Source organism: Deltaproteobacteria bacterium, from assembly GCA_015233135.1.
In the GTDB taxonomy this organism is placed as follows: domain Bacteria; phylum UBA10199; class UBA10199; order JADFYH01; family JADFYH01; genus JADFYH01.
In genome coordinates this window covers 1-57,671 of sequence record JADFYH010000015.1, presented here as the reverse complement: position 1 = coordinate 57,671, position 57,671 = coordinate 1, and the positions used below count along the sequence as shown (strand labels likewise).

The following is a 57,671-nucleotide window of genomic DNA, read 5'->3' as shown; positions in this document are numbered from 1 at the left end:
ATCCTTACACCCCAGGACGACCGAGTCAGTCGCAAGCATTTTAGGCTGACGCTGCGGCCTGACGGTACCTTGGACATTGTAGACAGGGATTCCAGTAATGGAACTTATTTTAAAAACAAGGGGGCACCTGACTCTGACTATAGCAGGTTGCCAGCAAATCGCTCTCAAGTTATCCCGCCTGGAGCCACCCTGTCTTTTGGCCGACAGTATTTGGAAGATAGACGAAAAAACTACAGCGCTGCAGCAGAAATTGTCGCTTCGGAAGAAGAGGGGCAAGAAAATATATGGATTTTAAGAAATGTAGAAAAAATGGAGGCGCCCAAAGAAGAAGCCAATCCCTTTATTATTAGCCCCGCTCAACGTTTCGAACTTACACCCGAAAAAGTTTTTAGCATTGGACGTCATTTTGCCTGTGATATTTCCATTGCAGATGCCATGGTCAGTGGCGAGCATTTAACGCTCCAAATTGATAAAGACGGACTCCTTAACATTGAGGACGACCATTCTAGCAATGGCACTCAGCTTTACCTTGCTCACAATGGAACTACCGAACAAATACGAAGAAAAACAAAAATAAAAATCCCCTATTTTAAACCTGTTTTTAACCCCACTCACAAGCGGGCAAATTGTATTCGAATTGGACACAGCACCATTCAGGATATTCGTTTAGACATTCATGCTGCTGCAGAGCTCGTACAAGATGCTGCCGATCTACAGAGCTGGTATATTCAAAATAAAGCAATCGCTAAAAGTTCCGGCACGACCAGTGACAGTGTCAGCTCCAAGCTCATCGGAATACCCAGCGGCGCCAAAGAGCTGGTTGCGAACAAGCCTTACTTTATGAATATTGAGTCTGCAGCTCTAAGTATGAATGAGAGCAACAATGAGGCAGAAATCAGTTTTAAAATGGATGCCCAGGGGAATTTGGAAATCACACGTTTAAAAAATCCCATCAATGGTGGTAGAAATGTAATGGTTATGAATGGCAGGATACTTGGTGGTGATTCTTTCAATGTCATTCAAATCACACGCTCTGCCAATTTGGCAGGAACTCAACCTCCCGTAGACTTCACAGGCACCCAAACTCTGGCCAAGGGGGATGGTTTAATCATTAACGGAAACAATTATCTCACTAATCAAATCACGCACACAGGGCCAGATTATCAAATGGCCTTCCTAAAAGATCCTAACCGAGCCAATTGCTGGATGATTCGCAGCGTAAAGAAAGACCCAGCCCTGAGCAATCCACAGGCCTTTAAGGCCCCCAAAAATTATTACAAGGAACTCCCCCGCCGCCCGCTGCATAGCATTCCCAAAGAATATCGCGGGCTGATTCCTCAAATGCCCAAGGTCGTGCTCTTTGCGCGTTTTTTGGGAATGCTGGATGAAATTGCCTCGCTCATTAATTTGAACAAAGCGGTCGCTATCCGTTTATTTGGCCCGCCAGGAACCGCCAAAACCACGCTCCCTGAAATCATCGCCTCTGCTATGGGTGTGCCCTTGCTTCGCGTGCCCTTCTCAAAACGAACGGATTCCGATGAACTCGTGGGTGTTTGGGGTATGAAGAAAGTGGGAGCTGTTTTGGCCCCCGTCTTCATTCCCGGGCCTTTGACCGTCGCCATGGAACATGGCTTTCATGCAGTGTTGGATGAACCCGATACGGCAAAACCGGGGACCCTGGCGGCCTTGAATAATATCATCCAGCACTCCGATTATTTTTGGACTTATGACGAAAAAGGAGAGCTGGTAAGAAAACCTGTTCATCCGGCCTTCCGCGTCTATGCCACCGAAAACGGTACCGGTCAGTTGGGACGCCATGACCATGGCCCCGATTTTCTCAGGCGTTTTGTATCGATGTATGTAGGCCCCTGGACCTTCGAGGAAACCCTGGAAGTGGTTGAAAAACTGTTTGCATGCCACAACAAAGGGAAGAGAAGATGGAGCCAGGATCTCTCTCAACGCCTGGTTGTTTTTCACGAGCACATGATCAAAGCTGCCCAAGGGGCGCCGCCTATCACTCCCCTGGGAAGTGGGGTGGAACAAAAAGTGGAATTTACCCCGCGCTCCATTTTGCGCCTGTCTCAACGTCTGGCGGCGAGCCCGCAAATCACCCCTGCGGTTTTAAACAGGGCCTTGCGCGCAGAATATATCCTGCCCCTGGCCGACAAGGCCGATAGAGACCGTGTTTGGGAGGTAATCAAAACCACCTTTAAAGATTATGCCACGGCCATGCACTGGCATGCAGAGGCGATAGGCCCTCAAAACATTCCTCAACCCACTCTCGAAGAAATTTACAAAAATTATCTTCCTGGCAGGGCCCTCGCTGCAAAGAGTTTTGTGTGGACTCGCCAAGCGCTCAATGTCGTGGATGAAATTTTATGGAATCACTCCCTGGGTGTCGACGTAATGTTGTTGGGCGAAGCTGGTGAAGGAAAAAGCACAATCCCTGAACAACTGGCCAAACTTTTGGGCTATGAATTTATCGACCACACCCTCAGCGCCAATAGCGATGAAACCGAACTGGTGGGAGGCTTGAGAAAAAATCCCCTCACAGGCGAATACAATTTTTCGCCAGGAAAAGTACACCGAGCGGTCACGAGACCCTCTGTGCTGCTCTTGGATGAATTTTTGCTGGCTGATCCTCCCAAAGTGGAAGGCATCTTCAACCCTTTGCTGGATAGCGATAAGGCCCTCTACTTAAAAAATCCTTATGCCCGTATTGAGAGAGACAAAAAATCACTCATCGTCATGAGTTCCAATCCCCCCTTTGGAAAATATGCCGGCCGCAATCAGCAATCGGGCGCGGCCATGAGTCGTGTGGCGGTGATGTATCTGATGGACGATTTTGGAATGAGCACCGGAGACCGGGCTGAAATTGTGAAGCACATGATGAACCAACCCGCTCCTCTGGCAGGTGCAGGCATTGCTTATCAAGAAAGAGTGTCAACTACTGCAGCGCCTGCTGTGGATGAGGAGGCAACAACCAACCCCGTGGGGCCTGCCGTGTTTAAAAATATCACGGCACAAGATCCAGGCCCAGAAGCTCAAGCGGTAACGCTGAATATCCATCCCGATTTTCAAACTCAGCAGTTTCAACTGCCTGCAAGGTTGGTAGTGGTTCAACAACAAGGGCAATGGGTTTATGCCGAAAGAGATGCCCGCGGGGCCTTGGTCCCCATTTCTGCTGCCACAAGAAAAAAGCTGGAGAGAGTTATTCGCTATCTCACAGAGAGAACTCAGCGGGAAATTATGTTGGCCACCGGCAAAGCTTTTAAAATTAATTTCAACTTGGGCGAGGAAAATTTTGCCAACCCTCAATCGAAAGAAATCACCATAGGCTTGAGCGATCTCCTCACCCGGCCCCTGAAAGCCGCGCTGGGCATTGGCAAGCACGAGTGGGCCCATCTAGTGATTGATGGAGTGGTGCCACGTTGGCATCGCAATGCCATCGATGGCTTTTTATTCAATGCGGCGGGAGAAAGACGCATGAATAATTTTGTGCGACGCATGGGTGAAAAGCTCATGGCAAAAAGCGAATTTGAAGAACAGATGACCGCCTTTGAAGGCACTTCGCAACCGAAAGCCTATACGGATGAATATTACCATAAAATGGGCCGCTATCTTCCCCACGAGCAATTCTGCTACGCCCTGGCCTATTATGCCTACCATGGGAATATCCCTTTGTGGGTTACGGACCCGGATGTGTATGAGGCCCTGGAAAAAGCCTGCCCTCTGCTAAAGCCGGCGTTTGAGGCCTTTCCTCAAGAAATTAATGCCCAGGAACGCCAGGATTGCCTGGACGAATTCTGCCGCCATTTAGAATCTGCTTATCCTATTTTTGAACAATTATTACCCAAAGGAATGAACTACGTTCAAAACCTGATTCAACAAATGTTGAACGAAGGAAAAACCCCTCAAGAAATTGTAGAACAGCTCTTAGAGCATTTAGAAGAGATGTTGGAACAAATGGCCCAGCAACAACAGGGGCAAGGCCAGCGACAAGGAGAAGGACAAGAATCCGAGGCCGAGGGAGACTCAGAAACAAATCCTCGTGTATCCGAGGAAGCAAAAGAAATTGCCCAGCAAGTGCTAGAAAATCGTGCCGAAAAAATGGCCGAAGAGTTTGAACCGCATTCTCCTGCCCTTAAAAGAATGAATAATGAAGAGGTGGCAAAGGCACGAGCCGCACAGCAAGAGCAAGACAGCGATGAGGCCGAAGAGGGAGACGCTGCGGGGGATGCAGCCGAAGGCCAAGCAAAACCCGGGGCAGCAAAACCGGGAAAGCCCGGAAGGCCTGGAAAGCCCGGAAAAGCAGGACCAGCAGCCCTGGATAAACAAAATAAAGGGGCAAGAGGCGAAGCAGAAAGAGAAAAAGACAGAGCCGCTCATGCGGATAAACAGGCAGAGGTAGCAGAGGCAGACGAAGCGGAAGCCGCAGAGGAAGCAGCCCCTCCTCCCGATATTGTCATGAGCCCTCAGGATTTAGAGGCCCTAAAGAATGCAATGCAGCAAGTTGAAGCCGCTGCAACACAAGACCTGGGACTTTTTGAGAAGCATCGCCCTAAAGATACAGAAACAAGTAATGCCTTGGCAGAATTGCATCGCCTCATTCCTCCGGACAATCCCAGTGAGCGAGATGGCCCGGTCGCTCGAGGCCCTCAAATGGATGTAAAGGCCGCGGCGCAAGACGAAATGAGAGCAGTGCCCACAGGCCGTGTCTTTCAGAACAATGCGGAGCCCGGACAATACGAGGCCCAAATCATCCTGGTTTCCGACGTTTCGGGTTCGATGGCCCCTGCCCTCAATCAGGCCCTGGCGGGGTCTGCCACGCTCATTTTCTTTTGCGAAACTCTGGGTATCGACTATGGAGAAATTGTGTTTGCAAATGGCGCAGAATGGACAAAACCCCTGGGGGCACCCACTGGGTCTTATCAAGAAAAAAACAAGGTACTGAATAAAAAGCAAGAAGCCTTCCATGCTATGGGAGGCGGTACCGACATTAGAAAGGCCATCGACAAGGCCTTGGAGGCCATGAAAGGCAACAACTCTGGCACCAAGATGATCATCGTCATTTCAGATGGAGACGATGGGTCTGACCATCATCGAAGCATGGAGCAAATTCAGGCCGACGCCAAAGCGACCGGTGTACAGATCATGATGCTTGCCATGGGGGCTTATGTCACCGAGCAAAGTTTGGATAGAAACTTCAAGGGCATGAATCGCAAAATCATTAAACAAGATGGTTCGGATATTGTATCGAGCATCATCGCCCTGATTAAAAAGGCTCAGGAAGAAAGATTAAGAAATCGATAAGCGAAGCCTCTTAATCTCAATCCCAGCAAAAGCAAAGGCGAAAATATCCAAACAACGCTGGCCGAGTTGGAGGAGGCTAGGGCCAGGCTGCAACTGCTGCTCTTGTCAGTACTTTCAGGGGGAGTGGTTCCAACCTCTGCGGCAGTATTCGAATTTTGTGCAGGATGCGCCGGGGCAACAGTAGGAGCAAGATCTGAACCAGAACTGGGAGTAGCAGCAGTGGGAGTGGGAGCAGCAGCCCCTGCGCCTCCTCCAGTTTCATCGCCACTCGAAGCGGAAGCAGGAGCAAGATGATCTGCTGTCGCAACGGCATTTGCGCTGATGTTGACAGCGGTGATGGAGTCAAAAGCTGCGGGATTATTTCCCGTAAAGGTCAAACGGGTGATGGCGGCCCCCACCGCGCTGGGACTAAAATCAAGACGAATAAAACAGGAATGAGTGGGTAATACATTGTTACACGCCTCTACACCCGCACTGCCCGGGTGCGCAGGATCCAGAGGGACAGCACTTGCACTAAACATGCCGGCAGGGGTCAGAACAGGGGTCAGAGTTAAAGGAAACTGGCCCATATTTTTGATTCGTACTAATTGTGAACTCGTGGTCCCCACAAGCACATCCCCAAAATTGAGAGTTGCCAAAGGCTGTTCGACAGGGGGTGTCCCTGCCAAATAAATAGGAATCAACAGGGGCGAGGCCTGCAAGGCCCCTGAACTGCAAGAAAATCCCAACGGACGTGCAACACCGCGTTGGTCATGGGTTACGGGGATGGGAGGCGCTGAAAGATCGTTGCAATCTTCTCCACTCACTTGTGTGTTGACCCGACTCTCTGCCAGAAGTGCCTGTGTGATGGTGGAGCCGCCATTGTAGAAAAGCAGGCCCAGCTTGGCGTCTTCGGGCGAGGTTGGGCTGCCTACAATTCCTGCTTCGGGAGGAAAATGACAGGCATCCGCTGCAATAAAATTGGTACCCAAATTAATAATTTCAGTTTGGCTGGGGCCTGCTGCCAGCAAAGGTGCAATATTGCAATCTCCCCATTCGGTAGTAGGAGTGGTCGGCGAACCCGTTCCATTCGCATTGCTAGCGACCAGAGAATTTTTCAAATCCAGAGAAGCCTCCCTCTCCAAATAAATTCCGGCTCCTCTTCCAGTGGTGGTGCGCTGGGCATTGGCAGCATTCACGCTCACCGTGGTAAAGGCCAGTTTATTGCGAGAACCGGCTACCGCATAAAGCCCACCGCCCCCTCCAGCGGCCCAATTAAAAGAAAGGGTGGTATTTAACAAACTTAAAAATCCAGCATTATAAATGCCGGCCCCATTGCCATTGCCCAAATCATCTGTTTCAGCAACGTTTGAGCTAATGCTGGAATCTTCTACTTTCAGCCGGCCTGAAGAAGTATTATAAATTCCTCCTCCGTTATTTGCCCGATTGTTCATGAGGGCAACACGGATCAGGTTGAGGGTCCCATTGTTATAAATGCCCCCTCCAAGAGTGTAAGTTTCGGCCCCATGTCCATTCACTATAGCCAAATCCTGCAAAGTAAACACCGATGCTGAATCGGACAAATTGACGGCTCCCCCTTCACCGCGTGCATCGATACGGGTGTCCAAGGCATTATGCCCCTGAATTGTGATAGGCATCCTCTCACCAGCAAAACTGCCATTAACTCTGGAATAATTTCCCACTGCGAGATGGATGGTCTTTGCACCAGACCCCCCCCTGGTTTTTGAGAGGGCAGCACCAATACTCAGGCAGGGCGAATCGGCACTGAGGCAATGATTCGAGTCATTGCCCGCAGGGCTTACATAAAAATCGGACGAAGAACTTTCCTCAGCGGGAGGAGCTTCGCCGTGTGCTTTAGAAGGGCCAGCCCGAAGCAAAGAAGGATTGCCAACATCGAAAAATAATACTGCTAATAAGACAAAAAAAGTTTTGCTCGACCGAATTGCTTTACACAAATATCCCATTTCACTCTCCCGATTTAATAGGGCTCAAAGAGCTCAAGCCCTCATTATTTTGAAGCAAATTCGGTTCCAGTTTGTATTGATAAAAAATGCCTGGAGTTGTTAAGCCCTGTAGGGGATTTGAAGTTGAATAGAGTCAGAAATTGTGTTCATTGGATGACAGGGGGGCAAATTTTTGACAGGGTTGCTAAGACGCTATGAACTCCACCCTCCCCCTCATTCAATTGATTCAAAAACACCATGTGTTCTGTCTTGCCAGTCAGGGAACGGCAGGGCCTCATGCCACCCCACTTTTTTATGCCTTTGATGCTGAAACGCGGCGATTCATTTTTAGCTCCGAATCCAGCACACGTCATATTCAGGAAATTGCCGTCTCTCCCTCTGTTGCCGCAAGCATCTACCTGGAAACCGAAGAGATAGGACTGATACAAGGTGCTCAAATCTGGGGCCGGGTGAATCTGGATAAAACTCAGGAGACAAGAGAAATCTATTTCAAACGTTTTCCTTTCAGCCGCGCCTTTTTGCTGGCAAAACCTGCCCATCAGTTCTACACCCTCCAAATGAGAAGGGCCCGTTTGATCGACAACAAACTGGGTTTTGGAAAAAAAATGGAATGGAGTTTTGAAGAAGGAAAAGAAGATGGCCCCCCTCCCTTTTAAAATTACTTTCAAAAACAATCAGTTTCTACTGGAACCCAAAGTCTTTATTGATGCTAAAGTGCAAAGCTACCTGCAACATTATCTGGATCGGGCAAGCCTGTATAAACGCATCGGCTCTTTTCAAAACTCCCCTGTCCTTTCCCTTTACCAAGCTCCTCTGGCAAGCCCAGTGGGAGCGCGTGCGCTGTGGATGAGGGCAAAACGACGTTTTGAGAATAAACGCATCCCGGCTACCGCCACCGTGGCGGTGAATCGCCATTGCCAATGCCTTTGCGAACACTGCTCGGCCCTTTTTTACAATCAAGCCTCCAAATCGGATCTCCCGCTGGATCAGCTCCAGACAGCACTTCATCAGGCGGTACACTTGGGGGTGACAAATCTCATCTTACTAGGAGGAGAACCTTTACTGAGAAAAGATTTAATTCATTTGATTGAGAAAGTGGATGCACAAAAATCGGTGGTGACCCTATTCAGCAATGGGGAATTCATAGATAATGACCGAGCGAAAGCCTTACAGCAAGCGGGTCTGATGGGGGTCTTTATTTCCATCGATTCCCCGCAGGCAGACACTCACGATGCGTTGAGACGTCGCGCGGGCTTGTTTCAAAAGGCCCTGCAGGGGATAGAAAATCTCTTACGGGAAGGCCTGCTGGTCGCGATTTCTTCTTATCTCAGCCCGGCACGGGTCCAAGAAGGCATTTTGGATGAAATGATGGAACTGGGCAAAAAGCTGGGCGTGCACGAACTGACTTTTTTTGACGCCATCCCCAGCGGAAAGTGGCTGCACCACACCGAGCAGCTGCTTCAAGAGAAAGATCGCCAAATAATTTTAAACCGAGTGCTCTACTATCGAAAACAGCCCACTTATCCGGGAATCTCGGCCCAATCCACCCTCACCAGCAAATCCGGTTCGGCCTTTTGTTTTGCAGGAAACACGCAATTCTACTTAACGGCCCACGGAGAAATGTGCCCCTGCGATTTCACGCCCTTGAGCGTGGGAAAATTCCCCGAAGAATCCATTGAAACTCTCTGGAATAAAATGATTCAAAGCGAGCCTTATTGCAATCGCGCAAAGAGCTGTCGGATGCAGGACGCAGAGTTTCGTAAAAAATATATTGATGGTATTTCGGCAGAAGAAGTGAATTTTCCAATTCCACTTTTGGATTGAGCAGAGGCTCTGCTTAACAGACTTTCAATCGGCAATAAAACTCACCTAATGCCCGAGGCAGTAATTCGGGTCTTGGTAAAATTTTAAAATTATTTTGCCCCAACATACGAGGCAGATAATGTCTGGCTTGAGACTCAACCGCCAAGGCATAAAGCTGAATACTTTTCTGATTCATCTCGCGAATGGCCTGGCGTACATCTTGGATCCCATACTCTCCTTCGTACCTATCGTAGTCATTGGGTTTAGCATCCGAAAGCAGGAGGATCCATTTTCGTTTGGCCTTCAAACCTTGAAGAATTTTACTGGCATGACGAAGGGCGGGCCCAATCCGGGTATAGCCTAAAGTATCCAGTGCCGCCAAACGACCCTGAGCTTGATTCCAGGAATCTTGAAAAGACTTGAGGGTGAGGTAGTCACAGTGATTTCGGGTTTGTGAAGAAAAGGCATCTATTTGAAAAGGGTCCCCCGCTTCGTACAAAAGTTCAGAAAATAAAAAAACGGAGTTTTTTTCCACCTCCAGAATGCGCTGATTCTGGGTAAAAGAATCGGTGGACAAACTGCGGTCTATCAAAAGAATAAGAGCAATGTCCCGCTGGGTTTTGCGAGAATTCAGATACACTTTTTCAGAGGGCGTTTTCCCTGCCGCCCGGTCTGCATAATTTTCAACGAGGGCATCCAAATCAATTTCCACTCCCTCACTCTGACGCTTGTGCAGTTCGCGTTCCGTCCAAAGGGATGAAAATTTTTTTTTGAGTTGTTTCAGGGTTATCCCATAATCTTGCAAGACTTTTTCTCTGAGAGGCGGATTAGTTTTTGTAAATTTTTGAGGGAAAACTTTACAGAAATTTTTACGATATTCTCGTTTTTGATAATTCCATTCGTCATAAGTTTCAAAGTAAGCCTCCCTGGATATTTCCTTGCTTTCACTCAGGGCCCCTAGCGATAAAAAATCGGCCTGGAGCATAGAGTGAGTGGTCTGATCCACACGAAGCAGCTGGCGCAGATCAAGCTCATTCAAGGCCTCGGCGTGAGCTTGCAAATCATCACTTCCATCGCAATCTCTCCAATTGCCTTTGAATTCTTCCAAGGTTTCCACTTTTTCGAAGCTGTGCCCTAGGCTGTAATCTTCCATTGCTTTTTGATTCAGTTCCAAAACTTCCACTTCTTCTCGAGGTTTGGATTTCAATTCGGTCAAAATTTCAGTTGGGAAAGAAATCTTTTCTGCGGGGGGTTCTTTTTTTTCTACGGCGCTAGAAACAGCCTTAGAACTCATCCAGTGCCCCCATAAATAATGGAGATTATCTTGAAGTGCAGTCTGGAGAGCTTGATAAATGTTTTTAAGGGAAGGGTATTCCTTAAAAAGTTGTTGTAGCACAAAGCCGCTCGTTGCCTGCGCCTGCCGGCGAGCTTCTTCGAGGGAAAAGGATTGATGATCTGGAAAATTGTAAGCCAATTGTTTTTGCATGGCTAAATAAGCCACGCGAAACAGGTAATAGCTTTCATTCTCTTCCCGAGAAGAGCCCAATGAAAAACTGCAAGGAAGAAAAAATACATCGTCTCGCCATCCTCCTTCTTCCTCCGCGGCCGTAATTTCAATAGGTCTCCCAGTCAGCACTTTGCTCAAGAGACAAAGCGGAGCTCTCAGTTCTTCCAATCTCACTGTTTGAGCCTCAAGTTTCGCCTCAACTTTGGGCGCACGAAGACGCCGGTAGAAGGAGGAAATTTTGCTGAAAAGAAGTTGGTCGAGTTCCATAAGAAATCTCAAAACACAAAGGCCACCAAATCCTTTAAAGCCTTCACCGTCTCTCGATCATCCGTGAGAGGCTCCAGAATTGCTACTTCACAAGCCAGTCGGGGTGACAAACCCGATTTTATTAGTTTGGCTGCATCGACCAAAAGACGAGTGGAGACAGATTCTGTCAACCCCAGCTCCACCAGATTTCTGATTTTGCCCGCGATTTGCACCAGGAATTTCGCTCGAACATTTTCAATGCCACTTTCCTGCTGAATAATTTCCGTCTCAATTTCCGCCTGAGGGGTATCAAAGTGCAAACTCACAAAGCGTTGTCGTGTAGAGGGTTTCAGTTCTTTGAAGCCTCGCTGATAACCCGGATTGAAAGAAGCAATGAGCATGAAAGAATCAGAGGCTTTCAAGGTTTCATTGTGGCGCTCCAGATAAAGTTCACGTCGGTAATCGGTCAGCGAGTGCAGTACCACAAGGGTATCGGGACGCGCTTCAGCGATTTCGTCCAGGTAAATCATCTTTCCTTCCCGTACCGCGCGGGTCAGCGGGCCATCTTGCCAAAGAGTTTCCTGATCTTTCAACAGATAACGCCCTAATAAATCCACCGCAGAGGTTTCATCGTGACAGGAGACGGTGATCAGCCCCACACCTAGCTTTGCAGCCATGTGTTCCACAAAGCGTGATTTCCCAGTACCCGTAGGCCCTTTGAGCAACAAAGGAAGCTTGTGTCGAAAAGCATGCTCAAATACCTCGCATTCCTTTTTGATGGCACGGTAATAAGGCAGAAAAACTTCCTGAGGATTAAGTTCTTTCAGCGCAGCATGACGCATCTTAAAGCTCCATTCCAAGGGCTTCGTCTTTCGGTGTTCTGTAACGGATAAAATTGATGATAAAGCAAATGATCCCCAGCGTGAACAAGCTTGCGGCAAGCAAAAGCCCCACAAAGTGCACGGAGATCTCTTTTTGTACGAGCAAAAAATCGAGACCTTCTTTGCGTTCCAGATAAACTTGGGCAATGCCGGCCACCGCAAAGGCAGCGGTCATCCCCAGCATACCGATGTTACTCAGCCAGAAACCCAGAAGTCCGGACATGGTGTTCCAAAGTTTTCTTCCCGTCAGCAAAGGCAGGGTGTAAGTGATGATGGCAAAAACCACCATGGCATAAGCGCCCCAGAAGGCCATATGAGCATGCATCGCGGTGATGAGGGTGCCATGCGTCCATTGATTTACTTGTGGCAAAGTGTGGGCGAAGCCCAGAAAACCTGCGCCGACAAAGGACATGATGGCACAGCCTATAGTCCAATAGAGGGAAATTTTATTGGGATGATTGCGCCCACTTTTTCGGTACATCGAAATGGCAAAGAGGGCCATCCCCAAAAATGCCAAAGGTTCAAGGGCTGAGAAAAAACCACCCACCCATAACCAATAGCGGGGGGTTCCGATGAAATAATAATGATGCCCCGTCCCTAAAATTCCTGAAAGAAAAGTGAGTCCGATAATCACATACAGCCATTTTTCGATCACTTCTCGATCCACTCCCGTGAGCTTGATCAAGAGGTAAGACAAGATGGAACCCAGGATGAGCTCCCACACCCCTTCTACCCACAAGTGCACCACCCACCAACGAAAGTAGGAATCGAAGGTTTGGTTGGTAAAATAGATCATTCCTGGCAGATAAAGAAGAGCGGCGGAAAGCAGGCCGAAGAAGAGCACCAGGCTTGTCGTGGAATGACGCTTCCCTTTCCACACCGTCATTCCAATATTGAAAATAAACATCAAGACATTGACGACTACCAGATAATCAAGAGGTCTCGGAATCTCTAAAAATTTTCGTCCTTCCCACCAGTTGAAATGAAAACCAATGATGGCAGTGACTCCCACCACGATGAGTGAGACAAGCTGCAGCACTCCGAGACGGAGAGAGTAGATTTCACGATCAGCCTCATCGGGAATAATAAAATAAGCCGCCCCCATGAAGCCGGTCAGCAGCCACACTACCAACAGATTCGTGTGCGTGGCTCGGGCAACATTAAAGGGAATCCAGCGATGCAACACATCAAAACCAATTCGGTCAAAGGCCATGATGAAGCCGTAGAGTATTTGCAAGCTCAGCAAAAGCATGCAGGTAGCGAAAAACCAGTAGGCTAGTTTTTGAGATTTAAATTTCATAGTATCCCTTTCATATTTCTTATTTTAACTCGGATAAAAACTTTACCAATTCCTCAATCTCCCCTTCACTCAAAGGCAATTTTGGCATGAGTGTTCCGGGTTTAATGGCCTGAGGATCGTGTAACCAGGCGTTGACATATTTTGAATCACGACGCGAAGCTACGCCATCGAGCGCTGGGCCTATCTTTCCGCCTTGTCCTCCCAGCGAATGACAGGCAATGCAAATTTGAGTAAATTTTTCGGGGGCTTTAGTCCTCGCAAGAGAGGCCTGAGCAGAGGCTTGACCAGAAGCTTGTCCCTGAGGAGCCGTGAGAATATTTGGCTTCGGAGGAAATCCATTGAGATCCATTCCTCCAATCCATTTAAAAAAAGCGATGAGGGCGTCTATTTCGGCATCACTGAAATTGTACTTCACCATCCTTCTCTCACCCGGGAACATCGCCTGGGGATCTTTAATGAACATCTTCATCCAAGCAGCACCACGTCGTTCATAAACCTTGGTGAGTTCCGGAGCATAGTAAGCCCCTTCACCCAATAGGGTGTGACAACCCATGCAGTTATTTTTGTCCCAGAGTTCTTTTCCCAGCATAACCTGGTTGGTCATTTGTGCTTGTTTAGTTTGCTCGGGCACCCTTCGAAGGGTGTCTACAGTGAGTGCAATAAAAAAACCGACAAAGATCAAAGTGCCGATTAAGAAAAAAATTCTAGCTTGAGATTTCGAAAGCATGCTTGCTCCTTATTTAAATAAAGTGCGCGGTATTTGATGCTTTGGTCAAATAGACTGAATAAGCTTTTTTATCTTTGCGTAAGCGCAACAAACATTATTAACTTGAGTTCCGCAGATTTTAAGAATCATTTTTTGCTCATTTTTGGCAAGTACCCATCTATAAAGCATTTCCCCTCTCCCCTTGAGGGAGAGGGTCAGGGTGAGGGGTATTTCTAGTGCACTCAGGATCACCCTCTCTCTGACTCTCTCCCCTCAAGGGCATAGGTATCTACACATCTTTTGGTATTGCCCCCTCTTAAGCTAAGAGGGGGTTGGGGGAGTTATGAAAAACCGTGCAAATTACAGTATTTTTGAGTTCAGCAAGATCTTCCATAACCCCTCCTAACCTCCCCTTAGCTTAAGGGGAGGAACAGCAGAGTCAATAAAACCCATAGTTTGCTGAGATGTGTAGATACCTATGCCTCAAGGGAGAGAGGACTTTTCAGAGTGGCTTCTTACTAAAATCTGCGGAACTCAAGTTATTAATGTGAGGAGGGTTTAAAACTTTGGGAACAACTCTAGCATCCAGGTTGTTAAAAAATAGTCCAGCACCAATATCGCCACCGATGAAATCACCACGGCACGCGTGGTGGAGCGGCCAACCCCTTCGGCACCATTTTTTGTATGAAAACCTTGATAAGTGGAAACGGCTGTGAGCACCAAGCCAAAAAGAGCGGCTTTAATAAGACCTTGAACGATATCCGAGGCATCTAAATAATAATCCAAACGACTTAAAAAAGGGCCTTCTGGAATTTCCAGATAACTCACGCCCACCCAGTAGGCACCCAGAAGTCCTACCACGTTGAATAAGCCCGTCAGCAAGGGCAACATGAAAATGCCTGCGATCAGACGTGGAGTCACCAAATACTGTATGGGATTCACCGCCATCGTGACGAGCGCTTCTACTTCTTCGTTCACCTGCATCGTTCCAATCTCGGCCGCCATTGCAGAACCGGAGCGGGCGATGACCATGAGTGCTGTAAACACAGGAGCTAATTCACGCGCCAGGGCAATTCCAACCGTAGCCCCCACCAGGGTTTGAGCACCAAACAATCCAAAGGCATAGCCGGTTTGCAGGGCAAAAACCCCTCCTGAAAAAACGGCCACCAAAACTACAATCCATGTTGATTTTACCCCAATCACTTCCATCTGTTTCAAAAAAACAGAAAAGCGAAAAGGGCGCCTAAACAACCAGGCAAAGGCCTGACCTAAAAAAACAAAGAATTCACCGATGGATTGGAGAATAGATTGGAAAGTCATTATTTTAAATACACCCTCGGCACCCTGGCCGAAATTCCACAAAAAATTTCATAACTAATCGTGTTGATTTTTTGCGCCAGCTCTTCGGCTTTCAACTCTTCCCCTTGCTGTTTTCCCAAGACAACAACCTCGCTTCCTAACTGCGCCTGAGGGATATCCGTAACATCGATTAGGGTGAGATCCATACAAACCCTACCCACCACTGGTGCCTTTTGCCCACAAACGAGCACCTTTCCACAATTGGAAAATTGGCGACTATAACCATCGGCGTAACCCAGGGCCATGACTGCAATTCGACTGGGCCGTGGGCAAATGAAGGTTGCCCCATAAGAGAGAGGGGATCCACTTGGAAAATCTTTTAGAGAAATAATCTGGCTTTTCCAAGCAAGAAGCGGTTGGAGTTGGATATTTTTTTGAAGCCTCTCATGGGGGTAAGCACCATAAAGAGCAATTCCAGGCCTGGCCCAATCGGTTTGATTCAGACGTTTTTCAATCAGCGCTGCAGAATTGGCCAAATGGTAGCAAGGAATATTTTTACCCTTTTGCCTTAAAAGTTTTTTTAAAGATAAAAAATTCTCAATTTGATTTTGAGAAGGCTGAGGATCGTTTTCATCCGCACGCGCCAAATGAGTGAGTAGGCCCTGTAATTTTAAATGGGGGGCTTTCTCGATTTGAGCTAAAATTGCGGGTATTTCATCCGAAAAAAATCCCAGACGCCCCATCCCTGTATCTACCTTGAGCTGGAAGGAAAGCTCTACTTTTTCCTGAATCAGAATCTTCAGGTCTTTTGGTTGAAAAATAACAGGAGTTATTTGATGATGAAAAAAATCCTGGGGACTAGCCCCTAACAGCCCCCCAAAACAAAAAAGCTCACACTTGATTCCAGCCTCTCGAAGTTGAAGGGCCTCTTCAAAAAGCGCCACACCTAATCCTTTTACTTTTTCTTCCATCAAAGCTTGTGCGACGTTAACAGCCCCATGACCATAAGCATTGGCCTTAATCATAGGAAGCAAACTGGCGATCCCTGCCTTCTTTTGGAGTTCCCTGAGATTGTGCCGGAGGGCAGCAAGATTAATTTCGCAATAACTGGGTCGGTAGGAATTCATTTTTTTGTTGAGGGAATTGGAAAATTAACGTTGTGTTGTAATGAATAGGAAGTAAAGGAGCACAAGTCTCATGTCAAAGCTAAACATCACCTTTGTCGGCCATGCCACCTTTTTAATCGATTTCTTTGGTGCCCGCTTTTTGACCGATGCCAATTTTTCGAAAAAAGTTCTTTTTGTTCCTCGTCAACAAGAGCCTGGCATAAATCCACGAGAGTTGCCGGATTTGGATGCTATGTTCATCACCCATGCTCACTACGACCATCTAGACTTGTTCAGTTATAAATATTTCTCGCTCAAAACCCCCCTGATTGTTCCGCTGGGTCTAGGCAAGTTTATTAAAAAGCATCTCCCCAATCCGGTGATTGAAATTCCCACTTGGGGGGAAGTTCAAGTGGGAGATTTAAGAATTTTCAGCATCCCTGTCAAACATCGAAGTTTCCGCCTCTCGGGGCTTGCCTGGAGAGACATCACGGGATATGTTATCGAAAAAAATGGCTATAAAATTCTTTTCCCCGGCGACACCGCCTACGGCGATCATTTCAAACAAATTGCCAATCTGCACCAAATTGACGTCGCCCTGCTTCCCATTGGCGCTTATGAACCCCGTTGGATTATGAAAAATCGCCACATGAATCCATCCGATGCACTCAAGGCCTTTCAGGATCTCAAGGCAAAATATTTTATCCCTTATCATTTTGGGGCCTTTCGCATTTCAACCGAAGCCTTGGAGGAACCTCTTTATCATTTTGAAAAACTCTGCAAGAATGAGAGCGAAAATGCCATTCATGTATTGAAACCTGGTGAAAGGTTTGAATGCCCCAGCAAGATATAAAAGAAGAATTTTTTCAAATTTCTATAAGCTTATTTTTTTCAATTTATATCCTTCATAAAATTATTCAACGCATTGATCTTTGCCAAAAGCAATCCATCCCCTTCGATTTTTTCAATTGGGCAAACTGGATCTTGGTTATTTTCACCTTCGTTATTTTTGCCTTTATCTATGCATTCCGCGGCCCGGCAATTTCTAAGGCGAAGGGATTTAAAGAAGTCTGCTTTCCCCCCCTACTTATTTTTATTCCCATTCTTGTTTATGAATCCATTCACTACATTTCGCTTTATCCCAGTTTATTAAAGCCTCTGATTTTTCTGAGGACAGATTCCCTGCTTTTTATTTTCGCCAATGGTGTCATTTTACTGGGCAATGCCCTGAATATTTACTCCCTCCTTCATTTGAGAAAATCTTTTAGCATTCTGGTTCAAGCGCGAAACGTGGTGCAAAGCGGCCCTTACCGCGGGATACGTCATCCTCTCTATCTGGGAGAGTTTTTGGCAACCATAGGTTTTATGATGACTGCCCCCTCTATTTTCAATCTACTTTTCACCTTCTTATTTATTTTTCTCCAAAATATTCGTGCAAAAATAGAAGAGCAAAAACTAGTCAAAACTTTTCCGGAATATGAGGATTATCTCAAGCGTACGAATCGTTATTTTCCGATCAAACAAGCTTTCAAATGGGGCTCTTTTTGATAGAGAGGAAAATCAAAAGATGGGCCTAGATAAGTAGGTTTTTGCAGTTTTTCTTCCCGCAAAACATTTTCAACTCGAAGAGAAAAATCTCTAAAATTCATCTTTTGGGCATTCAAAGAAAAAAGAAGTTTCCCTTTTGAGGATAAAATACTCAGACAAGCTCCAAGTAGATCTTCCAAATTTTTCTCCATGGAAAAAAACCCATTTTTAGAACGCGAAAAGGTAGGAGGATCACAAATAATAAGATCGAATAATTCGTTCTTCTTTTCCAGTCGTTTTAGACAACTCACTGCATCGAAGGCAATGAGCTGAGATCGATTCAAATCCAGATTGTTCAAAATAATATTTCTCTTCGCCCACTCCAAAGTTTTTTTGGAAAGATCGACAGAGACGGCATTAGACGCCCCACCGGCCAGTGCAGCAATGGAGAAAGATCCCGTGTAGCAGAATAAATTGAGTACTTTTTTATCTGAAGCAAGCGATTGAATGAGTCTTCGATTGTTACGCTGATCCAGAAAAAGCCCCGTGTGATTGTCTTCTCCCAGATGAATTTCATATTTTAGATTGTTTTCGAAAATTTCGTATCTTTGTAGGGGCAATTTATGAATTGCCCGTACCTGCCTTCCCGAATAATCCCACCAATAGAAATCTACCGTGTCATTTTGCCAAAGTTCTTGGGCGATATTTTTTAAGGCGGATTCAAAAAATGGGATTTGTTTGAAATATTGTTTCTCTTTAATAATTCCATGAAAGGCCTGAGGATAGACCTCAATCGTTAGTCCCGGGAATCCATCAGCCACACCGTGGATAAGGCGAAAGGCCTGGAGCTTATAACGTGTCACCTCTTTCTTGCGAAGTGAATAGGCTTTAGTAATTTTATGGAGGAGTTCCAAAATAATATCCTTTGCCCGATAAAAACTTGCCTTATATACCTCAATTAGGTATATAATCAAATCCGATGCCCATACAATCATTTACAACGTCTGAACTCCAAGAATTTTACGAAACTGGAAAAGTTCCTAAAAAAGCGGAATGGCAAAAAATCAAGAAGATTGTAGCAAGAAAATTTGACATGCTGGATTATGCCCATGTCCTTGAAGACTTGAGATCACCTCCGGGAAACAAATTAGAAGCATTAAAAAACGATTTAACGGGATTACACAGTATTCGGGTAAATGATCAATGGAGAATCGTTTTTGAATGGACACTGCAAGGCCCGGCAAAAGTTCGAGTGATCGATTATCATTAAAAAATGGAGACAAAAAATGTTTAAATCAAAAAGAAAACCAACAAGTCCTGGAGAAATCTTGCAAGAAGAATACCTAACCCCCTTAGGTCTTACTCAAAAACAATTAGCGGATCATATCGACTACGATGTCAAGGTGATCAACCGATTAATTAATGGTCGAACTAGAATAAATGCCCCTCTCGCCTTGAAACTTGCAGCGGCCCTGAATACCAGTCCCGAATTCTGGTTAAATGCTCAAAAAGCTATCGATATTTATGAAGCCTCTAAAAATATTGGAAAGCTTCCTCGAGCTCTTATAACCGATGGACATCTCTCTTATGCCTAAAGAAGAATTCAATTCTTGCCTGCACAAATCAATCCTGCTATCGGCCGCTTCACTATGACACAAGCACACAAAATCGCCGTACTGGCGGGTGACGGCTCCGCTCCTGAGTTTATGGCTGCAGCCCTAAAAGTATTGGAGGCAGCAGCTCAAAAATTTTCTTTCAAATTGGACTATCACGAGGCCCTCGTTGGAGGTGCTGCTTACGACAAATACAAACACCCTCTTCCTCCCAAAACCCTGAAAATCACCGATAGCTGCGAGGCCATTCTTTTTGGGTCGGTGGGACGCGACGACTTGCCTCAAGGCTTGGTCGAAAAAGAAGGGCTGCTGGCCCTCCGAAAATATTATGGTCTTTTCGCTAATCTGCGACCTGCCACTATTTACGCGCCCTTGGCGGTTTCCTCCTCATTAAAAACAGAACGACTCGCGGATGAAAAGGGAGATACCGGTTTTGAAATTTTAACGGTTCGCGAACTGGGTGGCGGCGCCTATTTTGGGGATAGAATCCGCATGGAAGATACCGGCGGAAAATACGCCGCGGACAACATGAAATACAGCCGTGAAGAAATTGTCCGCATCCTGAAAGTAGGGTTTGAAGTGGCTCGCAAACGCAAAAAAGTTTTGCATTCCATCGATAAAGCCAACGTGCTCGATTCCTCCAAACTTTGGCGTAGTATTGCCAACGAGCTCGCCCCGGAATATCCCGATGTAAAACTCATCCACCAATATGTCGACAACGCCGCCATGCAGATTGCCACCTGGCCCAGGCAGTTCGATGTCATTGTTACTGAAAATTTATTTGGAGATATTTTGAGTGATCTTTCTGCCGCCATTACCGGGTCGCTAGGCCTTCTTCCCTCAGCTTCTTTGAATGAAAAGGGTTTTGGTATGTATGAACCCTCCGGAGGAACCGCGCCGGACCTTGCAGGGCTAGGTATCGTCAATCCCATCGCTCAAATTCGCTCTGCAGCAATGATGCTTTCTTACAGTTTTAAAATGGAAAAGGAGGCTCAGGCGATTGAGACTGCAGTAAAACAAGCCTTGGAGGGTGGTGCACGGACCATTGATATTTGTGGGAAAAAAGAGGTATTCGAAAAAGTGAGGCTGCCTCTTGCCGCAAAGGATAAAATTGCAGTACAAAAGATTTTGCAGGAGTATAAGGTTCTGAGCACCGATGAGATGGCTGCTCATATTATTCGGCAATTATAATGGAGTCTTTATGGGATTTACCTATGTCACCGTGGAAGTCAAAGCGCTTCATAAAAATAAACCAAAATTTTCGGATGAGTTTATGGTGGATACAGGGGCTATCGATTGTTTGATCCCTGGAAAAATTTTAAAAAAATTGGGAATCCCCGTCGCAAAAACACTCGAATATGAAATGGCAGATGGGTCTCTGCATAAATATCCGGTTGGTTTTGCAAGAATAGAATTTATGGGAGAAGAAACAGTGACACAGGTTGTTTTTGGTCCCGATGATTGTGAGCCATTGCTAGGCGTCGTGGCCCTTGAAAATACAGGTTACGGAGTGGATCCTATCACTAAAACATTGAGGAAAATGAACGCAAGGCCTCTCAAATAACGAAGGAGGACAATTTTATGGGCTTAGTTTATGCGGAGATAGAATTAGTAAGACACGACGATAAGGTGTTGATCAAAAAAGGCTTGGTGCCTTATTCGCAACCCAGAAGTATGAAAATAAAAGCTTTAGTGGATAGTGGAGCCTTAATGCTGGCTATCAATGAAGAAATTCAAGGGCAGTTAAAGTTTGATCTGGTAGATAAGCAAATTGCAACTTTCGCGGATGGATCTCAGAAAGAACTTGATATTGTAGGTCCGGTAGAAATCAAATTTGAAAATCGAAGAACTATTGCAGATGCTTTTGTTCTACCAGGCAATAATGAGATCCTTTTGGGCGCTATTCCCATGGAAGGATTAGATGTGTTGGTTGATCCTCATCATCAAAAATTAATTGTTAATCCTGAAGCGCCTTATATTCCGAAACGGTCTATGAAATGAACCTGGGAAATGAACTGGAGTTTGAATTTATGCCCCAAACGCTCTTCGATAAAATCTGGGAAAAACACGTTGTAAAGACCTTACCCGAAGGAGACACCCTCCTCTACATCGATCGCCACCTCGTGCACGAAGTGACCAGCCCGCAAGCCTTTGAGGGGCTTCGTCTCAGTGGGCGAAAAGTCCGTCGACCCGAGCTGACCTTTGCCACCCTGGATCACAACGTCCCCACCGTAGATCGATTCCACATTAAAGACGAAATTGCCAAGGCCCAAATTGATGCCCTCACCCAAAATTGCAAAGAATTTGGCATCACTCTTTTTGATTTGAAGAGTGACAATCAGGGGGTGGTGCACATCATTGGTCCGGAATTGGGCATCACCTTACCCGGAACCACCATTGTTTGCGGAGACAGCCATACCGCCACCCACGGGGCTTTCGGGGCCCTGGCCTTTGGAATTGGAACCTCCGAAGTGGAACACGTGCTGGCCACTCAGACCTTGCGTCAACGTCGCCCTAAAAATTACAAGGTGGAATTCAAGGGTAAATTGGGAAAAGGCGTGACGGCCAAAGACATGATTTTAAAATTGATTGGCCTCATCGGAACTGCCGGTGGAACCGGTTTTGTTTTGGAATATTGTGGCAACACCCTTCGTAATCTCTCGATGGAAGCCCGCATGACGATTTGCAATATGTCCATTGAAGCGGGGGCCCGCGCGGGTTTGATAGCACCCGATGAAATGACGATAGACTACATCTCTTCAGAAAATCGCAAATACGCTCCCCAAGGAAAGGCCTTGGATGAAGCGATTGAATATTGGAAGACGTTAAAATCGGATGAAGAAGCTGTTTTCGATAAAACCCTTACGATTGATGCCAGCACGATTGCCCCTCAAGTGACCTGGGGAACTTCTCCAGGCATGGTGATCGATATCAGTCAGCCTATCCCCGCAACCGACAAAGTCCCAGGACTTTCTCAAAAAGATGCAGAGCTCGCATTGGAGTATATGGGACTTCGAGCCGGTCAAAGGTTGACGGATGTGAATGTGGATGTCGTCTTCATCGGCAGCTGCACCAACGGTCGTATTGAGGATTTACGCGCGGCAGCCCAAGTGCTGCGCGGTAAAAAAGTTTCTTCCCATGTGCAAGCCCTCATTGTCCCTGGCTCACAGAAGGTCAAGAAACAAGCCGAAGCCGAAGGTCTGGACAAAATATTTTCTGCAGCGGGCGCGGAGTGGAGAGAATCAGGCTGCAGTATGTGCTTGGCCATGAATCCCGATCAACTCAAACCCGGCCAACGCGCCGCGGCCACGAGCAATCGAAATTTTGAAGGCAGACAAGGAAAAGGGGGGCGCACTCATTTGGTTAGCCCGCAAATGGCCGCGGCTGCTGCTGTTGCGGGGCGGTTTGTGGATATTAGGGAAGTGTAAACTGGTAGACTGGTAGACTGGTAAACTCGTAAACTGGTATTGGCTGTTAACAGCCCAATCCAAAAACCAGTTTACAAGTTTACGAATCTATGAATCTACAATATAAAAAAATATGTGGGTTAAAAATTTTTGGGAATTGGATTGTTGGAAAGAAGCTCGAATCCTTACTAATCGGATTTATGGCATAAATTTTTCCAGAGATTTTGGACTACAAGATCAAATTAGACGATCTTCTTTGTCGATTATGGCAAATATTGCGGAAGGATTTGGCAGGCAATCTAATTTGGAATTTATTCGATTTCTGGATATAGCGCGAGCCTCTTCCGCAGAGACACAAAGCCATTTATTCATCAGTTACGATTTGAAATATATCGATGAAAATAAATTAAATGAACTAATTAGCCAATGTCAAAAAACAGCAAAAATAATTACAGGTTTGATAAAAAAACTCAGAGAAAAAAAGTAAGCTAATGGTCCACTGTTAATTTTTTACCAGTCTACCAGTTTACCAGTTTACCAGTTTACAACCCATGCAATCTTTCACCACACACACCGGAAAAATCGCCGTCATCAACCGCGCCAACATTGATACCGATCAAATTATTGCCAAACAGTTTCTAAAATCCATCAAGCGTACAGGCTATGGAGAAAGTTTATTTTTCGACTGGCGTTATCTTCCGGATGGCAGAGACAATCCCACTTTTGAATTGAATAGACCCCGTTTTAGGAATTCTACAATTTTGGTGGCAGGAAACAATTTTGGTTGTGGCTCTTCGCGTGAACATGCGGTGTGGGCCGTTGTGCAATATGGATTCAAGGTGGTGATTGCCCCCAGACAAGGCGATATTCCGGCCTTTGCCGACATCTTCTATAATAACAGCAGCAAAAATGGCCTGCTCTGCATTCCTTTGAGTGAAAAGGAAGTGGCAGAAATCGTGAAGGCGGTGGAAGGCGAAGAGGGCCTGGAAGCCAGTGTGGATCTGGAAAATCAGAAGATTAAACTTCATTCAAAAGCAGCCGAAAAAATTTTTTCTTTCCAGATCGACCCTGCTGTAAAAACCCACCTGCTGCGAGGCCTGGACGACATTGGTCTAAGCCTACAGCACGAAGCCGACCTCACAAGGTTTGAGCAGAGCCATTCAATTTTCCTCTGAGAACTCCCCAGCAGAATAACCCCAGCAGCATCAACCAACAGGATAGATCTAGCCTTCCGGAAGTACCGGCGTTTAAAGCGCAACCTCCCCCTTGAGGAGTACCTTCCTGCGTAGAAGGAGGACTGGGATTTACATCACTGGTGTTGCCACCTGGAACAACAGGAGGGGGGCTGATTTCAGGGCAATCTGCGGGACAAGTGGCAGGGGTTTCTGTGGCCGCACACACCCCATCTCCACAAGATCCACCGGAAACAGAAGAAGACGGAGGGGATGCAGGGGGTGAGAGGCAATCGGCCGCACAAGTGTCATGGGTTTCCGTCCCATTGCAAATTCCGTCCCCGCAACGAGGAGCAGGTGGGGGACAATCTGCAGGGCAAGTAAGCGTCGTTTCACCGCCATTACAAATTCTATCACCGCAAATGGGAATCACAGGACAATCGATCGCACAGGAAGCAGAAGTCTCTGTCCCATTACAAATTCCATCTCCGCAACGAGGAGCAGGTGGCGCACAATCCACAGGACAGGTTGTTGCGGTTTCACTGCCATTGCAGACTCCATCGCCACAGCTCACCGTCGTAGCAGCCGTTAAAGTTACTTCTACAACATTGGTAGAGACACTGAGGAGGGTTCCCAAATAAGCCCTCACACGATAACAATAGGGATGACCATACACCAAACTCTCTGTATCCATCACGGTCAGATAAACCCCTGCAAGCGTGCGTTGTTCGGGAGAACTAGGGAAAGGGGTTTCGATATAAGCGCTATCCCCCAGGGCAGAACAAGTACTAGCGGCAGGCTCTTCGGCCCTCTCCACCACAAATCCCTCTTCGTTGTTAGAATCGTCTTTAAAAGAAAGGCTCACACGTAATTCACTCCCTACTTGAGACGCACTCAGATTGGCTGGGGCATGGAGTGTAGGCGATACTGGGCCACAATCTGCGGGACAAGTCGCAACGGTTTCTGATCCCTCACAAATTCCATCCCCGCAAACAGGGGTTGGCAGGCCACAATCGGACGGACAAGTTCTGGGGGTTTCGCTTCCATTGCAGATTCCGTCACCACAACGAGGAGCCGGGGGGCCACAATCTGCAGGACAGGTATCGGGGGTTTCCGTTCCATTACAAATTCCATCCCCACAACTCACCACTACATCAGCCGTCAGGGTCACCGCCACAACATTGCTGGGAACACTGAGCGTTACTCCCAAATAAGCCCTCACGCGATAGCAATAGGTATGATTGTACGCCAAAGCCTCCACATCGCTTTGAGTAAGGTATACCCCACTCAAGACACGTTCTTCGGCAGAGTCGGGAACAAGGCGTTGGGCATAAGCAGCATCGCCCAAATCGAGGCAAGTGCCGCCAGCAGGCTGTTCGGCCCGCTCCACCACAAAACCCTCTTCATTGGTGGAATTGTCTTTGAAAGAAAGATTCACGCGCAACTCATGACTCACCTGAGAGGCACTCAAGGCCGTGGGGGGATCGAGCGTCACTACTCGTGGAGTGCAATCCGCAGGACAAGTGAGAGGGGTTTCCGATCCCTCGCAAATTCCATCGCCGCAAACAGGCGTTGGTGGCCCACAATCGGCCGGACAAGTCCTTGGGGTTTCGCTTCCATTGCAAACACCATCTCCGCAATAAGGCAAAGGAGGAAGAATCAGAGGACAATCCATCGGGCAAGAAAGGGCTGTTTCCGTTCCATTGCAAACACCGTCTCCACAACGCGGAAACATTCCAGGGTTTATGGTAATGGTTCCAAAATCAATGGGAGTGAGGCCGGGAAGCACATTGCTGGTGTCGTGATTAGACAGGCGCAGATTGTGGACAAACTCCGAGGTGCCATCCGCTGTGGTGGTTTGAGTGGCGGTAATCCAATCTCCTGTCGCCACCGTAATGGCATCATGACTGCGAAGTGTGGTAGAAAAACTTCCACTGGTATCCGCAACTGCCCCCCACACAAGCAAAGCCCCTTGTCCGTAGGGGATGCCCGGAGACGGAGTGGCTCTAAAAAATTGAAGGAGGGCATTGGGGCGCACGCTACTGGAACTCAGCGTCCAGGCAGTGGGGCTGTCGGTGCTATCGGGACTCGCATGCAGGGCAAACACAGGGATGCCATGCTGAGGATAATAATCGTGGGAAGTTCCATTGGGTGGGAAATTATCCGTGTTAAAATCCGATTCCACATCTCCCAGGATGTTGATGCCATAGCCCTGGTTGAGTTCGATCTGATTGCCAAAAAAATAATTTTGATAAATCTCGCGACCAATCAGGTTAATGCCTCCCGCTCCTTCATTAAAAGAAATATCGCGACCATTAAACTTGATGACATTGGCATCTGCCGGGTTTAAGCCGCCAACCGTGTTGTTTCGTGCCCCCGTATCCAGCAAAACCCCCGGGCCTTTATTGCCCGCATCGGTGCTCAAAGCACCCGAACGCACGCCAATAAAATTGCCCTGAATTTGGTTGTTTTGCCCACTGATCAGAATCCCCGCACCCCGATTTTCAACCAGGGTATTGTTGCGCACGATGTTGCCGCTCGACTCGAGACAAACCCCATTGCGCGCATTCTGGATGACAACATTAAACAAATGTAAATTTCCGTGAGAGACAATTGCGCAACCTTCGTGGATATTTGTCCCCACAGGCAAGTCACTGCCATCAATCACTATAGGATCGGTATCAGTAGGGCCCACAATTTCCACTGTTCCCTGGCAATCGGCAGGAATATCCAGAGGGCCGGCACTCAGATGAATAGTTCTCATTCCCCTTCCCGCCACAATAGAGTCAAAGCTCAAAGAATCGGTCCCTGCAATCACACAGGCACTTCGAATCCTCTCTCGCAGAGAATGCGCCGGATACCGCCCCGCAGAATTGAGCGGGCCATCCTGATTGTTAAGCACCCGACAATCCGCCTCTGCAGGACTGGAACCCAGATGACACTCCGCCTGGGCGAAAGTGGATAATCCAAAAATCAAAAAAAAGAAAAAGAGGAAGAATGTTTTTTTCATAATTAGAGCCCATCTCTCATTCGTAAATATTACGCACTAAAAAAATACACTCATCGAGCAATCAGTGCGAAGTCCCATCCACCCTTACGACAAAATCCCAGCTCTGTGGAAAATGCTGCCCCGCATCTGCGGCTAGTACAAAAACAGGCATTTGCAGATGACCCACAGCCCTGGTCACAATGCCATCACAAACGGCATCGTGGCTACGGTTGTAGTCCACACCGGTAATGTAGCCAGTACTTTCAGAGTCATACCGAACATGAACCCTCATCTGAAAACCAAAGTTATGGGCAAGGCTTGTAAAGGCTGGATCTGCTCTCACTCCTCTGCCCATCGAACTGGAAATAAAGCCCCCCACCATCTCTTGCGAGTTTTGTCTGAAACTCCAGTTCGATACATTAAAAGGTTGGACAATATCACCGCTTGTCCATGGGCCGGTTGAAGCACTGACAACAGGTGCCCCCCCTCCTCCTGCATCCCAAACTGTAAGTGGCGCCGTAGGGCCTTGCTCTGCTAGTTCTCTGCCTGTTCCTGGGCTAAAGGCAGCTCCTCCGGGAGTTCTAAAAGTTGGGGGATCTACCCGATTCCTTCGGGCAAACAGACTCTCAGTTGATGAGGAGACAGCGTCCTCCATCGTTTGCACCCCTGCATCCCCCGCATCAGGACAATCGCCCGAAAGATCACAGGGGTGAATATTCCCAAAACCACGATTCACACTTGCATCCACCACCGGAACCACAAGGCCCGCATCCGCTACCGGTGCTGCCATATTCGGAGTCCCTATCATCTCATCCGAAAATGCCCTTGCGTTTGCACAACAAATATATTCCGGATGCCCTTGGCACAGGGCTGAGGTATGCATACGACCGACTACGCCTTGGACATTGGCCTGAAAGGTTGAAAACAAAGAGTCCAATGTAGCTGCCAGACTGTGAAAATCTCTCCAAGCCGATCGAAAGGGATTGAAATCTTCGCTAGTGACAAGGGGATGATCGATGCCATAAGGCCCCATGTAGCGCCCCAGGTAGCTGAGGACGGTTCCGAAACCCCGCAAGGCTTGAGGGTTTTGCCTCAATAGATCCAAATTGGGATTACCGTCCCCGGGGGCTGGGCTCCTTATTCCCACCGCCTGTTGCCAGGATCTATAATGTTGGGCAGTAACAGTCTGTGGGAGACTTGGGCCGGCAATCTCCCTCCAGGCATCAAAGCATTGGGATTGAATATCTCTTAACTGCAATCTTAAAAGAGAAATCACGGGAGGCTCCTTATAAAGTTAGGTTAAGGTTCGACGTCTACAAGGCTTATCGGCAAATCCTCAAAAAAGTTGCTAACTAATTTTTTTTTCACTTTTTTAGCAACTATTTTGAAATAGGGTCGATAAGTAAACTGTGATTCAAATTTCGCCATAAGATCATAAGGAGACCCCCCATGTTTTATCGATTGCGTTTACAACAAACTCCCCCTGCTGGTTCTGTCACTCGTCGTGGGCCTTTTGCCCTCACTATTGAAGGCACTCTGGGTCGGGCCACCGAAGCCACTACGGCAACAAATTATCCCGAACTTGATTCTTATATCGTGGCCGGCGGAGGAGTTCGAGCAGGCATGCTGCTAAACCCTGCAAGTCCACACTTCCGATTCCTTGCACAAGTGCGCGCCGCCCTGAACCACACACAAGGAAACCCTCTTACTGCACCGACAGCCATGACTGCGTTTGATTTTGGAGCCTGTCTTGCTGCGCAGTATCAAAGCTCTCAGCAAGCCTCTGTGGCATTTGTGGCTCAGGCAGAGGGTTGTGCAGGCGGCACTTACGTAAACGGAACCGCAACCAATGACCCTCTCACCGATGCCATCATTAGGAATGCGGGCCTGGGTTATCATGTTCAAGCAAGCGTGGGTGCAGGGGCGCGTTGGGGTGATTTCACCCTTCTTGTAGGGCCGTTGTGGAGAAGGGTTTTTGCCAATGGAGTGGCCGCTGCAGCAAACGGAGCCAGCGGAGATTTTGAACTGAATAATCCTACTGGTGTTTTTGACAACTGGGTCGCCTCACTCACTTGGTCACCCAGCACCCGATCGGCCCCAACCACAAGACCCAGTGCGGATGCGCTCTGTGCTGGGGCTAGCACTGCCTATGTGAGTGATGCTGCCATTACCGGCTTTGCCGCACAAAATTCAACCCTCAGGGCTGAAATTGAAAGCCTGCTGGATCAGGCTGTTCCCTATAGCAACGATACCCAAACTCGAAGGCAGATATTGGAGGCAGTGGCTTTGCTGGAAAATCCTCATTCTAATAATGCTGCAGAAGAAGCGCCCCATCTAGCTCTAAGAACCCGCTGGGTTTCTAACTACTTACCCGATGGTATTCCAACTGTTTCAACAGATAATTTAGGCACGCTTCCTTCCGATGAGCGCGCAACGAATTATACGAGTCAAGTTCAGCAGGTTTGCAGAAATCGCGAAAGAATTTACATGCGCCTGCAGGATGAACACGATCGACTCACTGCCCTGCAAGGTCGGCTTGCAGAAGCAGCCATGAGAAATATGCTAGCCAGATTGCATGCCCCCAGACCTTCAATACGTGTTGAAATTTCTGAGGAGACCCTTGTCAACATAAGTACAGTGCAAAATGTCATGCAGTTTGCGAGTAACCGAGGTGGACGCCAGGATTACACCGATTTTACGGCCTTACTCGGGACGTTAAGAAGTGATACAGCTTACACAACCATGACCCCTACACAACGCCTTGCTTTATTACAGCAACGCTTGCTAGGTTCCAGATTTAGCCATCCTTCAAGGCCGGCCAATATGTTTATCCCTTCAAGAGTGGGGCGTAGCGTAACGATTCCCTTACTGACCGTGCTACCACATATAACCGAATATTTCAGAGACGTAATTGCCTCGGGTTCAAGAATCGCGATTGATGCCCATACCGACGAAAGTGGTAGGGGAAATCTTGCTACTAGAATGCGAACCAACTTTGATCTTGCCGGATATCGTGGACACATCATCGTAGCCTTACTCTCTTTCGCTACCAATACTCCAGCAGAGAACTATATCCCGCATAGTTCTGGGCAAACTCGTCCATTGATAGGAAGTGCACCCGGGACAGCGAGAATACTTAATCGTCGTTTTGAAATCACCACCTGTGTGGCAGGAAGTACCGCTGAACGCTGTAGCCCCAATTTTACGCCTTCTACAGCTGAAGTGCCAGCAGTAAGACCATCTCAACCTCAACAACAACAACAACAACAACAACAGCTGTCACTACCACAAGCACCGACACCGCCAACGGCACCAACAACGACACCAACAACGACACCAGCGCCACCAACGCCTCAAGAGCACTAAAGGCTCATCCCGGAAGCGAGTGGGTAAATTTGAGGTATTTAAGGGCAGGAAATGCGTGCGAGTAGTGGATAGGAAGAGAATTGAGTAGGATGAAGAACTTGTATCACAATTAAAAATTAGAAATAGGCAGCAAGGATATTCCCCTCTCCCCCAAGGGGCATAGGTATCTACACAAGTCAGCAAGATACTAATTTTGTTACTCTTGCTGATCCCTCCCCTTAAGCTAAGGGGAGGTTAGGAGGGGTTATGAAAGATTTTGCAAATTAGAGAAGCCCTGAATTTTGCAAGGTTTTCCATAACTCCCCCAACCCCCTCTTAGCTTAAGAGGGGGAAATATGAAAAGATGTGTAGATACCTATGCCTCAAGGGGGAGGGGAATAAATGAGTGAACAGTTAAAGTATATTATTTTACCCACTCGATAGCGTGAAGGACCTTTTTTAAGATTGGAAGCATTTTATGGTTACCCTAAGAACTCTCGATGCTACAGAACGAAGCCTGATGGATCCAGCCTCAAATGTTCGGGCCGTAGAAGCGGCGCTTCGTTTGCGTGATACCCAAACGAACCCCGGCGGCCCGTTTACTTTACCCGCCTGGCCCGCACAGGGACTTAATTTGAGGGTATTCACAGGGGCTAACCGTCAAGGAGTAGACATTTTTGAAAATCATCAAGAGGCGTTCCAACATGCCGTACAGAACCTGGATCCTAGTCTAGTTACCATAGCTAGCAGGAACACAGGAGACGATCTTCTAAATACCTATGGAGGAAATACTGGCTTACAAATTCGTGTCGCTCCAGGTTCACCACTCGCCAACCGTTTAGAATCATTTGTGGGCAATTCGAGAGCCTTACGGTTTTTTGCTGATAATGTTGATGCAAATCACGATGGGATTTTAACCAACGAGGAACTTGAGCATTACCAACAGTTAGATACAGGAGAAACCGTACAATCTGCGAGCTATCGAGCCCGCGCAGAGGCCGTACGAAATGCCAGGACCGTGTTCCCCTCTCTGCTGCTTTTTGTTCGTTATTCAAATACCGATATAAATGTTATTGGTGGGAACCAACCTGTAATTCATCCCCTGGTCTCCAGCGTCAACACCTGGAGAGACAGAGCCCTCGGGGCAGTGATAGGCGCTTTGGTGACGGTGGGGTTAGGAACACTGGTGGGGGTGAGGCTGGCTAGAAGAGCAGCTGAGGCTACCCGAAGAGAGGGAATAGAAGCAGGGGAACAAAACGTACTGACGTCTATTCCACTAGATCCTAGTGCCTCCATAACTGATCCTGCAGTGGGTAATCGTGTGGGGCCTCTTTTACGGGCAGCGGAAACTAGGGGTAGAACTGCCGCTAGGAATGAGATGTGTGCTTGTTTTCCAGACGATCCTCGTACCCAAATGATTCGTGATACTGCACTGACTGACCTTGTCACTGCGCGTGAAGGGGCAAGGGAAGTAGATGGATACAATAGAGCAAGAAATGAAAATGTAACAGCTGCAGCAGAGAATTTAGCAATGCAGCATTTAGTGGAAAGGAGAAATGAGATAGAAGGCATGCTATCAAGGGCAGTTTCCACTGATGTCCCTGCCCTCCAGGGAGAACTCGACTATATTAGAGGTGAGCTGCAAAGATTGGGAGTAACGGAGCCAGCAAACTTTACTGATGAAACGAGGGCTGGCCGACGGGCCTTAGAGGAAGCCGCACCTACAGGACAGGTTACCCCGCCAACAACGCCAATGACCCGGCCTGCAACAAATACAGGCATGCCCAGCGGATTATCTCCTTTACCAGGACCATCACGAGCCCCTGCTTTCTCTCCGCCGGCGCGGCCCCGTGTTGCGACTGAGTCCGCAGGAGCTGCTGGAGCACTTCGAAGTCTGGCTAGACCAATGCAGGCACGCCCAGGAGCCCAAACAGTGATGGGAGCACCTTCTTCTGGTGAGATTCCTACTGATCGTACTCATCGATAAAGACTATCTATGAAACTGCTTCTTTCGACGGGGCTTAAAAGTAAACTTGAGCGGAGTTCCTAGAAAGGAAAACTGGTTGCGGATGCCGCGCAATAAATAGCGCTTGTAAGATTCCGGAACCAGTTTGGGATGATTGGCCAAAATCACAAAATGCGGCGGGCGGATTCCTATTTGGGTCATGTAAAACAAATTGAGGCTTCTTCCAGAAACCATAGGCGGCGGATGCTTTTGTAGCAAGTCTTGCAGCAGTTCGTTGATTTCGGAGGTAGAAAGTTTTTTAGACGATTCTTGATAGACCCTTTGAATCAAGGGGTAGATTTTGGAAAGCCCAGTCCCCTTTTTAGCACTGATTTTTTGAAGGGGATAATTTTCGGTAAATCCAAAACGATCCAAAATCTCTTTTTGAAACTTCGCCCAATCTTCTCCTGGCACCAAATCCCATTTATTCACCAAAATCAGCATCGGCCTGAAACGGCTCGTAATCATCTGCAGCACTTTGGCATCTTGGGTGGTCATCACGTCGGTAGCATCCAAAAGCAACAAGGCCACATCACAATGCGCCACTTGTTCCAGCGTCTTCAGCACCGACACTTTTTCTATTTTGCCCTCGCTGTGCGATTTTTTGCGGATGCCCGCTGTATCCACGAACTGGTAAACACAACCCTCTTCTTCCACTTCAATATCCAGGGGATCTCGTGTGGTGCCGGGCACATCGTGCACCACCGCGCGCGGAGCGCCATACAAGGTATTCAATAAAGTGGATTTCCCGACATTGGGCCTGCCCAGCAAGGCCACTTTTATTCGGGGCTGTGGGTTTTCACCCTCTCCCCTAGCTCCCGTGCCCGAGATCTGCGACTCTCCCGTCGAGGGAGAGGGGCTTAAGAATTTCTTGGCCGCCACAAGCACCTCCGACACGCGCCTTCCATGTTCGGACGAAATGGGAAACACCTCCGAAAAACCCAAGGCATAAAAATCACTTAAGTCATTTTCTTGTGAGGCATTGTCAATTTTATTCACCACTAAAAAAGTTTTCTTGGAAACTTTTCGAAGTTTTTTAGCCACTTCATAATCTTCATTCGTGAGTGCGCTCTTGCCATCCACCACCCATAAAATAAGGTCCGCCTCGCGGATACCTTCTTCCACCTGCTTACGCATCTGCTCCAGCAGCGAGGTGGCAGGGTTCAGATCATAGCCACCCGTGTCAATCACCTCAAAGCGCGAGCCATCCCAATCGCAGATTCCATAATGCCGATCGCGAGTCACCCCCGGCAGATCATAAACAATGGCTTCTTTTTTTCCGATGAGCCGATTAAAAAAGGTAGATTTTCCGACGTTGGGTCGACCGACAATGGCAATTTTGGGGAGTGGCATAAATGTTCTCTTAAATTAAAAATGGCTTATAACCGTGACGCAATAATTGAACTGCGCAGTAGATTATAAGCCATTTTTATGGCGGTGCAGGGAATCGAACCCCGGACACAACGGATATGAGCCGTTTGCTCTAACCAACTGAGCTACACCGCCAGTGTCTGCTTCCATAAAAACATTTCTGTAAGCAGAGTCCATTTTATTCCCTCTCCTTACGAAGGAGAGGGTTAGGGTGAGGTCTCCACATCATAAACCGCTAACACGGATGGATACCGCTTAAACGATGCGGCGAACCCCCTATCACGTAACCAGAAAAGTGCAAGGATTTGTCTTGGGCCCTTTTCAGCGCTGTAGGGAATCAGATCCAGGATGGCTCCATCCACTTTTTTGCTGTTCCATTGTTCTCTCAAACCCATGCTGCTGTTTTTAAGCTTTACCAGCCAGCTATTCTTAAAAATGGGACGGGTGCCCACAATGTTCTTTAAAAACGTATCATTTTTGGCCACCAACACCTCCAGTTCCCCTGCCCTGTTCGTCCAGGCGATGGGATCCAGATTAAAGAAGGTATTATTTTCTTCCTCCTGATTGAGGACATTTTTAACCGGCTGCTGGATATAATTTGCAGATCCTCCGTAGCTTTCCGAACTGCTCCAATTCTTTTCAAAATGACCAGATTGACTACTATAAGTTTTGAGAGTTCCAGAAGGAGTCAAATAGATCAAATCCGGATTTTGCTTTTCGCCACTCACACCCTGCACACCGTACAAGCCTAAATCTCCCGGGATATTCCAATCGCCATCTTCCTGAATCTTGCCATCTTGAAATTTCAACTTCTTGAGTTTGTGCCGCGCCTGCTCTTTGCCATAAAATACCTCTCCCAAGAGCAGGGGGCCGCCTTGATAAGTAATGGATTTCAACAACCAGGGAATTTTATCGGCCAACACTTGAAACTCACCATTCGCCTTGTATTTTAAAATCAGCGAAGAGGCCTGGCCATAGCTGACATTCGAAATTAAGATTTCCGCCCGCCCATCTCCATCTAGATCTTGGGCGTACACCCGTACAAATTGATCGGAATTTTTGGCATCATACTTTGCAAGCAACTTCAGGGTTTGATTGGCGAACGCATACACATACACATGATTCAAATCGATAAACACCAGGGCTGGATTGGGGTCGCCTTGAAAATTCGCCACGGCTATTCCCCTGGCCTCGAAATTTAAACGCTCGCTCATCCATTTATAATCGGGAAATTCAATAAAATTTGAGTTCTGAGCCTTTGCAGTCTCGGTCACAGGCGGCTTTCTCGTCAGGGGAGACATCAGCACCGTGGCCGTTTTCTTTTTGGAAACAATTTGAGTGAGAGGCGGTAAGGCGGGGTTTGGCAATACGACTGCTGCAGCCGAGGTATTCGAGCCAATGACCGCATAATCTTTTTTTAAAGATTCGCTAATTTTGGCCGCGTGTTTTTTTAAGACGGGCAAAAGTTGATCCGCATTCTCGGCCTGATCGCTAAAGGTTTTGGGAGCAGTCTGGCCACCGATAAATAAACGGGAATTGATCTGAATAGGCGCTCCAGCCTTCAGAAGAGATCCCGTTAATAGCGCCTCCACTTTTTGAGTCTGCAGGACTTTTCGATAACCTGCTTTTTGAATCTCTTTTTCCGAAACGGAAACAGTTTTTACCTGTTTAATCCCCGCTTCGATGAATGCAGCCTGCAAGGCCTCTTGCACCAAGGGTTTGAGATAATCGAGTTTTTCATTGCTCATCAATTCATAGTCCCCTATCCCCACACTTTGGGCTTTTACTTCATAAGAAAAGAGTAAAATGAAAACTAAAAATGAAAGATAAAATATTTTTTTCATAGAGGGTTGAGCTAGCATTCGAATTTTGGGGTGGCAATCTGAATGTTAAACCAATAAATAAGCCTTAATAAATCCTTTTATGTCTCCATCCAAAACACGATCCGTGTCATTCATTTCAAAATTAGTTCGATGATCCTTCACCATCTTATAAGGCTGTAGCACATAGGAACGAATTTGGCTGCCCCAGGTATTGTCGAGTTTTCCTGCTTCAATTTCTTTTTGTTTCGCCCGTTTTTTTTCTACTTCAATTTCGTAGAGACGGGAGCGGATCATCTTCATCGCAAATTCGCGATTCTGATTTTGGCTGCGCTCATTTTGGCACTGCACCACAATGCCGGAAGGAATGTGTGTCAGCCGTACGGCAGTCTCGTTTTTTTGCACATGCTGACCTCCTGCGCCTCCGGCTCGAAAGCTTTCGAACTTGATATCGGCAGGATTGACCTCAATAACAATCGTATCATCGATGAGCGGATGAACAAATACCGAGGCAAATGAGGTGTGGCGGCGTTTGTTGGCATCAAAAGGAGAAATACGGACCAGGCGATGCACTCCAATTTCGGCCTTCAAATAACCAAAGGCCTCTTTTCCTTCAATAGTCACAGTCACACTGCGATAACCCGCACCGTCTCCTTCGGTGAAATCCACAATCTCATTTTTCCACCCTTGCTTTTCACAGTAACGCAAATACATGCGCAGCAACATGGCCACCCAGTCGCAACTTTCGGTACCACCCGCGCCGGCATTGATAGAAAGAATGGCCGAGCAATGATCTTCTTCTTCGGTGAGCATGGTAGCCACTTCGGCTTCTTCTACACGCGTAACAAGTTGGGCATATTCTGCGTCGACCTCATTCCAGACCACCTCACTGTCCTCTGCACTATTCAACTCGAGCAGCACTTCGAGGTCTTCAAGGGCAGAAAAAAGCAGCTGATGTTTTTTGATCACTTCTTCTTTTTCGGAAAGTTCTTTGGAGAGTTTCTGAGCTTTTTGAGAATCTTCCCAAAAAGAGGCTTCCTGGCTCAGGGCCGTCAACTCTTGAACTCGAGCACTGAGATGCTCCAGGTCAAAGCCACCTCCCGACCGCATTTGCACGATCTTTCAGGGCTTCAATTTTGGATTGGTATTCTTTGGACATAAGCTAACTCTTTATTTACGCAACGATCGAATGGTTTTATCCGCATCTTTCTTCTTCACAATTCTCAAAATGGTTATTTTTAATTCTTTAAAAATATAGAAAACTCTATAACTCTCTTTCTTGGTATCAATTCTGAGACGAAAAAGAGGCCAGGAAAAACCCTGGATTCTCTTTTTCAAAGGAGGATAGGGAAATGGTTTTTTTTCAAGATGCCTCTGAATCTGGTCGAGGATGACTATCACCTCTTTGGCATCTCTCAATTTTTCAAGATCCTTCTCCGCTTTTGAATAATATTCGAGCTGAAAAGAAGACATTACAACTCAGCCTTTTTGATAAATTTAGCCCTCAATTTTTCTGAAGAAATATTTTTATTTTGTGCCGAGAATTTCAAAGCTTTCTTGGCATCCTGCTCAAGATTTAAATGTTGCGCCAAAATAAAATCTTCAAGCTCCTCTTCGCTCATCGATACAATCGCACGGATAGGTTTCCCGTTTTTGGTTAAAATCACTGTATCTTTCAGCTGAAAAAATTTGGAAGGACTTTGGCTAAAATCTTTCACGCTCGCAAATTTCATAATTTTTCCTAGGTATGTACATTCGTATTTATCGTGCCAAATTAAAACTGGCGTCAATGGAAATACTTTCAGGCAACATAACTTCACCCAGTAACTAAATGCATCTAAAAAAGTAATTTTAAGGACTTATTATTTGCCATTGCTAGCATTCGGGCAAGAGGAGTTAATAACTTTTAAGAAATGTTCAATCTATTGAGAAAGTCTCTTGACCCTCAATTTTAGATGCTTTATAAGATGATAATGCGAACCACAATTGTCATACAAGAAGACTTAACAAAAAAAATCAAAAGTCATATCCAGCAAAAAAAACTTTCCCAATTTATCGACCTCTGCATTCGCGAACACTATGAATTGGAGAACAAGAAAAAACAACGCGAAGCCTTGGCAGCGGCTTACCATCAAGCTTCAAAAGAGGAAGATCCTGACAATAACTTTGACCTTATCGATATTGAGGACTGGCCCGAATGATTTTAAGAGGTGAAATTTATTGGGTGAACCTGGACCCCACTTTAGGGACAGAGATTAAAAAGACTCGACCTTGCGTGGTGGTGTCTAACAATATCGCCAATCAAAATTATTATCAAATTACCGTACTCCCCATCACCACTCAGCACCTGAGCAAGACGCATCCCTTTGAAGTGTTACTCCTGAAGGAAAAAACGGGCCTCCCTAAAAACGGCAAGGCCCTTGCCCAACAGATCAGAACTGTTTCCAAAGAAAGATTAGGCAAAAGAAGTGGGCTGATTCAAGATGAGGAAACCTTGCAAAAAATTGCCAGTGCGATTCAATTACACCTTGGCCTGTTAACGGAATAAGGATTCCGCTTCAATAGCGACAACAAGATCCCAAACAAGCTGGATAACAAACAGAAATACGCAAACACGTCTCCATAGCGGGTATAAAAACTTTTTACTTCCAAAAGCTTTATTTCCCCTTTTCCGACGGCTTCTTTCCAATAAGGCAATTCACTTTCTAAAGCCCCCCAAGAATGAATGAAGGCACTGGCCCCCGTATTGGTGACTCGAACCAGCATACGGCGGTTTTCTACCGCACGAAAGATGGAGAAATTTAAATGCTGAGGCAAGGCTGAAGAAGGGCCATACCAGGCATCATTTGTGAGATTCGCCAGCAAGTTCGCTCCTGCAAAGGCATGCCCGCGAGCTACTTCTGGAAAAATATCCTCGTAACAAATGAGAGAACCTATTTTTGCCCCCTGGCTTTCCAGTAAACTGAATTTTTGCCCCGGATAAAAATTTCCAACTTGCACCGTTAATTTATCTAAAAAAGGAAGATATTCTTTGAGCGGGACGTACTCCCCGTAAGGAACTAATTTTTGTTTGTGGTAAACAGAAAGTTTTTTCGAATCGATTAAGAGGGCCGAGTTGTGAAAGAGATCGGAATGGGGATGATCTTCAGTGATCGCTCCCAAGATAAGCGCTCTGTCCTCATTCTTTCCAAGCAGATTCTTCGCTGTGCTCAGGAGAACAGCCTTTTCGTTCAGGATGACATCGTAAGGATAGGAAGACTCGGGCCAAAAGATAAACTGAGCCCCCTCTTCAGCAGCTTGCTGAGTAAGTTGTTCATAACGACCCATAATTTTTTTTGCTGAAGTCGTATCCCATTTTTCATCTTGCTGGATATTGCCTTGGATAAAAGCAGCTTTGAGAACAGCACTTTTTTCTTCGAGGGATTGGAGCTGCTGAATTTGATGTTTGCCGTAAAGAAAGGTGCAAAGGAGAAGGAGGGGGAAGAAGAGGAGTTTTACTCCCCTTCCTCTTTTCCTGCCCCCTCCCCTCAAGGGAGAGGGGAATATTTTTTTCACAATTTCAAAACACCACAAATTTCCCCACAACACCAAGGTCGTCACCCCATACACACCAAAAATATCCGCAATTTGAATCAAAGAAAGAGTACGTGCTTGAGAATATCCAATCTGCCCCCAAGGAAAGCCGCCCATGGGCCAGCGGCATCTGCACCACTCCGCAGCGATAAAAAAAATGGGAAGGACAAAATAAAAATCAATTTTGTTTTTTTGAGAAACCCATTTCGCCAAACACCAGGGCAAAACAAAATAAAAAGCTAAGATGAAAGACAGTAAAATTTGAACAAAAATGGAAATGGCTGGGTGCAGCCCTCCAAAACTGTTGAGAGCGGTATAGAGCCAGTACAAAGAACCCAAGTTGAATAAAACCCCAAAAAACAAACCCTGATAAAAAAGTTTTTTTATCGATTGCGTTTTTGCAATCCACACGAGAGGAATATAGGAAATGAAAGCCAAGAAACCCAGATTAGGGAAGGTTTCCCCAGCAATTAAGGTGGGGTGAGAGAGGATGCTGAGCAGGGCAAAAAATGTGAGTAGTAGGTAAGTCAGAAAAACTCCTCTCCTATCTTCCCCATCAACTTCCTCTCCAAACGCTGCATCGCGGCTTCCTCCTTCACTCCCCGTTCATGATCATAATCCAGCAAATGCAAAAAACCGTGAATCATGAGAAAACAAATTTCTTCAAAATTATTTTTCCAAAACTCTTTCGCCTGGGCATAAGCCTTCTCGACACAGATGACGACATCTCCCAAAAAGACACCGTTCTTTCGTACTGTTTTTCCCGTCTGCAGGGGAAAAGATAAAACATCGGTCACCTTGTTTTTTTGACGATATTTACGGTTGAGTTTTTTTATTTCTACGGGGGTAACAAAGGTTAAATCAAAATCCGAGTCTGGAATTTTCATTAAAGAAAATAAAAGCAGACTCATTCTTTGGAGACGAGCAGCCGAAATACGATAAGCGGTTTTGTTTTCGACTCTCATCTCGCCGATTCCACTCTTTTGAGGGGAAGGGGAATTGTATTATTCTCTTCCATGTTCGGATAAACAACGCGTTGGTGGTAGATTCCCACCAAAGTCCTCACAAAGGTATTCGCAATATTTCGCAAGTCATTGAGGGTTAAATCGCACTCATCCAACTGTTCTTCTGCAAAGCCTTTGTTGATAATTTTTTGAACCATGTCCTGGATTTTGGCCGGACTCTTGTCGGACAAAGAGCGAACTGCTGCTTCCACACCATCTGCCAGCAAAAGAATTCCCGCTTCACGCGATTGGGGCCTGGGACCCGGATAACGGTAGTCTTCCTGTTCCACCACATGCAGATCACTTTGCTCCTGTTCTTTCGCCTTATTATAAAAATAGCGGATCACCTTGGTGCCCTGATGCTGAGGAATCATGTCTGCAACCACCTTGGGTAACTTGTATTGTCGGGCCAGTTCCAAACCTTCTTTCACGTGCGAGCAGAGGATGAGAGCGCTCATGGAAGGCTTAAGGCCTTCGTGGCGATTAGTTCCCCCCATTTGGTTTTCAATAAAATAAAGGGGCTTTACTATTTTTCCAATGTCATGAAAATAAGCCCCCACCCTTGCAAGGATGGGATTTGCACCAATAGCCTGGGCGGCTGCCTCTGCCAATACGGCCACGAGCTGGCTGTGATGGTAAGTCCCCGGTGCCTTCACAATCATTTCCCGCATCAAGGGATGATTTAGACTTCCAAGTTCAAGCAGTTTGATATCCGTGGTATAGCCAAAGATCATTTCTACCAAAGGCATATAAAACAAGACATACAGGGCGCTGTTGGTTCCGCCCAAAAATCCGGCGAGCATCCCTCCCGTCAATTCACTCATCGTCCAATGTTCCATCACAGAAACCACTTGGACCATTTTAATGGTAAAAATGGCAAAGGCATTGATGATTCCTGTATAGAGCCCTGCTTTCAAAATGGTGCTACGACGATCGACATGGACGATGGATCCTGCACCCGCGATGGAGGAAATAAGAAAAAAAATGGAAAGATCAATGTCCGATTTCAAGAAAAAACCTGCTAAGGTAGAACTGATGAGCGCAAAAATAATAGCCGTCTCCGAATTTAAAACCAAACGTGTCAGCATGGCCCCCGCCGCCAAAGGGATGGTGTAGTAGAGAGTCTGTAAATCGAGTTCTATGTTTAATGTTTCACGGATCGGCCCAGCGAAAACCGCCACCAGACGTACAAAAACCAGGCTTAAAATAAGATTAGACCCCAAAAAGATTAAATCAATTTTACTAGGCTGAAACTTGCGAATAAATCGCGCTGCAAAGGAGTAAGTCACCAAGAGCAATAAGGCCACAAAAAGGAAGGTCCCCACAAACTTCAAGGGCATATTGGTCTGGCGTTTTTGATCCTGAATTCCCTCCAACACTACTAAATGCCAGGCCTCAAAACGGTCTCCACTTCGTATAATGGATTCTCCCACCTGAATTTTAATGATTACTGGCTTGACCGTTGCTGCCGCCTTATCACGTCTGGCTTGAGTCTCTGCGGCATTGTAAGAAAGATTAGAACGAATAAAACGCAATAAAAATTTTTCTACTTGTTCACTGCTCGCGCCCTTAAAAGGCTCATCCCAAAGCAAGTTTTTCACCTGCTCTCGAATCTTCTTTTGGACATCCTCTGTCGAAATTATAGACTCAACTTTCTTCTCAATGAACTCCTGATTTTCTTCGGTAGAAACTATTTTGCGAATCACAATTCCAAAGTGAGTATCGTTTTGTTCAAGGGAGTTGGTATCGTCGACAATGTAGGCCAAAAAAGCCTGACGAATAATATTATGAAAAAAATCTTCCAATTCAGATTTGAAACGATTTTGTTCCAAAAATGAGATTTCCTCCTCACTCAAATCAAAACCCAAGATTTTAGAAAAAACTTCCTTGAAATCTGACCGACTGACATGTGTTTTTTGAGATAAAATCTGACGTGACTTTTCAAAGGCTTCTTGAATTTTTAAATCAAGACCTGCCCCTACGGAAGGGTTAAAATCGTAGACCGGAAGGACACTACGCTGGGCCTCTTCTCGATTTTTTTCAGTGGAACGCTCATCGATGATTTCATAACTTTGATCGGCTTTAATATCCTTTTGGGCGACCAAACCCACCCGCGCATTAGAAGGAAGGTGTTGAATCTGAAAAGAAAGCAGTAAGGTCACCAAAAAACAGCCTATCAAAAAGGCCAACCAACCTAGAAAGGGAGAGTTAAAAAACCCTTTCCAAGATCTAAAATCTTCTTTTTTCCAAACACCAAAAACGCTATCCCGAACAGGACGCGGTTGCGAATTGTCCATAGATTTTATTTTCCTCCAGCGGCAACCGATTCACCACTCACCACAATTAAAATTTCTCGCCGACAAACCTTATCATCACAATCTACCACCATAATCTCCTGCCAGGCACCCAGCTGCAATTTAGACTCAGCAATAGGGAGGCTCAAGCTGTTTCCTACCAAGGCAGCTCTTAAATGGGCACTATTCTTTCCACTCCCTGAACGCCTGGCTGGGCGTTTTTCCGCAGATTCAGGCACCAGTTTTTCCAGAAGATTTTTATATTCGTCGCAAATTTTAGGATCGTTCTCTAAAATAACCAGCGCGGTCGTCGCATGGGCCGAAAATACCTGAACACAACCAAACGCACAACCCGACTCAGCCACCGCCTTCTTCACCTCAAAAGTGATAGGAAGGCAATCGGTTTTTGCGCTCGCATTCACATAACATTTTCTTATAATTCCCATAAAATTTTTTCCACCGTAGCCTTACAAAAGCCTAACTAAAAAAAGCCCCACGTTTAAGCATTTTTTAACAATTTGATCTTTTTTTTTGAACAGCCCCTTTTTGAAGCAATTCTTAAGGAGGAGTCACCGATAAGACATACAGGGACAATTCTCCGCCTTGCGAGATAAATTAAAAAAGCTTAAGATGGACCTCGTCTATGATTGATAACAAAAAAAATCCAGAATCCGACGTCTCCAGTTTTAAAAATAAATATGTCGACTATCGACACCAAACGGAACAAACAAAGGGGTTTGATGCTCAATTGACCAAAGTAACCCGACCCCCCGCCCCTGAACTTGCGGAAAAAACCGATAAAGCGCCCGGAAAGAAAACAAGCGAACTTGCTGCTCAAAAAGCCCTCATTGAGGGGGACAATCTCCCCACCGATCAACTCTCCCCCAAAATGACTCAATACAGCCCCTACATTAAGCAAGCGGCTTCTCAATATAATCTGCCCCCTGAACTGATTGCAGGGATTATCTGGCAAGAATCTCGAGGAAACCCCAAAGCACAATCTCATTGTGGCGCAATGGGGCTGATGCAACTCATGCCAGAAACTGCCTCACGTCTGGGGGTAAAAAACCCTTTTGATCCAGCCGACAATATCAATGGGGGGGCAAAATACATACGTCAGATGTTGGACAAATTCAGCGGAAAGGTAGAACTGGCCGTAGCCGCCTACAATGCAGGACCTGGAAATGTAATTAAGCACGGCTACAAAATCCCGCCCTTTAAAGAAACTCAAGATTACGTCCCTAAAGTACTAGGCTACGCCGATAATTTTAAGGCCTCCGGATTGTTTATTGAATCGACAACAACGATGCGGGCTTAATCTTAATCTACCGCAAAATCTCTTCTGCTTTCTGAAGCAACTCCGGTCGAGCATAAGCATAGGCCTTGAGTCGGTTCAAATCCCGTTGAATCTCCTGTTGTTGCCCCATGCGCTTCATTAAGAGCAGATGTAGCATCATCGCCTGTTCCCATTGAGAATAACGTTCATCTCGATCAATCACTTGGAGCAGGGCCTGGGAGGCCTGCTGATAATCCCCATCCAAGATGTGACGCATGGCTATCTGGTGTTGAAAAGTGGAAACTGCTTCGAGGCTACTTTGTTCCAGGCTTCCCAAACTGGTGTATTTCAAAACAGGACGGTCCAAATCGGGAGTAAGGCGAGGCAGAGGATTCCAATCGAGCATTCGGTAAGAAACCTTAGCAAAATTGGAATCTAAATCAGGTGCTTCTAGTTCGGAAGACACGATACTCTTCTGAGCCCCTTGAATAACAGGGGCAGACACAAGTTCTTGTCTGGCAATTTGTTGGGGGGCTAAATAATTTTTCTTTAAGGTGAGAGTCCCTCCTAAAGTCAGAAGAAAGACTGAAACAGCAACAGTAGCAGGGTGCAATAGAAACAGCCTAAAAAAAGACCAGTTGGATTTATTTTTCTGTGCGATTTGTTCAAATATTTTTTGTTCTAATTGAGCGGGAGGAAAGACATCTTGCTTCAGCGAAAAAAAGCTCTGAGTTTGTTTAAGATTTTCAAGTTCTAGCTGGCAGGGGGCACAGTCTTTGAGATGATTTTTGAGATCAGGTTTTAATCCCTCATCTTCATAAAGAAGAGTAACAAGTTCATTTTGATATTGAAGACATTCATTCATAAAAAATCCCAAGATTTGCTATATAGCGCGCCCAACGCTTTATTGTTCAGAAAGATCTTTAAAGCGTGAACTTTCAATAATTTTTCTTAAAGCTTCCATCGCATAACGCATGCGACTTTTAACAGTATTTACAGAGACCCCTAAAACTTCGGCAATCTCCTCAAATTTTAAGCCCCCCTTTTCGCGCATTAAAAAGACTTCCCGTTGATCTTCATTGATTTGCTGTAGGGCATTGTCAATCATTTGAGCAATTTGAACATCTGAATTTTTTGCTTCCTGATTGGGCTTTTCATCTTTATAGATTTCATAGCGGTTAGAGCTGCTCTCATCCCCCGCTTTCAAAGGGGCATCCAGCGATTCTTGCTTACGAAGCTTTTTTTTGCGGTAAAAATCGATGCACAAATTCCTCACGATGGTAAACATCCAGGTCTTAAATTTGGCCGTGGGTTCGTAAAGTGCCGCGGCACGATGGATGCGAATAAAGACCTCCTGAAAAATCTCCTCGCTTTCCTCTTTTTGATTTGTAAACCGCAAAATGTAATTGTAGACAGAGCGTTTGTGACGCTTGAAAATCTCCGAAAAAACCTTGGAGTCCCCATTTTTGTAGAAACGCATGAGTTCTTCATCGCTAGTTTGGGAATGAATTGCCATGAATTAGGCTTCCTGCCTTAGCAATAAGGACAATGAAGATTTAATTTCCCGTATTTTCCCCCTTAGCTTCTGACAGGCTAAGACAGAGTTATTTTCTTCAATAATGGACACCAAGGCAGAACCCACCACCACTCCGTCCGAAAAAGAGGAAAAGAGTTTTGCTTGTTCGGCGCTTTGAATTCCAAAACCCACGCATAAAGGTAAAGGGATATTTTTTTTAATTTTTAAAATTTGATTTTTAATATTTTTTTCATCTGGCAATTTTGAACCCGTAATGCCTGTTACCGAGACAAAATAAATAAAACCACTGGCCTTGCTTTTCACTTTTTGGATACGAGAGTCATCCGCCGTAGGAGTGAGCAAGTAAATGAAATGGAGACCTTGTTTTGCTGCGGGGAGTGCTAGTTCGTCGGATTCTTCAGGGGGAAGATCCACCACGATTAAGCCATCTACACCGGCCTGAGCAGCTCTTATACAAAATTTTTCAACGCCAAATTGTAAAACGGGATTGTAATAGCCCATCAAAATAATGGGGGTTTGAGATCGAATGCGTATTTTTTCAACCAGCTCCAAAACACTCTCTAAATTCGTCTCTGCTCTTAAGGCTCGTTCCGAAGAACGTTGAATTACCGGCCCATCGGCACTGGGATCTGAAAAAGGAATACCCAACTCAATCAAATCAGCCCCCGTTTCTTCTAAGCTATGAAAAAAAGATTCTGTGTCTTCCAAATTGGGATCCCCTGCAGTAATAAAAGCAATGAGGGCTTTTTCATTTTTGGTTTTGAGTTCTGCAAATTTTGAATCAATGCGGTTCACAATTGAACCCCTTTCACCCTAGCCAAGGTTCCCAAATCCTTGTCTCCCCGACCCGAGAGATTCACAATCACAATTTTTTTGGAACTTTGTTGAGGGGCCCATTTTTTTAGGAATCCAATGGCATGGGCAGATTCCAAGGCTGGAAGGATGCCTTCACATTGAGTGAGCAGGTCAAAACCTTCCATGGTTTCGTCATCCGTCACCGAAAAATAGGCGGCTCTTTTGTTTTCGTGCAGCCAACTGTGTTCGGGGCCAACGCCCGGATAATCCAGACCTGCCGAAATCGAGTGGGTTTCAATCACCTGCCCCTGCGCATCTTGCAAGACGTACGATCTGGAGCCATGCAACACCCCCACAGAGCCTGCCGTAAGAGTGGAGGCATGCTTACCCGTTTCAATTCCAGAGCCCCCTGCTTCTACTCCCAACAAGGCCACCTTTTTATCTTTCATGAAAGGATGAAAAAGTCCCATCGCATTGGACCCCCCGCCCACACAGGCTACGAGGGTATGAGGAAGGCGGCCTTCTTTTTGTAAAATTTGTTTGCGTGCTTCTTTTCCAATCACCGACTGAAAATCTCGCACCATCATCGGATAAGGATGCGGCCCAGCGACCGAGCCGATACAATAAAAAGTGTGACGAATATTGCTGATCCAATCGCGCAAGGCCTCATTCATCGCGTCTTTGAGGGTTTTAGAACCAGCACTCACAGGATTCACACGAGCCCCCAAAAGCTTCATGCGAAAAACATTAGGGGCCTGCCTTTGAATGTCTTCTTCCCCCATAAAAATTTCACATTTTATATCAAACAAGGCACACATCGTGGCAGTAGCTACGCCATGCTGTCCTGCCCCTGTCTCGGCGATCACGCGCGTTTTACCCATGCGCTTGGCCAAGAGGATTTGCCCCAAGGTATTATTCACCTTATGCGCACCCGTGTGACAAAGGTCTTCGCGCTTCAAATAGACTTTTAATTTTTTGAGTTTTTCAGAGAGTCGTCGGGCAAGGTAAAGCGGCGTCGGTCGGCCAATATAATCTTTGGCCAAGGCATCAAAATCTTTTTTAAAAGTTTTGTCTTTTGAAATTTTAAAATAGGCTTTTTCCAATTCAAGCAAGGCAGGCATTAAAGTTTCGGCGACATAGCGACCGCCGAAGATTCCAAAGTGACCATTTTTATCAGGTAAATTCATCGTTATTCTACTTATACTCCTCCTCTTAAGCTAAGAGGAGGTCGGGAGGAGTTATGTTCAATTGCATCCAATTGCCATAACGCCCCCTAACCCCCTCTTAGCTTAAGAGGGGGAAATCATATGTAATCGCGCTTTCTTAGCCTTGTTAATAAACTCTTCCATCTTTGCCAAATCCTTTTTACCTACATGCGCTTCAACGCCACTGGCGACATCCACCGCAAAAGGCTTCACGGTGGCTATTGCCAACTGAACATTTTGAGGATTTAAGCCCCCAGCCAAGATGAGTTTTTTTCTGCTCTGCTCAATTTTTTTAGCCAACTGCCAATCGGGTTTCTCCCCCGTTCCCCCATACTGACCAGCCACAAAGGCATCGGCTAGAATCCATTCGCATTCGTATTGATCCAAATGATCCAGGCTACCCTCCAACTCAAGTCGCAAGGCCTTAAACCAGGGGTGCCCCATTTGATTACAAAACTCAGGAGATTCATCTCCGTGAAATTGGATATAATCCAACTCCAGATCCTGCACCAAGTCGATAATATTTTGATAGTACTCGTTGACGAAGACCCCCACTTTAGGAATGCTCGGCGGAATTTCCTGAAAGATAGTTTTGGCCAAAGGGTAATCCATAAATCGCGGAGATTCGGGGTAGAAATTAAAACCCAAAAGATCTGCTCCCATCTCAATAGCGGTCAGTGTGTCTTCCAGGTTAGTTAATCCACAAATTTTGACTAAAGTTTCGGGCATAACAATTCTTTCAATTTTTTCTGAATATCTCTTTTCTTCAGTAAATGCTCTCCAATTAAAAATCCACTAAAACCCAATTTTTCAAAATACTCAATTTGACTACGCTGAGAAATTCCGCTTTCGCAAATCACTGGGAGATCGGAGGGGATAAAAGTTTTTAATCGTTCACTGATTTTAAGATCCATCTTCAAGGTTTTAAGATTGCGATTATTAATTCCTAAAATGAGTGAATCATTTTTAATTTGCAATGCTTCTATCAACTCTTCCTGGTTATGCACTTCTACGAGGGTATGCATCCCCAACTCTCGAGCCAGGCCGCAAAAGTCTTCCATCTGCTGTTTTTCCAAGACGGCCACAATCCCTAAAATACAATCCGCTCCATAGGCCCGCGCTTGATAGATTTGATAGGGATCAATCATGAAATCTTTTCTTAAGATAGGACGATGGCAAACGCTTCTCACGTCCTGCAAATCTTGCAGACTCCCCTGAAAAAAAGTGACATCCGTCAAAACCGAAATGGCGGCAGCGCCCGCTTCGAGATAATCTTTTGCAATGGCCTTCGGATCAAAATTTTCTCGAATCAATCCTACTGAAGGAGAGGCTTTTTTTATTTCAGCAATAATGCGGGTTTTGGGAAGTTCAGGATGTAAGTTTGAATTTAAAAAATCTTTGAAGGATAAAGTGTTATCGGCATCTAAAATTTTAGCTTTCAGAGTCGAAATATTTTCACGATATTTGTGGGTAGAAACCTCGTTTGCTTTTTCGTAAATAATTTTTTCGAGGATGCTATTTTCGAGGTTTTTCATGGGTATCAAACTTTAAAAAAAATTGTTGAAGCTGCTTCACGCCTTCTTGCAAAGTTTTTGCTTTACCAGCCACATATAAAACTGCTGCTGCATTTAAAATAGCCACATCTAACTTTGGACCTTTTTTACCTTTAAATAGAGCCCGAAGAATCTGCGCATTTTTGGTGGCGGATCCACCTTTTAGGTCTTCTAAACTACAGCGTTTAAAACCGAAGTCTTCGGGTTGTATAGAATAGGAACGAATTTTACCCGCTTTCAGTTCGCAAACTTGAGTGGGACCACTCAAACTAATTTCATCCAAACCTTCCTTACCGCAAACCACCAAGGCGTGCTCGCATCCCAGCTTTTGCAATACTTCAGCGTAGGTTTTTAGCAAGGGAGCATCACTCACTCCCAAGAGCTGACGTTTTACATGGGCGGGATTTGCCAAAGGAGCCGCCAGATTAAACAGGCTTCGAAAGCCTAGTTCTTTACGTATCGGCGCCAATTTTTTCAAGATGGGGTGATACTGGGGGGCAAACAAAAAACAGAAGGAATCTTTTTGGAGTATCTTCAAGGTTTGCCGAGGACTTTCCAAAAGAGGATAATCCAAGGCCTCCAGTACATCGGCACTTCCACAACTTGAACTCACGGCCCGATTTCCATGCTTAATAACCACGGCCCCTAGTTTTGCCGCTAACAAAGCCGCAGAGGTAGAAATATTAAAAGTTCCCGAAGCATCTCCACCTGTCCCACAATTGTCGACTGCGTTCTTAAACGAATGCTTAAAAGGCACTGCTTTTTTTCTTAAGAAACAAACCATCGCCGCAATTTCTTCGGCTGTTTCCCCTTTAAGCTGCAAACCCATCAAAAAAGCCCCTATTTGAGCAGGACTTATTTTTTGAGAAACACTTTTTTCTAGAAAAAAAAGAACTTCTTTTTCTGAAAGATTTTGTTTTTGAGCCAGTTTTTTTAAAATGGAATGAATCATGAAGCCCAATGTATGGCAATGTTTGCTAAGTCAGACAAGTCACTGAGGTGCTGTTTTAAAATGGATTTTATAATCTCTAAATTTAAGCCTTGATAATCATGCACAGCAATATTTCTGAATCCCACCATATGCTTCATTTTTAAAGCCAAGTCGGTAGAAATAATTTTTGCTTGTTCTAAAATCTCAAAAGCTTGTCGGGAGTCCTGAGGAATTCCAAGTTTCTTCAATCGAATAATCCGCGAGGCGATATCTACTGCAGCTTCGCAAGCTCGTTCTAAATTAAGAATGATGGAATCTTGTTTGGTAAAGTTCGCTAAATTCTCATCGTTATTCTGATATTCCTCTTGGATGCGCTGAATGCAGCGTTCAATAATTGCCGCTTTATTGAGTAGAACATTATCCGCCATAAACTGAACCTCTTTTCAGAACATCGGATAAAATAGCCTTCCGCTCTTCTTGAAATCGTAAATACGAAGAGTAAACGTAAGTCTCAAAAAATGCAGCGGTGTCAGAATTGCTACAAAAAATTAATTGAGCATGAGAAATAATTTCAAAACGAAAAACTGTTGTTGTGCTTTTTAAATCTATCAAATCAACATTTTTGCCGAGTAGCGAAGCCAGTTCTTCCTGCATCTTCCAACGTTCTAAATCGGCTAGTTTTTCTTTACCCAACCAAGCCAAATCAATATCGCTTTCGGAATTGGACATGCCTTCAAAATAAGAGCCAAAGCCATACAAGGCAATCAGCTCATTATTATTTTGCTCGGCCCATTGTCTAATTTTTTCAATTTTATTTTGCATATCCTCAAACACCCAAAAAATTCCTCAACAACTTCTTCCCCTCCAAAGTCAAAATGGACTCCGGGTGAAACTGCACCCCTTCTACTTTCAAGGTTTTGTGCCGCACGGCCATGATCTCTTTTTCATCCGTCCAGGCGCTCACCTCTAAGCAGTCAGGCATACTTGAAGGTTCTATCACTAACGAATGATAACGTGTGGCCTCAAAGGGATTCATCAAATCTTTAAAAATAGTTCTTTCATCGTGATGAATGAGAGAAACTTTTCCATGCATAATTTTAGCGGCGCGCACAATTTTTCCGCCAAAGGCCTGTCCTATGCTTTGATGACCTAAACACACGCCTAAAATGGGAATCTTTCCGGCAAAGTATTTGATGAGATCCAGGGAAATGCCGGCTTCATTGGGTGTACAGGGGCCAGGCGAAATGACAATTTTTTGGGGTGCCAATTTTTCTATTTCGGCCAGGGTGATTTGATCGTTACGCCGAACCTCCACACTTTCGCCCAATTCGGCCAAATACTGCACCAGGTTGTAGGTGAAGGAATCATAATTATCGAGCATTAAAAGCATAATTAGATTTCCCCCCTTGCAACGCGTTCCACCGCAAGTTTAACGGCACGGGATTTATTCTCTGTTTCTTTCAATTCCAGCTCTGGAGTGGAGTCGTAAACCACACCTCCCGCAGATTGTATGTAGAGCTGATCTTTATGTTGGGCTATGGTTCTGATCGTAATGGCTAAATCTGAATTGCCTGAAAAATCGATGTAGCCGACGCAACCGCCATAAGGCCCGCGGCGTATGGGCTCTAATTCTTCTATAATTTCCATCGCTCTAATTTTAGGGGCACCCGTGAGTGTGCCGGCCGGAAAAGAAGCTCGAATGAGATCAAAGGCATCTTGTCCTGCAGCCAGCTCCCCTTCTACGTTAGAAACCAGGTGCATCACATGGGAGTAGCGTTCTACCTCCATTAATTCAGTCACCTTCACGGTGCCTGCCGTACAAACCCTGCCCAAATCGTTGCGCCCCAAATCCACCAGCATGATGTGTTCGGCACGCTCTTTGGGATCTTTCATCAAATCTTCTTCCATATACACATCGTCTGCGGGGTTATGCCCCCGACGACGTGTCCCCGCAATAGGGCGCAGAGTGGCTTTGCGGTCTTCTAAACGCACCATAATTTCTGGGGAAGAACCGATCAGCGCAGAGTCTCCCATCTTGAGATAAAAAAGATAAGGCGAAGGATTGAGTGCCCGCAAACTTCGATAGAGGGTCACAGAATCCAGCTTTGCTTTTGCTGTCCATTGCCTGGAAATCTGTACCTGAAAAATATCTCCGGCATTAATATATTCTTTGGCCTGCAATACGGCTTTGGAAAACTTTTTGTCCTCCATCAGGGTTTTCCAATTTATTTTTTTAACTGAAAGCGCTTTTTTATTTTTTATAGAAAGAGGTTTCTGAACACGCGTTTGCATCTCCTTTAATTGTTGCAGCGCCTTTGCATAAAGCTTCTTCAGGGGAGTCGATGGATCAACAAAGACATTCAGCACTAAAAAAAGCTGATGCCGCAGGTGATCAAAAATAATCATTTGGTCGTAAATACCAAAATAACAATCGGCAAAAACAGAAGCCTTTGTTTTGGCATCGGGCAATTTTTCATAGAGCCGAGCGAGATCGTAACTCAAAAAGCCCACGGCCCCACCACACAACTTGGGCAGGCGCGGATCAGCCACCAGATGATATTGAGACAATTGTTGTTTGATAATTTCTAAGGGATCCCCTTTCCCATTTAGATTTTTTTGTCTGAGATCTTTGCGGGCAATCAGCGTCCATTGATCTTGAACAGAAGTCAAAAGCAGACGCGGTGAAAATCCTAGAAAGCAGTAACGCCCCCACTTTTCTCCACCTTCCAGGCTTTCAAAGAGGAAGCAATCTTTCTCGTTTTGAAACTGTAATAAGACAGAAACGGGAGTGTGCAAATCGCTAGGCAGATCTTGCACCAGGGTGACCAGGTTGCCTTTTTTAGCCGCTGCGCTGAATTGCTTAAAATTAAGGATAGACATTTATTTTCTCTTACTCACTCAATCAGTTTGGAGCCTCAGTCTCGAAACAACTCTTTCTATTATCTCCACAGTTTTCTCCACCTCTTCCAGCGTATTAAACTTTGAAAAACTGAAACGCAAAGAAGCCTTCGCCTCCTTAGCGGAATATCCCAAGGCAAGCAAGACACGAGAGGGGTCGATGGAGCCCGATTCACAAGCCGAGCCCGCTGCCGCTGCCACACCTTGCAGGTCTAAATTCAGCAAAAGGCTCTCTCCGTCAATCTCTTTAAAAAGGATGTTTGAGGTATTGTAAAGACGATTTTCGAGATCTCCATTGATTTGGAGATGGGGAATTTTTTGCAGGAGTTTTTGTTCAAAGGTATCGCGGAGAGACCTCACTCGCCCAGCACTTTCTCCACTCGCGATCTCCAATGCCCTCTTCATCCCCCAAATGCCCATCAAATTTTCTGTCCCCGCCCGTCGACTATGCTCTTGTCTCCCTCCATAGATCAAAGGATGCAACTGGACCCCCTGACGAATGAACAAGCCCCCGACTCCTTTAGGACCATGAAATTTATGGGCGGAGAAAGAGAAAAAATCGATATTCCCTCCTCGCAATGACAACAAGATCTTCCCCACTCCCTGCACTCCATCCACATGAAACAAAGCCCCTTTGGATCGACAAATCTCTCCTATTTTTTCTATCGGATAGATATTTCCCAATTCGTTATTCACCCATAACAGCGAAACCAGCAAAGTCTGCTCGTCAATTTTTTCTTCCAGTTCTGCCAGATCGATACGACCGCAAGCATCGACAGAGAGATATTCAATTTGGGCCCCTTGGGTTTTTAAAAAATCTAAACATCGAAGCGTGGCGTGATGCTCAATAGGAGAAGAAAGGACTTTGATTCGTTTAGCGCTTGCTCCAAACACTCCCTGCAAAGCCGTGTTAACACTCTCACTGCCGCCACTTGTAAAAAGAAGTCCCTGCTCGGAAATTCCCAAAAGCAAAGCAATCGATTCACGACTTTCATTCAAATATCGTTTGGCCTGCTGCCCCGCCCAATGGATGCTGGAAGGATTTCCGAAGACTTCCAGCATTTCAATCATAGCTTGTTTGACTTGAGGATCGAGCGCTGTGGTGGCGTTGTTGTCGAGGTAGATTTTCTTCATGGAGGCGTAAACTTGACAACTTGACCAAACTTGGTCAAGATGAAACTGCTTATGAAAAAAGTAAAAATTGGAGAATTAAAAACTCACTTATCGGCTCATCTTAAAAAAGTAAAAATAGGCGAAGAAATTATTGTACTCGATAGAGATGAACCCATTGCTAAACTTATTCCCTTTAATAAAAACGACGATAACAGATTGATTGTCATCCCTCCCAAAATTAAGGGAGCTTTAAAAGGGTTTAAATTTACAGGCCCTCGATTAAAGACCGATGTAGTCAAACTCCTGCACGAATTAAGAGAAGACAAAATATGATTGCCTACCTTGAATCTTCCGTATTGCTCAGGAAACTCTTCCGACAAAAAAATGCCTTACAAAACCTGAAAGAATTCTCCATTTTATTGAGTAGCAATCTTACCCTGCTTGAAGCTTATCGAAGCATCGATCGAGAAAGAATCGTCTCAAAACTTCCCGAAATTGCATTACTTGCTTACATGAAAGATCTTCATGCATTTACGGAACGAATCCATTTAGTAGAAATGAGCCCACTCATTTTTAAAAGGGCTTCCCAGCCACTCCCCAGTGTTGTTTCCACCTTGGATTCTATTCATCTGATCACGGCCTTACTTTGGAAAGAACACAATCAGAAAGAAATTACTTTTTTAACCCATGACACCCAACTTGGTAAAGCCGCTCTCTTTATGGGACTCACCGCCAAAGGGTTTTAATCACTCTGCCTTATTTATTTTTTACCCTTACGAAGCTTCTCAACTTCAGTCTTCATTTCCAAAGCCAGATCTTGAATTTTTGGATAAATACTTTTCATCATGTCCTGCGTCATTATCATCGTATCTTGCATCACCAAAGGCATTTTTTTGACCATGCTTTTACCCACATCGGAGCTGTAAAAAGCGATCAGGCCCTGAATTTCTACTTCTGTAAAATGTTTGCTGTAAATATCCAGGGTAGGTTCTTTCAGTTTTTCCCAACTGACTTCCTTCTTTACCAGAGCGGAAACTTTTTTCGTATACTTGTCAAAAGCTGGTTTTTCTTTTTCCGATATTCCTATTTGGTCGGCCATTCCTTTAAAAGAACGGTCGATTTGCGAATAGATCGCGTCCATCATTTTTTGTACTTCACTCAATTCTATGAATTTCTCGACCGATTTTCGAGAGGCCATTTCCTGGGCGTAGCTGTTGAACGAGAGCATCAGCGTGATAAAAAAAACCGCGAGTACTTTTATTTTATTCATTTTTTTCTTTCTCCCATTTTTCAAATTCGCCTGGTTGTTATTGTGATAGCGGCTGAAAACTTAAGACTGATGGAAGGGAGCTGTCAAATGAAGAAAAATCAATTTCTCAGCACCCCATTACAACTCGGAGTACGGGTGGCCGAAAACAAATTTGATGCATTCATATAATCCGCTCCAGCACTCACTCTAAAGCTATCACTACAAAGCAGACCCAATTCACTCAGGCAATTGTCATAAGCAGGAGTTTGAAGCGTAACAGTGCCTCCATTCACGCGCTGTCTTACTTCGTTTGAACTGACTGAATTCAGCGGCCAAGTGGCACCAAACTGATCCCAAATCTGGTTTCCAGCAGCAGCATCCATGGCGTCCAAACAGGTCACCGCACTCAAGTTACCATCGCAGCGCTGAACCGCACTGCACAAGCCAATCAACAAACGATCGACCGAATTATTTTCCACATAACCCGCAGTTCGTTCTAAATCGAGGCTGTCCAGGAGTTGTTGAAACTCGTTCATAATCTGTTCGATTTCAGTAGAAGATCCCGAAACATCCATATGCAATAAAAGCCCCAGGCCTTCCACGGCATAATAGGCATCTAAAATAAGATGGGTGGAGCTAGAAGTTGGGTCGACGATTACTGAGATATAAGCGGAGATAGGATTAGCAGCATCTCGTTCTACCGTAAAACCAGTGCCAGGATGTTCCGCGCGAATAAAGCGGGCAAGGCCCAGATCGAGAGGCACAGTCATATCCACCAGAAAACTGAAAAAACTGAACTGATTGCTTCCACGACGGAAAAAAGCCTCCAAATTTGTAGCGCTGTCTGTGTCGTTATAGGTCCCCGCGGGAAGCACATCGTTGGCTTGCAAACGCTGAAATGTCCAAGCTTGAGGTAGTGTACCCGTTAACTCATAATTTGCAATGCGCGTCCTTAAGGCAGTGGGAGCCGATTCGCCTGGGTTACCGGGACTAAGGACCTGAGTTCCATCGCCACAATGGGTGAGTGAAAATAATATAAAAATAAAAAAAATATGAAGAAGTTTTTGTTTCATAAAAAAATGCCTCCGCTCTACCACGGAACCTCCGTTAGGTTAAAAATCTGAAAATTGATTTGATAAATGGCCTGACGTGCACTGCTTTGCGTGCTGAGTTCGTGAATTTCCTCGCGGAGTTCATCCATCTTGCGTCGGATTTTATCGTACTGCTCTTTGCTGATGGCGACGGTAAGGGCCGACAAATCACGATGTACCGTCTTGCTTTCTTCGATGGAAGCAGACGCTTTGGCAATCATCTCCCGATGATAGTTGATGATCGCCAAAGCCCCCATTTCGGGGGAGGTAGAAATTTTTTCTTCGCATTGTTGCAGGCGACCCTGTTTATCTCGCGTGAGCAGTTTGATTTCCAACAAAATTCGTATCGCCCGCTTGATCTCATCCGGATTAATGCGGGTGCCTAACTTTTTATTAATCCATCTTGGGTCTTCCTTAAAATCCATCAACAGCACCAATTCCCGAAGCGCCACAAAATACCAATTGGAGAAATAAACATACTGCGAGGCATCCAGGGGTTTGGCTTCTTTGTAGCGCTGAAACTTCTGAATGCGTTCGTAGTAATTTTTCTTTTCTTCCATATTTTGGGCCTGATTAAAAAAAACCAGTGTTTCAAAAAAATCGGCTTCACCTTTTGGAAGTTTAAAAGCCTTGGCCACCTGGTGAATAGACTGGGGGCTTAAATTCCGCTTTCCATCCATGACCAACTTCAGAAAGTTGGAAGATTTAAGCCCTGCCAGTCTTGAAAAATTTCGAAAAGAAAAGGTAGCACTCTCCTGTTTTTTGAAGGCGAAAAGTTCCTTCAAAAATTTTCTATAGTCGAGACAACTATAAATATTGGGCCTAAGAGTGCTCATTTTTTTTTGAATTACGGATTATTTGAAATAGGATCAGAAGCAGGCAATACAGAATTTGGAGAAACAGCCCCCCCCGGATTTACTGGGGAAGAAAAATGAAAAGAAACAGAAGAAGCCGGGACAAACACATGGCTACACTCGCGAGTATCCGGAATTATATTTTCAATATTCTGATAGCTCCCACCCATCAAATTGGGATTAGGACTTTGACATTGATTGGCAAATTGAGTGACACAAGTTTCCAAATTGGTTTCGCTAATCGTAATGGTTCCTGTCTCTAAAGCATCCACAAGGGCTTGTACATCGCTCACGCTAATTCCTAAATTACACCAAATTTGATCTCCACCTTCGTTTTGAAGATAGCGAGAACATTCCTGAATTTGTATTCTTGCATCACAACGGTTGGCCACTCCACAAACAGCCGTAATGAAATCCGTCGCGAAGGTATCAATCTCCGCTTCACTGGGGGAATTAGCAGCTGGAGAATCTGCCGGATTTGGAACACTTGTGCCAGGGTTTGTAGAATTTGGGCTGGTAATAGTGGAACGAGGAGGAGTGATATTAGGAAAACTTTTTCCTGGAGTGAGGTTACTTCCAGCCGAGGGAGCTGGAGAATTATTGGAAGTGGGAGCAGAAGAGCCCCCGCAATGGATCAAGGAAACACTTAACATGACGAGTAATAAGATTTTTTTTAATTGAATAAGATTAAACATTTTTTAACTCCTTTTAACAGTTCTGAGGCCGGAAATAGCTTATTTCACAGGGCTCAGCACTTATCGGTTACCATTGAAATTAGTTGCTAAGAATTCTATCTTAGGATGCATTTAATTACTGGGGGTAAAAAAGAGCAAAAAGTAAGGAAAGTTTAATTTTGCTTAGAGATAAAAAGAAGGCGAGGATTTCTTGGTTTGAAAAGGACAAGAAAGGAGCCTCGCCTATGAT

General features: G+C 45.7%; 55 protein-coding genes and 1 tRNA gene (1 of these 56 running past the window's edge). 20 read left to right on the top strand and 36 right to left on the bottom strand.

Annotated features, from left to right (window positions below):
• Positions 1-5,313, top strand: partial view of an AAA family ATPase gene (locus tag HQM15_06800; GenBank protein ID MBF0492472.1) — the 3' portion only. 4,071 nt of this gene lie to the left of the window's left edge; only the last 5,313 of its 9,384 coding nucleotides appear in the window; the start codon falls outside the window, past its left edge; the stop codon is at positions 5,311-5,313.
• Here the strand turns inward: HQM15_06800 and HQM15_06795 are convergent.
• Entirely contained in the window at positions 5,286-7,277 is a 1,992-nt protein-coding gene (locus HQM15_06795) for a hypothetical protein (GenBank protein MBF0492471.1), read from the bottom strand. The genes HQM15_06800 and HQM15_06795 overlap by 28 nt on opposite strands.
• A gap of 194 nt (positions 7,278-7,471) precedes the next feature.
• Between HQM15_06795 and HQM15_06790 the strand changes: the two genes are divergently transcribed.
• Positions 7,472-7,933: a pyridoxamine 5'-phosphate oxidase family protein gene (locus HQM15_06790; GenBank protein ID MBF0492470.1), complete on the top strand. Its 462-nt coding sequence runs from the start codon at positions 7,472-7,474 to the stop codon at positions 7,931-7,933.
• Positions 7,914-9,101, top strand: a complete 1,188-nt coding sequence (locus tag HQM15_06785) for a radical SAM protein (GenBank protein MBF0492469.1) — start codon at positions 7,914-7,916, stop codon at positions 9,099-9,101. Before HQM15_06790 ends, HQM15_06785 begins: the two co-directional genes overlap by 20 nt.
• A 13-nt stretch (positions 9,102-9,114) precedes the next feature.
• On the opposite strand, the gene HQM15_06780 is transcribed toward HQM15_06785, so the two are convergent.
• The 6 genes from HQM15_06780 to alr all read right to left on the bottom strand — a co-directional run bounded on the left by HQM15_06780 (position 9,115) and on the right by alr (position 16,146).
• Positions 9,115-10,854 carry a VWA domain-containing protein gene (locus tag HQM15_06780; GenBank protein MBF0492468.1) on the bottom strand — a complete coding sequence of 580 codons (1,740 nt, stop codon included), beginning with the start codon at positions 10,852-10,854 and terminating at the stop codon, positions 9,115-9,117.
• A gap of 8 nt (positions 10,855-10,862) precedes the next feature.
• The gene (locus HQM15_06775) at positions 10,863-11,675 is read right to left on the bottom strand and encodes a CbbQ/NirQ/NorQ/GpvN family protein (GenBank protein MBF0492467.1); all 813 of its coding nucleotides are present in this window, start codon (positions 11,673-11,675) and stop codon (positions 10,863-10,865) included.
• Between the two features lies 1 nt (position 11,676).
• Complete coding sequence (locus HQM15_06770) at positions 11,677-13,014, bottom strand: cbb3-type cytochrome c oxidase subunit I (protein MBF0492466.1); 1,338 nt, start codon at positions 13,012-13,014, stop codon at positions 11,677-11,679.
• 19 nt (positions 13,015-13,033) lie between these two features.
• The gene (locus HQM15_06765; protein MBF0492465.1) at positions 13,034-13,741 is read right to left on the bottom strand and encodes a c-type cytochrome; all 708 of its coding nucleotides are present in this window, start codon (positions 13,739-13,741) and stop codon (positions 13,034-13,036) included.
• 537 nt (positions 13,742-14,278) lie between these two features.
• Entirely contained in the window at positions 14,279-15,040 is a 762-nt protein-coding gene (locus HQM15_06760; GenBank protein MBF0492464.1) for an ABC transporter permease, read from the bottom strand.
• A complete protein-coding gene (gene alr, locus HQM15_06755) occupies positions 15,040-16,146 on the bottom strand; it encodes an alanine racemase (protein ID MBF0492463.1) in 1,107 nt (368 codons plus the stop codon). The genes HQM15_06760 and alr overlap by 1 nt, the downstream gene beginning before the upstream one ends.
• A gap of 70 nt (positions 16,147-16,216) precedes the next feature.
• On the opposite strand from alr, the gene HQM15_06750 reads away from it, so the two are divergent.
• Both HQM15_06750 and HQM15_06745 read left to right on the top strand, forming a co-directional pair.
• Complete coding sequence (locus HQM15_06750; protein ID MBF0492462.1) at positions 16,217-16,978, top strand: MBL fold metallo-hydrolase; 762 nt, start codon at positions 16,217-16,219, stop codon at positions 16,976-16,978.
• Positions 16,960-17,673: a hypothetical protein gene (locus HQM15_06745; protein ID MBF0492461.1), complete on the top strand. Its 714-nt coding sequence runs from the start codon at positions 16,960-16,962 to the stop codon at positions 17,671-17,673. The genes HQM15_06750 and HQM15_06745 overlap by 19 nt, the downstream gene beginning before the upstream one ends.
• Here the strand turns inward: HQM15_06745 and HQM15_06740 are convergent.
• Positions 17,631-18,566 carry a class I SAM-dependent rRNA methyltransferase gene (locus HQM15_06740; protein ID MBF0492460.1) on the bottom strand — a complete coding sequence of 312 codons (936 nt, stop codon included), beginning with the start codon at positions 18,564-18,566 and terminating at the stop codon, positions 17,631-17,633. The genes HQM15_06745 and HQM15_06740 overlap by 43 nt on opposite strands.
• 65 nt (positions 18,567-18,631) lie before the next feature.
• Between HQM15_06740 and HQM15_06735 the strand changes: the two genes are divergently transcribed.
• The 8 genes from HQM15_06735 to leuD all read left to right on the top strand — a co-directional run bounded on the left by HQM15_06735 (position 18,632) and on the right by leuD (position 23,847).
• On the top strand, positions 18,632-18,922 hold the full coding sequence (locus HQM15_06735) for a type II toxin-antitoxin system RelE/ParE family toxin (protein ID MBF0492459.1): 291 nt from the start codon (positions 18,632-18,634) through the stop codon (positions 18,920-18,922).
• A gap of 16 nt (positions 18,923-18,938) precedes the next feature.
• Entirely contained in the window at positions 18,939-19,247 is a 309-nt protein-coding gene (locus HQM15_06730; protein ID MBF0492458.1) for a HigA family addiction module antidote protein, read from the top strand.
• Between the two features lie 54 nt (positions 19,248-19,301).
• Positions 19,302-20,456 carry a 3-isopropylmalate dehydrogenase gene (gene leuB / locus HQM15_06725; protein ID MBF0492457.1) on the top strand — a complete coding sequence of 385 codons (1,155 nt, stop codon included), beginning with the start codon at positions 19,302-19,304 and terminating at the stop codon, positions 20,454-20,456.
• Between the two features lie 10 nt (positions 20,457-20,466).
• On the top strand, positions 20,467-20,829 hold the full coding sequence (locus HQM15_06720; protein ID MBF0492456.1) for a clan AA aspartic protease: 363 nt from the start codon (positions 20,467-20,469) through the stop codon (positions 20,827-20,829).
• 17 nt (positions 20,830-20,846) lie between these two features.
• Positions 20,847-21,266: a clan AA aspartic protease gene (locus tag HQM15_06715; protein ID MBF0492455.1), complete on the top strand. Its 420-nt coding sequence runs from the start codon at positions 20,847-20,849 to the stop codon at positions 21,264-21,266.
• A gap of 29 nt (positions 21,267-21,295) precedes the next feature.
• Positions 21,296-22,693, top strand: coding sequence for a 3-isopropylmalate dehydratase large subunit (leuC, locus tag HQM15_06710; GenBank protein ID MBF0492454.1), 1,398 nt, complete (start codon positions 21,296-21,298; stop codon positions 22,691-22,693).
• A 112-nt stretch (positions 22,694-22,805) separates the two neighbouring features.
• A complete protein-coding gene (locus HQM15_06705; GenBank protein MBF0492453.1) occupies positions 22,806-23,159 on the top strand; it encodes a four helix bundle protein in 354 nt (117 codons plus the stop codon).
• Between the two features lie 64 nt (positions 23,160-23,223).
• Positions 23,224-23,847, top strand: coding sequence for a 3-isopropylmalate dehydratase small subunit (leuD, locus tag HQM15_06700; protein MBF0492452.1), 624 nt, complete (start codon positions 23,224-23,226; stop codon positions 23,845-23,847).
• Here the strand turns inward: leuD and HQM15_06695 are convergent.
• Positions 23,810-26,854, bottom strand: a complete 3,045-nt coding sequence (locus tag HQM15_06695) for a hypothetical protein (protein ID MBF0492451.1) — start codon at positions 26,852-26,854, stop codon at positions 23,810-23,812. The two genes, leuD and HQM15_06695, sit on opposite strands and share 38 nt — an antisense overlap.
• Positions 26,855-26,915: 61 nt before the next feature.
• Complete coding sequence (locus tag HQM15_06690) at positions 26,916-28,109, bottom strand: hypothetical protein (GenBank protein ID MBF0492450.1); 1,194 nt, start codon at positions 28,107-28,109, stop codon at positions 26,916-26,918.
• Positions 28,110-28,282: 173 nt separating this feature from the next.
• Between HQM15_06690 and HQM15_06685 the strand changes: the two genes are divergently transcribed.
• Both HQM15_06685 and HQM15_06680 read left to right on the top strand, forming a co-directional pair.
• Positions 28,283-30,199, top strand: a complete 1,917-nt coding sequence (locus HQM15_06685; GenBank protein MBF0492449.1) for a hypothetical protein — start codon at positions 28,283-28,285, stop codon at positions 30,197-30,199.
• A gap of 457 nt (positions 30,200-30,656) precedes the next feature.
• Positions 30,657-32,165, top strand: coding sequence for a hypothetical protein (locus tag HQM15_06680; protein ID MBF0492448.1), 1,509 nt, complete (start codon positions 30,657-30,659; stop codon positions 32,163-32,165).
• Positions 32,166-32,168: 3 nt separating this feature from the next.
• Here the strand turns inward: HQM15_06680 and der are convergent, their stop codons facing one another.
• From der to HQM15_06650, 6 genes are all read right to left on the bottom strand, one after another.
• Entirely contained in the window at positions 32,169-33,536 is a 1,368-nt protein-coding gene (gene der / locus HQM15_06675) for a ribosome biogenesis GTPase Der (protein MBF0492447.1), read from the bottom strand.
• 79 nt (positions 33,537-33,615) lie between these two features.
• Positions 33,616-33,689: transfer RNA gene (locus HQM15_06670), tRNA-Met, on the bottom strand.
• Positions 33,690-33,760: 71 nt separating this feature from the next.
• Positions 33,761-35,398 (bottom strand): VCBS repeat-containing protein, encoded by a 1,638-nt coding sequence (locus tag HQM15_06665; GenBank protein MBF0492446.1) that lies wholly within the window; start codon positions 35,396-35,398, stop codon positions 33,761-33,763.
• 45 nt (positions 35,399-35,443) lie between these two features.
• Positions 35,444-36,484: a peptide chain release factor 2 gene (prfB, locus tag HQM15_06660; protein ID MBF0492445.1), complete on the bottom strand. Its 1,041-nt coding sequence runs from the start codon at positions 36,482-36,484 to the stop codon at positions 35,444-35,446.
• Positions 36,485-36,544: 60 nt separating this feature from the next.
• On the bottom strand, positions 36,545-36,847 hold the full coding sequence (locus tag HQM15_06655; GenBank protein MBF0492444.1) for a type II toxin-antitoxin system RelE/ParE family toxin: 303 nt from the start codon (positions 36,845-36,847) through the stop codon (positions 36,545-36,547).
• Positions 36,847-37,107 carry a hypothetical protein gene (locus HQM15_06650; protein ID MBF0492443.1) on the bottom strand — a complete coding sequence of 87 codons (261 nt, stop codon included), beginning with the start codon at positions 37,105-37,107 and terminating at the stop codon, positions 36,847-36,849. Before HQM15_06650 ends, HQM15_06655 begins: the two co-directional genes overlap by 1 nt.
• Positions 37,108-37,347: 240 nt before the next feature.
• On the opposite strand from HQM15_06650, the gene HQM15_06645 reads away from it, so the two are divergent.
• On the top strand, positions 37,348-37,575 hold the full coding sequence (locus HQM15_06645; protein MBF0492442.1) for a hypothetical protein: 228 nt from the start codon (positions 37,348-37,350) through the stop codon (positions 37,573-37,575).
• A complete protein-coding gene (locus tag HQM15_06640; protein ID MBF0492441.1) occupies positions 37,575-37,922 on the top strand; it encodes a type II toxin-antitoxin system PemK/MazF family toxin in 348 nt (115 codons plus the stop codon). Before HQM15_06645 ends, HQM15_06640 begins: the two co-directional genes overlap by 1 nt.
• Here the strand turns inward: HQM15_06640 and lnt are convergent.
• The 4 genes from lnt to HQM15_06620 all read right to left on the bottom strand — a co-directional run bounded on the left by lnt (position 37,892) and on the right by HQM15_06620 (position 42,691).
• On the bottom strand, positions 37,892-39,385 hold the full coding sequence (lnt, locus tag HQM15_06635; protein MBF0492440.1) for an apolipoprotein N-acyltransferase: 1,494 nt from the start codon (positions 39,383-39,385) through the stop codon (positions 37,892-37,894). The genes HQM15_06640 and lnt overlap by 31 nt on opposite strands.
• A gap of 89 nt (positions 39,386-39,474) precedes the next feature.
• The gene (gene ybeY / locus HQM15_06630) at positions 39,475-39,912 is read right to left on the bottom strand and encodes an rRNA maturation RNase YbeY (protein MBF0492439.1); all 438 of its coding nucleotides are present in this window, start codon (positions 39,910-39,912) and stop codon (positions 39,475-39,477) included.
• Positions 39,909-42,248 carry an HDIG domain-containing protein gene (locus HQM15_06625; protein MBF0492438.1) on the bottom strand — a complete coding sequence of 780 codons (2,340 nt, stop codon included), beginning with the start codon at positions 42,246-42,248 and terminating at the stop codon, positions 39,909-39,911. The genes ybeY and HQM15_06625 overlap by 4 nt, the downstream gene beginning before the upstream one ends.
• A 5-nt stretch (positions 42,249-42,253) precedes the next feature.
• Complete coding sequence (locus tag HQM15_06620; protein ID MBF0492437.1) at positions 42,254-42,691, bottom strand: YjbQ family protein; 438 nt, start codon at positions 42,689-42,691, stop codon at positions 42,254-42,256.
• A 197-nt stretch (positions 42,692-42,888) separates the two neighbouring features.
• Here HQM15_06620 and HQM15_06615 point away from each other — a divergent pair, with 197 nt between their 5' ends.
• Positions 42,889-43,563: a lytic transglycosylase domain-containing protein gene (locus tag HQM15_06615; GenBank protein ID MBF0492436.1), complete on the top strand. Its 675-nt coding sequence runs from the start codon at positions 42,889-42,891 to the stop codon at positions 43,561-43,563.
• Between the two features lie 7 nt (positions 43,564-43,570).
• Here the strand turns inward: HQM15_06615 and HQM15_06610 are convergent, their stop codons facing one another.
• The 12 genes from HQM15_06610 to HQM15_06555 all read right to left on the bottom strand — a co-directional run bounded on the left by HQM15_06610 (position 43,571) and on the right by HQM15_06555 (position 53,574).
• The gene (locus HQM15_06610) at positions 43,571-44,386 is read right to left on the bottom strand and encodes a hypothetical protein (GenBank protein ID MBF0492435.1); all 816 of its coding nucleotides are present in this window, start codon (positions 44,384-44,386) and stop codon (positions 43,571-43,573) included.
• A 39-nt stretch (positions 44,387-44,425) separates the two neighbouring features.
• Positions 44,426-45,037 (bottom strand): RNA polymerase sigma factor, encoded by a 612-nt coding sequence (locus HQM15_06605; GenBank protein ID MBF0492434.1) that lies wholly within the window; start codon positions 45,035-45,037, stop codon positions 44,426-44,428.
• Positions 45,038-45,040: 3 nt separating this feature from the next.
• Complete coding sequence (locus tag HQM15_06600) at positions 45,041-45,853, bottom strand: tryptophan synthase subunit alpha (GenBank protein ID MBF0492433.1); 813 nt, start codon at positions 45,851-45,853, stop codon at positions 45,041-45,043.
• Positions 45,850-47,040: a tryptophan synthase subunit beta gene (gene trpB, locus HQM15_06595; GenBank protein ID MBF0492432.1), complete on the bottom strand. Its 1,191-nt coding sequence runs from the start codon at positions 47,038-47,040 to the stop codon at positions 45,850-45,852. Before trpB ends, HQM15_06600 begins: the two co-directional genes overlap by 4 nt.
• 102 nt (positions 47,041-47,142) lie before the next feature.
• Positions 47,143-47,787: a phosphoribosylanthranilate isomerase gene (locus HQM15_06590; GenBank protein MBF0492431.1), complete on the bottom strand. Its 645-nt coding sequence runs from the start codon at positions 47,785-47,787 to the stop codon at positions 47,143-47,145.
• A complete protein-coding gene (trpC, locus tag HQM15_06585) occupies positions 47,772-48,593 on the bottom strand; it encodes an indole-3-glycerol phosphate synthase TrpC (protein MBF0492430.1) in 822 nt (273 codons plus the stop codon). Before trpC ends, HQM15_06590 begins: the two co-directional genes overlap by 16 nt.
• On the bottom strand, positions 48,574-49,563 hold the full coding sequence (gene trpD / locus HQM15_06580; GenBank protein ID MBF0492429.1) for an anthranilate phosphoribosyltransferase: 990 nt from the start codon (positions 49,561-49,563) through the stop codon (positions 48,574-48,576). The genes trpC and trpD overlap by 20 nt, the downstream gene beginning before the upstream one ends.
• Positions 49,560-49,970: a DUF86 domain-containing protein gene (locus HQM15_06575; protein MBF0492428.1), complete on the bottom strand. Its 411-nt coding sequence runs from the start codon at positions 49,968-49,970 to the stop codon at positions 49,560-49,562. Before HQM15_06575 ends, trpD begins: the two co-directional genes overlap by 4 nt.
• A complete protein-coding gene (locus tag HQM15_06570) occupies positions 49,960-50,364 on the bottom strand; it encodes a nucleotidyltransferase domain-containing protein (protein MBF0492427.1) in 405 nt (134 codons plus the stop codon). Before HQM15_06570 ends, HQM15_06575 begins: the two co-directional genes overlap by 11 nt.
• A gap of 4 nt (positions 50,365-50,368) precedes the next feature.
• The gene (pabA, locus tag HQM15_06565) at positions 50,369-50,932 is read right to left on the bottom strand and encodes an aminodeoxychorismate/anthranilate synthase component II (GenBank protein MBF0492426.1); all 564 of its coding nucleotides are present in this window, start codon (positions 50,930-50,932) and stop codon (positions 50,369-50,371) included.
• A gap of 2 nt (positions 50,933-50,934) precedes the next feature.
• Positions 50,935-52,422, bottom strand: a complete 1,488-nt coding sequence (gene trpE / locus HQM15_06560; protein ID MBF0492425.1) for an anthranilate synthase component I — start codon at positions 52,420-52,422, stop codon at positions 50,935-50,937.
• Between the two features lie 18 nt (positions 52,423-52,440).
• Positions 52,441-53,574, bottom strand: coding sequence for a cysteine desulfurase (locus HQM15_06555; GenBank protein ID MBF0492424.1), 1,134 nt, complete (start codon positions 53,572-53,574; stop codon positions 52,441-52,443).
• Between the two features lie 51 nt (positions 53,575-53,625).
• On the opposite strand from HQM15_06555, the gene HQM15_06550 reads away from it, so the two are divergent.
• Both HQM15_06550 and HQM15_06545 read left to right on the top strand, forming a co-directional pair.
• Positions 53,626-53,886 (top strand): type II toxin-antitoxin system Phd/YefM family antitoxin, encoded by a 261-nt coding sequence (locus tag HQM15_06550; protein MBF0492423.1) that lies wholly within the window; start codon positions 53,626-53,628, stop codon positions 53,884-53,886.
• On the top strand, positions 53,883-54,299 hold the full coding sequence (locus tag HQM15_06545) for a PIN domain-containing protein (protein ID MBF0492422.1): 417 nt from the start codon (positions 53,883-53,885) through the stop codon (positions 54,297-54,299). The genes HQM15_06550 and HQM15_06545 overlap by 4 nt, the downstream gene beginning before the upstream one ends.
• 14 nt (positions 54,300-54,313) lie before the next feature.
• On the opposite strand, the gene HQM15_06540 is transcribed toward HQM15_06545, so the two are convergent.
• From HQM15_06540 to HQM15_06525, 4 genes are all read right to left on the bottom strand, one after another.
• On the bottom strand, positions 54,314-54,823 hold the full coding sequence (locus HQM15_06540; GenBank protein MBF0492421.1) for a DUF2059 domain-containing protein: 510 nt from the start codon (positions 54,821-54,823) through the stop codon (positions 54,314-54,316).
• A 98-nt stretch (positions 54,824-54,921) separates the two neighbouring features.
• A complete protein-coding gene (locus HQM15_06535) occupies positions 54,922-55,875 on the bottom strand; it encodes a hypothetical protein (GenBank protein MBF0492420.1) in 954 nt (317 codons plus the stop codon).
• Positions 55,876-55,892: 17 nt separating this feature from the next.
• Positions 55,893-56,678 (bottom strand): TIGR02147 family protein, encoded by a 786-nt coding sequence (locus HQM15_06530; protein ID MBF0492419.1) that lies wholly within the window; start codon positions 56,676-56,678, stop codon positions 55,893-55,895.
• Positions 56,679-56,740: 62 nt separating this feature from the next.
• Positions 56,741-57,442, bottom strand: a complete 702-nt coding sequence (locus HQM15_06525) for a hypothetical protein (protein MBF0492418.1) — start codon at positions 57,440-57,442, stop codon at positions 56,741-56,743.
• Positions 57,443-57,671: the final 229 nt, after the last annotated feature.

Excerpts from the sequence above, each read along its gene's own strand:
- HQM15_06680 (MBF0492448.1), top strand. The coding sequence starts at position 30,657 with ATGGTTACCCTAAGAACTCTCGATGCTACAGAACGAAGCCTGATGGAT.
- HQM15_06720 (MBF0492456.1), top strand. The coding sequence starts at position 20,467 with ATGGGATTTACCTATGTCACCGTGGAAGTCAAAGCGCTTCATAAAAAT.
- HQM15_06550 (MBF0492423.1), top strand. The coding sequence starts at position 53,626 with ATGAAAAAAGTAAAAATTGGAGAATTAAAAACTCACTTATCGGCTCAT.
- HQM15_06525 (MBF0492418.1), bottom strand. The coding sequence starts at position 57,442 with ATGTTTAATCTTATTCAATTAAAAAAAATCTTATTACTCGTCATGTTA.
- HQM15_06590 (MBF0492431.1), bottom strand. The coding sequence starts at position 47,787 with ATGCCCGAAACTTTAGTCAAAATTTGTGGATTAACTAACCTGGAAGAC.
- HQM15_06770 (MBF0492466.1), bottom strand. The coding sequence starts at position 13,014 with ATGAAATTTAAATCTCAAAAACTAGCCTACTGGTTTTTCGCTACCTGC.
- HQM15_06750 (MBF0492462.1), top strand. The coding sequence starts at position 16,217 with ATGTCAAAGCTAAACATCACCTTTGTCGGCCATGCCACCTTTTTAATC.
- HQM15_06665 (MBF0492446.1), bottom strand. The coding sequence starts at position 35,398 with ATGAAAAAAATATTTTATCTTTCATTTTTAGTTTTCATTTTACTCTTT.
- HQM15_06705 (MBF0492453.1), top strand. The coding sequence starts at position 22,806 with ATGTGGGTTAAAAATTTTTGGGAATTGGATTGTTGGAAAGAAGCTCGA.
- leuB (MBF0492457.1), top strand. The coding sequence starts at position 19,302 with ATGACACAAGCACACAAAATCGCCGTACTGGCGGGTGACGGCTCCGCT.
- HQM15_06745 (MBF0492461.1), top strand. The coding sequence starts at position 16,960 with ATGCCCCAGCAAGATATAAAAGAAGAATTTTTTCAAATTTCTATAAGC.
- HQM15_06605 (MBF0492434.1), bottom strand. The coding sequence starts at position 45,037 with ATGGCAATTCATTCCCAAACTAGCGATGAAGAACTCATGCGTTTCTAC.
- HQM15_06685 (MBF0492449.1), top strand. The coding sequence starts at position 28,283 with ATGTTTTATCGATTGCGTTTACAACAAACTCCCCCTGCTGGTTCTGTC.
- HQM15_06575 (MBF0492428.1), bottom strand. The coding sequence starts at position 49,970 with ATGGCGGATAATGTTCTACTCAATAAAGCGGCAATTATTGAACGCTGC.
- HQM15_06780 (MBF0492468.1), bottom strand. The coding sequence starts at position 10,854 with ATGGAACTCGACCAACTTCTTTTCAGCAAAATTTCCTCCTTCTACCGG.
- HQM15_06695 (MBF0492451.1), bottom strand. The coding sequence starts at position 26,854 with ATGAAAAAAACATTCTTCCTCTTTTTCTTTTTTTTGATTTTTGGATTA.
- leuC (MBF0492454.1), top strand. The coding sequence starts at position 21,296 with ATGCCCCAAACGCTCTTCGATAAAATCTGGGAAAAACACGTTGTAAAG.
- HQM15_06795 (MBF0492471.1), bottom strand. The coding sequence starts at position 7,277 with ATGGGATATTTGTGTAAAGCAATTCGGTCGAGCAAAACTTTTTTTGTC.
- HQM15_06615 (MBF0492436.1), top strand. The coding sequence starts at position 42,889 with ATGATTGATAACAAAAAAAATCCAGAATCCGACGTCTCCAGTTTTAAA.
- HQM15_06760 (MBF0492464.1), bottom strand. The coding sequence starts at position 15,040 with ATGACTTTCCAATCTATTCTCCAATCCATCGGTGAATTCTTTGTTTTT.
- HQM15_06535 (MBF0492420.1), bottom strand. The coding sequence starts at position 55,875 with ATGAAACAAAAACTTCTTCATATTTTTTTTATTTTTATATTATTTTCA.
- HQM15_06765 (MBF0492465.1), bottom strand. The coding sequence starts at position 13,741 with ATGCTTTCGAAATCTCAAGCTAGAATTTTTTTCTTAATCGGCACTTTG.
- HQM15_06620 (MBF0492437.1), bottom strand. The coding sequence starts at position 42,691 with ATGGGAATTATAAGAAAATGTTATGTGAATGCGAGCGCAAAAACCGAT.
- trpB (MBF0492432.1), bottom strand. The coding sequence starts at position 47,040 with ATGAATTTACCTGATAAAAATGGTCACTTTGGAATCTTCGGCGGTCGC.
- ybeY (MBF0492439.1), bottom strand. The coding sequence starts at position 39,912 with ATGAGAGTCGAAAACAAAACCGCTTATCGTATTTCGGCTGCTCGTCTC.
- HQM15_06730 (MBF0492458.1), top strand. The coding sequence starts at position 18,939 with ATGTTTAAATCAAAAAGAAAACCAACAAGTCCTGGAGAAATCTTGCAA.
- HQM15_06555 (MBF0492424.1), bottom strand. The coding sequence starts at position 53,574 with ATGAAGAAAATCTACCTCGACAACAACGCCACCACAGCGCTCGATCCT.
- HQM15_06650 (MBF0492443.1), bottom strand. The coding sequence starts at position 37,107 with ATGAAATTTGCGAGCGTGAAAGATTTTAGCCAAAGTCCTTCCAAATTT.
- trpC (MBF0492430.1), bottom strand. The coding sequence starts at position 48,593 with ATGAAAAACCTCGAAAATAGCATCCTCGAAAAAATTATTTACGAAAAA.
- HQM15_06655 (MBF0492444.1), bottom strand. The coding sequence starts at position 36,847 with ATGTCTTCTTTTCAGCTCGAATATTATTCAAAAGCGGAGAAGGATCTT.
- pabA (MBF0492426.1), bottom strand. The coding sequence starts at position 50,932 with ATGCTTTTAATGCTCGATAATTATGATTCCTTCACCTACAACCTGGTG.
- HQM15_06545 (MBF0492422.1), top strand. The coding sequence starts at position 53,883 with ATGATTGCCTACCTTGAATCTTCCGTATTGCTCAGGAAACTCTTCCGA.
- HQM15_06625 (MBF0492438.1), bottom strand. The coding sequence starts at position 42,248 with ATGGACAATTCGCAACCGCGTCCTGTTCGGGATAGCGTTTTTGGTGTT.
- HQM15_06775 (MBF0492467.1), bottom strand. The coding sequence starts at position 11,675 with ATGCGTCATGCTGCGCTGAAAGAACTTAATCCTCAGGAAGTTTTTCTG.
- HQM15_06785 (MBF0492469.1), top strand. The coding sequence starts at position 7,914 with ATGGCCCCCCTCCCTTTTAAAATTACTTTCAAAAACAATCAGTTTCTA.
- HQM15_06790 (MBF0492470.1), top strand. The coding sequence starts at position 7,472 with ATGAACTCCACCCTCCCCCTCATTCAATTGATTCAAAAACACCATGTG.
- HQM15_06570 (MBF0492427.1), bottom strand. The coding sequence starts at position 50,364 with ATGCAAAATAAAATTGAAAAAATTAGACAATGGGCCGAGCAAAATAAT.
- trpD (MBF0492429.1), bottom strand. The coding sequence starts at position 49,563 with ATGATTCATTCCATTTTAAAAAAACTGGCTCAAAAACAAAATCTTTCA.
- alr (MBF0492463.1), bottom strand. The coding sequence starts at position 16,146 with ATGAATTCCTACCGACCCAGTTATTGCGAAATTAATCTTGCTGCCCTC.
- HQM15_06645 (MBF0492442.1), top strand. The coding sequence starts at position 37,348 with ATGCGAACCACAATTGTCATACAAGAAGACTTAACAAAAAAAATCAAA.
- HQM15_06715 (MBF0492455.1), top strand. The coding sequence starts at position 20,847 with ATGGGCTTAGTTTATGCGGAGATAGAATTAGTAAGACACGACGATAAG.
- HQM15_06735 (MBF0492459.1), top strand. The coding sequence starts at position 18,632 with ATGCCCATACAATCATTTACAACGTCTGAACTCCAAGAATTTTACGAA.
- der (MBF0492447.1), bottom strand. The coding sequence starts at position 33,536 with ATGCCACTCCCCAAAATTGCCATTGTCGGTCGACCCAACGTCGGAAAA.
- prfB (MBF0492445.1), bottom strand. The coding sequence starts at position 36,484 with ATGCGGTCGGGAGGTGGCTTTGACCTGGAGCATCTCAGTGCTCGAGTT.
- HQM15_06540 (MBF0492421.1), bottom strand. The coding sequence starts at position 54,823 with ATGAATAAAATAAAAGTACTCGCGGTTTTTTTTATCACGCTGATGCTC.
- HQM15_06610 (MBF0492435.1), bottom strand. The coding sequence starts at position 44,386 with ATGAATGAATGTCTTCAATATCAAAATGAACTTGTTACTCTTCTTTAT.
- leuD (MBF0492452.1), top strand. The coding sequence starts at position 23,224 with ATGCAATCTTTCACCACACACACCGGAAAAATCGCCGTCATCAACCGC.
- trpE (MBF0492425.1), bottom strand. The coding sequence starts at position 52,422 with ATGTCTATCCTTAATTTTAAGCAATTCAGCGCAGCGGCTAAAAAAGGC.